This window comes from Synechocystis sp. FACHB-908 (assembly GCF_014698595.1).
In the GTDB taxonomy this organism is placed as follows: domain Bacteria; phylum Cyanobacteriota; class Cyanobacteriia; order Cyanobacteriales; family Microcystaceae; genus Synechocystis.
Genome location: NZ_JACJTH010000005.1, coordinates 1 through 46,190, shown reverse-complemented (window position 1 = coordinate 46,190; position 46,190 = coordinate 1). Strand labels below are relative to the sequence as shown.

At 47.3% G+C, this 46,190-nt stretch carries 46 protein-coding genes; 25 read left to right on the top strand and 21 right to left on the bottom strand.

Features of this window, described 5'->3' with window-relative positions; all coding sequences use genetic code 11:
* Positions 1-195 (top strand): transposase (locus H6G46_RS00805; protein ID WP_190759817.1); only part of this gene is annotated, 195 nt, incomplete at its 5' end.
* A gap of 45 nt (positions 196-240) precedes the next feature.
* Positions 241-525 carry a hypothetical protein gene (locus H6G46_RS00800; protein WP_020862042.1) on the top strand — a complete coding sequence of 95 codons (285 nt, stop codon included), beginning with the start codon at positions 241-243 and terminating at the stop codon, positions 523-525.
* 137 nt (positions 526-662) lie between these two features.
* Here the strand turns inward: H6G46_RS00800 and H6G46_RS00795 are convergent, their stop codons facing one another.
* The 3 genes from H6G46_RS00795 to H6G46_RS00785 are packed head-to-tail and all read right to left on the bottom strand — an operon-like array spanning position 663 to position 2,323.
* Positions 663-1,115, bottom strand: a complete 453-nt coding sequence (locus tag H6G46_RS00795) for a biopolymer transporter ExbD (protein ID WP_010873816.1) — start codon at positions 1,113-1,115, stop codon at positions 663-665.
* On the bottom strand, positions 1,112-1,555 hold the full coding sequence (locus H6G46_RS00790) for a biopolymer transporter ExbD (RefSeq protein ID WP_010873817.1): 444 nt from the start codon (positions 1,553-1,555) through the stop codon (positions 1,112-1,114). Before H6G46_RS00790 ends, H6G46_RS00795 begins: the two co-directional genes overlap by 4 nt.
* Positions 1,556-1,558: 3 nt before the next feature.
* The gene (locus H6G46_RS00785) at positions 1,559-2,323 is read right to left on the bottom strand and encodes a MotA/TolQ/ExbB proton channel family protein (RefSeq protein ID WP_010873818.1); all 765 of its coding nucleotides are present in this window, start codon (positions 2,321-2,323) and stop codon (positions 1,559-1,561) included.
* Positions 2,324-2,534: 211 nt separating this feature from the next.
* Here H6G46_RS00785 and H6G46_RS00780 point away from each other — a divergent pair, with 211 nt between their 5' ends.
* The 3 genes from H6G46_RS00780 (at position 2,535) to H6G46_RS00770 (ending at position 5,039) form a co-directional block, all read left to right on the top strand.
* Positions 2,535-3,575 carry a Fe(3+) ABC transporter substrate-binding protein gene (locus H6G46_RS00780; protein WP_010873819.1) on the top strand — a complete coding sequence of 347 codons (1,041 nt, stop codon included), beginning with the start codon at positions 2,535-2,537 and terminating at the stop codon, positions 3,573-3,575.
* Between the two features lie 172 nt (positions 3,576-3,747).
* On the top strand, positions 3,748-4,542 hold the full coding sequence (locus H6G46_RS00775) for a hypothetical protein (RefSeq protein WP_223211296.1): 795 nt from the start codon (positions 3,748-3,750) through the stop codon (positions 4,540-4,542).
* Complete coding sequence (locus H6G46_RS00770; protein WP_010873821.1) at positions 4,539-5,039, top strand: pentapeptide repeat-containing protein; 501 nt, start codon at positions 4,539-4,541, stop codon at positions 5,037-5,039. The genes H6G46_RS00775 and H6G46_RS00770 overlap by 4 nt, the downstream gene beginning before the upstream one ends.
* Here H6G46_RS00770 and H6G46_RS00765 read toward each other — a convergent pair.
* Positions 5,036-7,456 (bottom strand): ATP-binding protein, encoded by a 2,421-nt coding sequence (locus H6G46_RS00765; protein ID WP_010873822.1) that lies wholly within the window; start codon positions 7,454-7,456, stop codon positions 5,036-5,038. The genes H6G46_RS00770 and H6G46_RS00765 overlap by 4 nt on opposite strands.
* 2 nt (positions 7,457-7,458) lie before the next feature.
* Positions 7,459-8,448, bottom strand: a complete 990-nt coding sequence (locus H6G46_RS00760; RefSeq protein WP_020862037.1) for an ABC transporter substrate-binding protein — start codon at positions 8,446-8,448, stop codon at positions 7,459-7,461.
* A gap of 75 nt (positions 8,449-8,523) precedes the next feature.
* Here H6G46_RS00760 and H6G46_RS00755 point away from each other — a divergent pair, with 75 nt between their 5' ends.
* From H6G46_RS00755 to H6G46_RS00730, 6 genes are all read left to right on the top strand, one after another.
* Positions 8,524-9,138 carry a GNAT family N-acetyltransferase gene (locus H6G46_RS00755; RefSeq protein ID WP_010873824.1) on the top strand — a complete coding sequence of 205 codons (615 nt, stop codon included), beginning with the start codon at positions 8,524-8,526 and terminating at the stop codon, positions 9,136-9,138.
* A gap of 93 nt (positions 9,139-9,231) precedes the next feature.
* On the top strand, positions 9,232-9,765 hold the full coding sequence (locus H6G46_RS00750; protein WP_010873825.1) for an AbfB domain-containing protein: 534 nt from the start codon (positions 9,232-9,234) through the stop codon (positions 9,763-9,765).
* 201 nt (positions 9,766-9,966) lie between these two features.
* Positions 9,967-10,269, top strand: a complete 303-nt coding sequence (gene purS, locus H6G46_RS00745) for a phosphoribosylformylglycinamidine synthase subunit PurS (RefSeq protein ID WP_010873826.1) — start codon at positions 9,967-9,969, stop codon at positions 10,267-10,269.
* Positions 10,266-10,940 carry a phosphoribosylformylglycinamidine synthase subunit PurQ gene (purQ, locus tag H6G46_RS00740; protein WP_010873827.1) on the top strand — a complete coding sequence of 225 codons (675 nt, stop codon included), beginning with the start codon at positions 10,266-10,268 and terminating at the stop codon, positions 10,938-10,940. Before purS ends, purQ begins: the two co-directional genes overlap by 4 nt.
* Before the next feature lie 58 nt (positions 10,941-10,998).
* Positions 10,999-11,928 carry an EamA family transporter gene (locus tag H6G46_RS00735; RefSeq protein ID WP_020862035.1) on the top strand — a complete coding sequence of 310 codons (930 nt, stop codon included), beginning with the start codon at positions 10,999-11,001 and terminating at the stop codon, positions 11,926-11,928.
* Positions 11,929-12,185: 257 nt separating this feature from the next.
* A complete protein-coding gene (locus tag H6G46_RS00730) occupies positions 12,186-13,076 on the top strand; it encodes a hypothetical protein (RefSeq protein WP_010873829.1) in 891 nt (296 codons plus the stop codon).
* 150 nt (positions 13,077-13,226) lie between these two features.
* Here the strand turns inward: H6G46_RS00730 and H6G46_RS00725 are convergent, their stop codons facing one another.
* The 3 genes from H6G46_RS00725 to H6G46_RS00715 all read right to left on the bottom strand — a co-directional run bounded on the left by H6G46_RS00725 (position 13,227) and on the right by H6G46_RS00715 (position 17,387).
* Positions 13,227-15,281, bottom strand: a complete 2,055-nt coding sequence (locus tag H6G46_RS00725) for an FAD-dependent oxidoreductase (RefSeq protein WP_010873830.1) — start codon at positions 15,279-15,281, stop codon at positions 13,227-13,229.
* 222 nt (positions 15,282-15,503) lie between these two features.
* Positions 15,504-16,064: a DUF2808 domain-containing protein gene (locus H6G46_RS00720; RefSeq protein WP_010873831.1), complete on the bottom strand. Its 561-nt coding sequence runs from the start codon at positions 16,062-16,064 to the stop codon at positions 15,504-15,506.
* Between the two features lie 321 nt (positions 16,065-16,385).
* Positions 16,386-17,387 carry a ribose-phosphate pyrophosphokinase gene (locus H6G46_RS00715; protein WP_010873832.1) on the bottom strand — a complete coding sequence of 334 codons (1,002 nt, stop codon included), beginning with the start codon at positions 17,385-17,387 and terminating at the stop codon, positions 16,386-16,388.
* Between the two features lie 170 nt (positions 17,388-17,557).
* Here H6G46_RS00715 and bioD point away from each other — a divergent pair, with 170 nt between their 5' ends.
* Positions 17,558-18,271, top strand: coding sequence for a dethiobiotin synthase (gene bioD, locus H6G46_RS00710; RefSeq protein ID WP_010873833.1), 714 nt, complete (start codon positions 17,558-17,560; stop codon positions 18,269-18,271).
* A 50-nt stretch (positions 18,272-18,321) separates the two neighbouring features.
* Here the strand turns inward: bioD and queA are convergent, their stop codons facing one another.
* The 6 genes from queA to glk all read right to left on the bottom strand — a co-directional run bounded on the left by queA (position 18,322) and on the right by glk (position 23,893).
* Positions 18,322-19,422, bottom strand: a complete 1,101-nt coding sequence (queA, locus tag H6G46_RS00705) for a tRNA preQ1(34) S-adenosylmethionine ribosyltransferase-isomerase QueA (RefSeq protein ID WP_010873834.1) — start codon at positions 19,420-19,422, stop codon at positions 18,322-18,324.
* A gap of 89 nt (positions 19,423-19,511) precedes the next feature.
* Positions 19,512-20,639 (bottom strand): AI-2E family transporter, encoded by a 1,128-nt coding sequence (locus H6G46_RS00700; RefSeq protein WP_010873835.1) that lies wholly within the window; start codon positions 20,637-20,639, stop codon positions 19,512-19,514.
* A 116-nt stretch (positions 20,640-20,755) separates the two neighbouring features.
* Positions 20,756-21,490, bottom strand: a complete 735-nt coding sequence (locus H6G46_RS00695) for a creatininase family protein (RefSeq protein ID WP_010873836.1) — start codon at positions 21,488-21,490, stop codon at positions 20,756-20,758.
* A 35-nt stretch (positions 21,491-21,525) separates the two neighbouring features.
* The gene (locus H6G46_RS00690) at positions 21,526-21,957 is read right to left on the bottom strand and encodes a hypothetical protein (protein WP_010873837.1); all 432 of its coding nucleotides are present in this window, start codon (positions 21,955-21,957) and stop codon (positions 21,526-21,528) included.
* Between the two features lie 70 nt (positions 21,958-22,027).
* Positions 22,028-22,645, bottom strand: coding sequence for a Crp/Fnr family transcriptional regulator (locus tag H6G46_RS00685; RefSeq protein ID WP_010873838.1), 618 nt, complete (start codon positions 22,643-22,645; stop codon positions 22,028-22,030).
* A 180-nt stretch (positions 22,646-22,825) separates the two neighbouring features.
* Positions 22,826-23,893: a glucokinase gene (gene glk / locus H6G46_RS00680; RefSeq protein WP_010873839.1), complete on the bottom strand. Its 1,068-nt coding sequence runs from the start codon at positions 23,891-23,893 to the stop codon at positions 22,826-22,828.
* A 206-nt stretch (positions 23,894-24,099) separates the two neighbouring features.
* Between glk and H6G46_RS00675 the strand changes: the two genes are divergently transcribed.
* From H6G46_RS00675 to H6G46_RS00660, 4 genes are all read left to right on the top strand, one after another.
* Positions 24,100-25,842, top strand: a complete 1,743-nt coding sequence (locus H6G46_RS00675) for an ABC transporter ATP-binding protein (protein WP_010873840.1) — start codon at positions 24,100-24,102, stop codon at positions 25,840-25,842.
* 476 nt (positions 25,843-26,318) lie between these two features.
* Positions 26,319-27,575: an MFS transporter gene (locus H6G46_RS00670; RefSeq protein ID WP_010873841.1), complete on the top strand. Its 1,257-nt coding sequence runs from the start codon at positions 26,319-26,321 to the stop codon at positions 27,573-27,575.
* A 287-nt stretch (positions 27,576-27,862) separates the two neighbouring features.
* Positions 27,863-28,099, top strand: a complete 237-nt coding sequence (locus H6G46_RS00665; protein WP_010873842.1) for a hypothetical protein — start codon at positions 27,863-27,865, stop codon at positions 28,097-28,099.
* A 755-nt stretch (positions 28,100-28,854) separates the two neighbouring features.
* Positions 28,855-30,210 (top strand): chloride channel protein, encoded by a 1,356-nt coding sequence (locus H6G46_RS00660; protein WP_010873843.1) that lies wholly within the window; start codon positions 28,855-28,857, stop codon positions 30,208-30,210.
* A 106-nt stretch (positions 30,211-30,316) separates the two neighbouring features.
* Here the strand turns inward: H6G46_RS00660 and H6G46_RS00655 are convergent, their stop codons facing one another.
* The gene (locus H6G46_RS00655) at positions 30,317-32,011 is read right to left on the bottom strand and encodes a mechanosensitive ion channel family protein (protein WP_010873844.1); all 1,695 of its coding nucleotides are present in this window, start codon (positions 32,009-32,011) and stop codon (positions 30,317-30,319) included.
* Positions 32,012-32,099: 88 nt separating this feature from the next.
* Between H6G46_RS00655 and H6G46_RS00650 the strand changes: the two genes are divergently transcribed.
* From H6G46_RS00650 to H6G46_RS00635, 4 genes are all read left to right on the top strand, one after another.
* Positions 32,100-32,258 carry a hypothetical protein gene (locus tag H6G46_RS00650; RefSeq protein ID WP_158299083.1) on the top strand — a complete coding sequence of 53 codons (159 nt, stop codon included), beginning with the start codon at positions 32,100-32,102 and terminating at the stop codon, positions 32,256-32,258.
* Positions 32,259-32,348: 90 nt separating this feature from the next.
* Positions 32,349-33,845, top strand: coding sequence for a cobyric acid synthase CobQ (gene cobQ / locus H6G46_RS00645; RefSeq protein ID WP_014407147.1), 1,497 nt, complete (start codon positions 32,349-32,351; stop codon positions 33,843-33,845).
* 17 nt (positions 33,846-33,862) lie between these two features.
* Complete coding sequence (locus H6G46_RS00640) at positions 33,863-34,909, top strand: amidohydrolase family protein (protein ID WP_010873846.1); 1,047 nt, start codon at positions 33,863-33,865, stop codon at positions 34,907-34,909.
* Entirely contained in the window at positions 34,881-35,120 is a 240-nt protein-coding gene (locus tag H6G46_RS00635; protein WP_010873847.1) for a 2Fe-2S iron-sulfur cluster-binding protein, read from the top strand. The genes H6G46_RS00640 and H6G46_RS00635 overlap by 29 nt, the downstream gene beginning before the upstream one ends.
* A 114-nt stretch (positions 35,121-35,234) precedes the next feature.
* Here H6G46_RS00635 and H6G46_RS00630 read toward each other — a convergent pair whose 3' ends face one another.
* The 3 genes from H6G46_RS00630 to H6G46_RS00620 form a co-directional block, all read right to left on the bottom strand.
* Positions 35,235-35,657, bottom strand: a complete 423-nt coding sequence (locus tag H6G46_RS00630) for a hypothetical protein (protein WP_223211297.1) — start codon at positions 35,655-35,657, stop codon at positions 35,235-35,237.
* A 134-nt stretch (positions 35,658-35,791) separates the two neighbouring features.
* On the bottom strand, positions 35,792-37,243 hold the full coding sequence (pyk, locus tag H6G46_RS00625; RefSeq protein WP_010873849.1) for a pyruvate kinase: 1,452 nt from the start codon (positions 37,241-37,243) through the stop codon (positions 35,792-35,794).
* A gap of 42 nt (positions 37,244-37,285) precedes the next feature.
* On the bottom strand, positions 37,286-38,512 hold the full coding sequence (locus H6G46_RS00620) for an NAD(P)/FAD-dependent oxidoreductase (protein WP_010873850.1): 1,227 nt from the start codon (positions 38,510-38,512) through the stop codon (positions 37,286-37,288).
* Positions 38,513-38,875: 363 nt separating this feature from the next.
* Between H6G46_RS00620 and trxA the strand changes: the two genes are divergently transcribed.
* A complete protein-coding gene (trxA, locus tag H6G46_RS00615) occupies positions 38,876-39,199 on the top strand; it encodes a thioredoxin (protein ID WP_010873851.1) in 324 nt (107 codons plus the stop codon).
* Positions 39,200-39,374: 175 nt separating this feature from the next.
* Here trxA and H6G46_RS00610 read toward each other — a convergent pair whose 3' ends face one another.
* Both H6G46_RS00610 and H6G46_RS00605 read right to left on the bottom strand, forming a co-directional pair.
* A complete protein-coding gene (locus H6G46_RS00610; RefSeq protein WP_010873852.1) occupies positions 39,375-40,403 on the bottom strand; it encodes an asparaginase in 1,029 nt (342 codons plus the stop codon).
* Between the two features lie 58 nt (positions 40,404-40,461).
* Entirely contained in the window at positions 40,462-40,983 is a 522-nt protein-coding gene (locus H6G46_RS00605; RefSeq protein ID WP_010873853.1) for a CGLD27 family protein, read from the bottom strand.
* 169 nt (positions 40,984-41,152) lie between these two features.
* On the opposite strand from H6G46_RS00605, the gene wecB reads away from it, so the two are divergent.
* Both wecB and H6G46_RS00595 read left to right on the top strand, forming a co-directional pair.
* Complete coding sequence (wecB, locus tag H6G46_RS00600) at positions 41,153-42,268, top strand: UDP-N-acetylglucosamine 2-epimerase (non-hydrolyzing) (protein WP_010873854.1); 1,116 nt, start codon at positions 41,153-41,155, stop codon at positions 42,266-42,268.
* Positions 42,269-42,325: 57 nt separating this feature from the next.
* A complete protein-coding gene (locus H6G46_RS00595; protein WP_010873855.1) occupies positions 42,326-43,789 on the top strand; it encodes a sodium/glutamate symporter in 1,464 nt (487 codons plus the stop codon).
* Positions 43,790-43,909: 120 nt separating this feature from the next.
* Here the strand turns inward: H6G46_RS00595 and aroH are convergent, their stop codons facing one another.
* Positions 43,910-44,293 (bottom strand): chorismate mutase, encoded by a 384-nt coding sequence (aroH, locus tag H6G46_RS00590; protein ID WP_010873856.1) that lies wholly within the window; start codon positions 44,291-44,293, stop codon positions 43,910-43,912.
* A 203-nt stretch (positions 44,294-44,496) separates the two neighbouring features.
* Here aroH and H6G46_RS00585 point away from each other — a divergent pair, with 203 nt between their 5' ends.
* Complete coding sequence (locus H6G46_RS00585; RefSeq protein ID WP_228670063.1) at positions 44,497-45,687, top strand: tetratricopeptide repeat protein; 1,191 nt, start codon at positions 44,497-44,499, stop codon at positions 45,685-45,687.
* Between the two features lie 243 nt (positions 45,688-45,930).
* Positions 45,931-46,190: transposase (locus tag H6G46_RS00580; protein WP_190759816.1), on the top strand; the 260-nt coding region annotated here is incomplete at its 3' end.

Here is a 46,190-nt window from a genome sequence, read left to right as displayed (position 1 = left end):
ACCTTGAATGTGGTCAGCAAAAAGCAGGGACAAAAAGGCTTTGAAGTCCTACCCCGCCGTTGGGTAGTCGAGCGCACTTTTGCTTGGTTTGGTCGTTATCGTCGTTTAAGCAAAGATTATGAATATTTACCTACCACCAGTGAGACAATGCTCTATGTTGCCATGGTTCATCTCATGCTTCAAAGGCTTGCTTAAAACTTTTCAAACACTTTCTTACAAAAAGTAGATAAAATTGCATGGTTGATATTTAATGAATACCTAAAAGGATTTGCCGAAGTCGCTACTATTCCAGAAGAAGGAACTGGGTATATTGATAAGCTTTACATATCAAAGAGACGATATTTACAACCAGCTAAAGTTAACATCAAAATCTTAGATTCTAATTGTAGTGTTTGGCTTCCTTTTGGAAAATCGCTTGAATTTAAAAACTATGTAGATGCAAAAGAAGAAATTAAGAAACGTTTAAATAATGCTGGTTTTTCAAGTATAAAAATTTCCTTTAAGCAGGAATCAATTATTTCTTAAAAATTAGTAGAGGATTTTAGACAACCTCGGTTGATCGAACAGAAAAATATAAAAAATATCCTATTGGAGTGACAGAGAAAATCACTTTTTATCCAACACCTGTGTCGACTTATATTGATCATTGTTTCCATCCATACTCAAGGCATGGCCCCAGCACCAATTAAGAGGGAAACCCGATCACCGCCCACTTCCTTCAAGCTAGAGAGAATTTCAATGGCACTTTGATAGGGAACGTCCCCTGACACCCGCAGGTAAACGTAGCGCTGGGGGGACTGTTGCAAATAGTTAGGTAACTGCTGTAGAAGTTGAGCTTTTTCCACAGGGCGATCATTTACCGAGAGTTTTCCCCCTGGGTGTAACACCACTGGGAGAAATTGCGGCTCTTCCGGGTTTTCTAATGGCGCTTCGGCGGATTGGACCTCCGTAGTTTCAGCTTCCTGGGGTAAACGAACCAGCAAAGATGCTCCCTCTTCCGCTAGGTTGGCGGCAACGGCGACAAAAAAGGCCAACACGACCAGCATCACATTGAGCATGGGGGTAATTTCTAGTTCCGGCAATTTGTCCCGGTCTTGTCGGTGTCTAAATTTCATAGCTCTGGGTCTGATTTATGAACCACCAAAAGGACCCGATCGCCGCCTACTTCCACCATTTGGACTAATAAATCATCCACTTGACGATAGTTTAACTGTCCGTCCACCGTTAACCTCACCTCACCCTGGGGATGGGTCGCTAAAAAGGTGGCGATCGCCGTTAATAATTTATCCCTTTCGACGATATTGCCTCCCAGCAAAACGTCACCCTGACGATTTAAACCCACATCTAAACTAGGTGCCTTGACCTTTGTTTGGGGGGATGAATCCTCTTCTTTGGCAAAACCGCCTGCGCTCTCCGGTGGCTCTAGATCGGCGATCACCCTACCAGTCAAAGACATGGTTAAAATTACAAAAAAGGTTAATACCGACATCAAGACATCAATCATCGGTACTAAATTAATCCCTGGAGTCCTTGCCCCCCTGACTCGGCTTTTCATCGGTTATGGCTCAGCAATTCTAGCCGCCATTAATAAATTGGGCATTGGCTGATGAGGTTCGTACCAGACCTCACGGTAAATAAGTTCTAATTCACTGCCCACTGCGGCAAAATAATCCATTTGTTGGGACTGTAAACTGACCAAAACCCTAAATACTAACAGGGCAAAAATCGCCACCATCATCCCCGCTGCCGTGGTAATCAACGCTTCTCCAATGCCCGAGGCGGCCTGGGTAGCCTCCGCACTGGAGCCTCCTCCCCCGATATTGAGATTGTTAAAAGTGCGAATTAAGCCCGTTACGGTGCCTAACAAGCCCAAGAGAGGAGCTAGGGCAATGATAGTTTCCAGGAGTTTATCCCCCCGTCGCATTCGGGCAAATTCTTTATCGGCGGTGGCTTCCATGGCCAAACGGAAAGTTTCTGGACTAGGATGGCGTAGTTTAAGGGGAGCCAGCAGAAAACGACCAATGGCTAAATGTCGAGCATGTTCAGCAATTTCCCGAGCCTTTACCAAATCCTCAACCGCCGCATCGAGCACATCCCGCACAACCTGGTCTTCTTGAATCAGTAGGCGACTCCAAAACCAACCTCGTTCGAAGGCAGTGGTAAGGGCAAGGATGGACAGCAGTAACAAAGGAAACATCACTACCCCTCCCTTAAGAAACTCATCGAGTAGCCGCGGAGTTTGAGTCAAAAACAGGGGGGATGGGGCCATGGACAGAAAACAGGGAAATTTTCTAAATAATAATCTCTTGCAATTATCCAGCACAAGTGCTTCAATAATTTATGGATTATTGCACTTTATTTGCAATAAAGTTGACTATCCGAGGTTGACCCACTCCAGATGCCCATTAAGCTATCTATCACTAGCCAAACAAGCCCAGACATGGGGCCTAGTTCGGATTAAGGGGACTGGGTTGAGCCTGCACTATTGATTACTTTCATTTTAAATTGCCCACTATCCATTGCCCTAGACTTCGATGACAACTAAGATTTCCCGGCGGACTTTTTTTGTGGGCGGCACCGCCCTCACTGCCCTAGTGGTAGCTAATTTGCCCCGGCGGGCCTCTGCCCAGTCCCGCACGATCAACCTCTATTCTTCACGGCATTACAACACCGATGATGCCCTCTACGATGCTTTTGGCGAGGTTAACCTCATTGAGGCCAGTGCCGAAGAACTGATTGAGCGTATCCAAAGTGAAGGGGCTAATAGTCCAGGGGATATTTTATTCACCGTAGATGCCGGTATGTTATGGCGGGCGGAACAGGCGGGACTTTTCCAACCGGTGCGCAGCGGCAAGCTGAATGAGCGCATTCCCGAAAATTTGCGCCACCCTGATGGGCTATGGTATGGCTTCACCCAGAGAGCCCGGGTGTTGTATTACAGTCGCGACCGGGTCAATCCAGCGGATCTCTCCACCTACGAAGCCCTGGCGGATCCCCAATGGCGAGGAAAAATTCTGGTGCGCCCTTCCAGTAATGTATATAACCTTTCCCTAACTGCTTCCCGCATTGCCATCCATGGAGAGCCAGAAACCCGCCGCTGGTTACAAGGCTTGGTGGGTAACTTTGCCCGGCAACCGGAGGGTAATGACACGGCACAAATTCGTGCTATTGCCGCCGGCATCGGAGATGTGGCGATCGCCAATAGCTACTACTATATCCGCCTGCAAAAGTCCACCGATCCCGCCGATCAAGAAGTGGTGGAAAAAGTCAGCCTTTTCTTTCCAAACACTGGCTCCGGAGAGCGGGGAACCCATGTCAATGTCAGTGGGGCTGGGGTGCTGAAAAATGCCCCCAATCGAGACGCGGCGATCGCCTTCCTGGAATATCTAGCCAGTGATGACGCCCAACGTTATTTTGCTGAGGGCAACAATGAGTATCCGGTAATTCCAGGGGTACCCATTGATCCTGTGCTAGCCGCCCATGGCCAACTAAAAGGAGACCCCCTCAATGTTTCTAACTTGGGACGTTACCAACCCGATTCAGCTCGTTTAATGAATGAAGTTGGCTGGCAGTAATGCAAAAAAAATTGGACAATTGCCGGAGTTTGGCCTCTGATTATTGCATATAAATTGCATATAGGGGTTAGAACACGATATGGTTTTGGCAGGATCAAACGCCGTTCTCAAACTTTCAGAGGTACGGTGTTTTTGTTGCCAGTCTTCTGTTTCTTCCCTTTTTTTGGATTCCATGTGGCCCCTCTCCTGGCATCAGTTAAAATTTCCCCTAGCATTTATCTGTGCTTCTACAATCCATGGAGGGTTACTCTGGTTACCCTTGCCCCCCCCAGCAGCGGAGTTGGAGCCTCTCCCCCCCCCATCAAAGGATTCTGCTTCCGAGGCGATCGCCACAGTGCCCCTCGCCGACCTAGTGACACCGGCCCCCATGGCAGAACCTCCGCCAAAGAAATCCCCCCAAGTTTTAGCGCCTCTCCCTGGGTCTCAATCTGTTCGTGAAGTAGTGCCTGATGTTATAGCGCCACCACCATCTCCTCCCCAAACCACTCCTCTACCGAAAGCCTCCCCTAAAGCAGTAAAGGCACCCCAGGGCGAACCGAATCAAAGGCAGGACAACGAAAAAATTGAGCCTGAATCGGTTCCAGAATCCCGCTCTGACCAAGGGCAGGAGGTTGAGAATGAGATTAAAAGTATTGAACCCTCCTCCTTCCCTCAGCCTAAGAGGGAACTCATCGCTGGCATTGCCCACTTAGAAGGAGCTCAATCAGGATGCTACGGCTCAGAGGATTGTCATTTTCTGGCAGGGGCCACGGTGCGGGACGTCACCCAAGACCTCCAAGCCCGTTTGGAGGCACAAGGCTTCCGTCTGAGTGAGAGTTATCGAGATACGGGATTGCGGGTATATGAGGTTTATCGGCAAGACAAACTACCCCAATTTCTCCACATCGTCAGTGATAATGCGGGACGGGATGCGTTTTATCTTCTCTCCCCCCAACAAAAAACCTTAGAGGAACTTAGATCGCAATGAATAACAAAAAACTCAGCCTAACCCTGCCATTGGTAGGAATCCTAGCTCTGACGGCTTGTAATCAGCCCAAGGAAGAAATTGATCCCCTATCCCAGTTGCGGGAGAAAGGGGAATGTCTTGATTGCAATCTAGCGGGGGCAGACCTGCGGGAGTTTAATTTGGAAAATGCCCGCTTGAACCGTTCTGATTTATCGGGGGCAAATTTATCGGGGGTGAATTTACGGCGGGCGTTGTTGGACCGGGCCAACTTGACAGGGGCAAATCTGAGTGAAACGGATTTAACCGAAGCGGCCTTAACTGAAGCCAATCTGGCCGGGGCGGATTTGAGCGGCGCTAATTTGGAACGGAGTTTTCTGCGGGATGTGGATTTAACTGGAGCTAATCTGAAAGGAGCCAACCTAGCCTGGGCCAATTTAACGGCGGCCAACTTAACCGATGTCGATTTGGAGGAGGCGGAATTTTGGGAAACAACCATGCCCGATGGTTCTCGTCGTTAACGGGGAACGGGACAAGTCTCTTCCCGGACAATTTCCATTAAGCGATGGAAACGCACAGGTTTAACTAATAATTCGTTGGTGGCAATTTCTAGTTGGGCAATGTTACTTTTTGTCTGTTCTGTGGCATCCACTAAGGCAATAATTGTGATGGGGCTAGAGCCGAAAAATTTACGAATTTCATCCAATTTATCCTTCACTTCTTCCCCGGTATTGGCTAAATCCATCACCAATACATGGCAGGATTGATCACCGATTTTGACTAATTGGGTTAATTCCGCTGCGGTTGGATAAAGACAATTTAACCATTGCATTTGGTATCCTTTAGCTCGGAAATAACTACTTAGGGTGGTGGCATAGGCAGAATTTTTACTAATTAAAGTGATGATTATCGGAGTCGGACTGCCGTGATTAGTAACCTCCACCAGTTGCCCCCGGTGGCGCGGCCCATCTTTATCTTGAAAAACACAGGGAATGGTAATCTTAAAACGACTGCCCTCATTGAGCTTGCTGGTCACTGTCACTGAGCCGCCATGGAGTTCAACAATTTTTTTCACTAAAGATAAGCCCAATCCAGTGCCGTCATAGCGACGGTTAAGGGCGCTATCAATCTGCACAAACGGCTCAAAAATATTGTTTAGTCTATCCGCCTCAATGCCAATGCCAGTATCGAAAACAGTGAAACTTAACTGTGGTGGCGACTGGCTATTTTCTTTCCCCTGCTCCTTTATTAAGTCAGCCTGTACGACTACTTTTCCCCCTTCTGGGGTAAATTTAATGGCGTTATTCAGTAGGTTAATTAAAACTTGACAAAGTCGTCGCTTATCCACTAGCACATCAGGCAAATTGGGAATAATTTCAGACGACAAATTAATTTGTTTTTGGATCGCAAATTGTTGGACAAAAGTTAAACTATGATTGACCAATGCTGACACGCTGGTGGGGTTTAAATCCAAATCCATTCTGCCCGCTTCAATTTTAGAAAGGTCAAGAATATCATTAATTAATGAAAGTAAGTGTCGGCCACTATTTTCTACTATTTCTAACGACTGGACTTGTTTACCGTTGAGGGGACCATAAACTTGGTTTTGTAGAGTCTCTATCATGCCCAAAATGGAGTTGAGGGGAGTGCGTAATTCGTGGCTCATATTGGCCAGAAATTCGTCTTTGAGTTGAGTGGCTTTGGCTAAAATTTTGTTGGAAAGTTTTAGTTGTTCTTCTGCTTTTTTAATCTCCGTAATATCGGCGATCGTACCGATAATTTTCACAAATGCCTCCCCTTGTTCCTGATGGATTTGCCCCCGCAACAAACAATGATAAATTTCCCCATTGGCCGCTTCCAAACGGAGTTCTGTGGATAGTTCCATGGTGGGATCTTCCAAGCTTTGCTCAATGGCCTGCCAAAACATTGGGCGATCGCCAAGGTGAATGAAAAAATCCCCATCTGCCGGTTCAAGGGGTTGCTCAAAGCCAAGCCAAGTAATCAAATTGGGGTCCACTTCAAAGTAGTGTATTTTAGGCTGACATTCCCACACCCATACCCTTGTGGCCTGGGAAGCTAATTCATAGCGTTGGGCAATTTCCACATATTTTCTTTCGGCAATTTCTAGGGCTTCTCGTTGATAAATCTGCAATTGATTGAAGGTCTGCACCAGGGTTTGGCCCAAAAAACCAATTTCATTGCTCGGTAGAGGGGGCAAATTAAACTGCTCAGTATTGTCATAGTTAATTAAGGCCCGGTGCAGTTTCCCCAAAGGGAGCAACACCGCATATCTAATTAATAACCCTAAAAGCAGGAGAATTACTACTATCCCAATAATGAACGAACCCACCACGAGCAAAAGTCCCTGGTTAACCTCTCGGTTTAATTCCTGTTTTGATAGAATGGTGATTGCTACTCCCCGTCGGTGACTATTTTGATCACGGTAACTTTCTCCCTGCTCAGGGAAAGAGTAAGTGTTAAAGGGAAGAGCGTAAACCACCACTTCTTCTTCTTCAATTTGGGTAATTAGGGATTGGGGGATACCGCTGATGGAAACCTGTTCAAAAATAGGAAAAAGAGCTGGTGTGACTTGGGCATATTTTTCTCCCCGTACCATTTTTATTTCTCCACCATGGGCAATGAGAATGCCATTGGGATCAACGATTGAAATTGTTTGTACGTTGGGCCAAGTCGCATAGTTTTGGGCCAAACGATTGAGGCGATAAACATCCTTGGTTTCCACCAAACCTTCCGCCGCAAACTCTAAACCTTCGGTTAATCGCTGGGCCCTTGTGATAATATTAATTCTTGATTTTTCTTGTAATTGTTGCCTGGTTAAAACTACGGCTATGGCGCTGGTGATCATCAAAATAAGGGCGCAACCAGCTAGCAACTGGTAACGGAGAGGCCGGGTAAAACGTGGTTTCTCCTGAACCATTCTTAAGACCGCTCCACAGCTTGGGAAAACAGTCGAGAATTGATGACAATATCATCTCGAATAATCAGGCGATGACCATAACTTTCTAGTAGCAACCGATAGCCTCTAGAAATGACGGATTCTAATTGTCTTTGCACTAACATTTTTTCATTCAAGAGGCGATCGCCGTGAATCATCCCCTGGAAACCTTGGACAAAGACCTCCACAGGCACATCCAACTGTTGGGCCACAATGGTAAAAACTTCTTCGGGATTAGTTTCCACCGCATCCATCACCTCCAGCCATACCTGAATAAACCGAATTAATTCCTCCTGTTTTTCTTCAACTACTGCTGGACGGGTTATCAGACCATCCACCACCATGCTGTCGATTTCGGCCGTGGTGTAGATAATGTTTCCCCCAATTTCTTCTGCTGTTTTCTCCAACAGGGGGTCCCAAAGCACCGCTGCGTCAATGGAACCATCTTTGAGGTGATTGACTCCTTCTTCGTTCGATATGTCAATAATTTCCACTTCATCCAGGTCTAGGTCGTTGGCCCACAGAGCTTCTAGCAAAATTACGTGGGCAAGACTACCAAACCGGGCGCTAATCTTTTTGCCAGGCATCTGGGCCATGAAATTTAATCTCGGCCGGGCCACAATGCCGTCGGAACCGGCCGAAACATCGGCAACCAGGATAAACTCTGGGGTGTCTTGGGGAAAATCCAATTGCATGGCCTGGGGTAGGGGGGCAAAACTGGCATCCTGGTAGCCCCGCATTGTGGCCCGGAGATTATCATTCTGTTCTTCAAAATGAACTAATTTAACGTCTAGTCCCCGCTTGGTGAATAGACCCTTAGATTCGGCATACAGAATCACGCTATAGCCAGGCCAGTCATTCATGCCTACTATGAGCGGCTGTAAAACTTGCTTGGGACGCAGGCTAATTAAGGCGATCGCCGTTAGGATGAGGATAAGCCCAAACCCCAACAGCTTTTTAAGGGAATACTTCATTGCGGTCTGGGAAATATTAAGGGAATTGGCAAATCTGATCAATGCACCTATTCCGGCCAACACATTCAGTAACCTATGGAAAAATCACCGTTGAGTCCCCCCGGCTATTGCCTTTATAAAGGGACTACCAGAGATCGGCGGTTACTGGTGGATTTTCTGGAGCGTACCTACCATTCCCTTTTCCCGGAACTGTGCGACTTTCCCCATTTAGAACAAACAGTGGAAAGCTATTTTTCTTGGCGATCGCCATTGTGGTGGGTTGTGCCGGAAACGACCCAAGGAAATTCTAATCATAACGACCATGATAGCCCTTTTTTTCCACGGGAAGATCCCCTGGGATTAATGGCCCAAATCAATCCGACAATTGGGCCAGCCGATGGTTTTAATCAAACAAATTCGGCAGAGAAAATCACTCGTCCCCAACCCATTGCCGGCCTTTGGTTAGGTAACGCCATTGATCAGGTCACAGGCGATCGCCATGGACATATTTTCATGCTCTATGTGGAGCCGGCCCACCGTCGTCGGGGCATTGCTACTTCCTTGATGGAACAGGCCCAACAATGGGGCCAACAAAGAGGTGATCGATTAATAGCATTGCAGGTTTTTAGCCATAACCAAGGGGCAATGAAATTATATGAAAAATTTGGTTTTACTCCCCATGCTTTGGTCATGCAAAAAAGCTTGATATAATCGAGATATATCTAGGAAATAGGTTCACCAAAAAAGAGTCTAAGTATTAATTTACCAGCCTAGATTGTCGGATTAAACGGAAGGTAAAATAAAATGAAACTTTTACCACTTCTCCCCCTATTTGGCTTGACAGTGGCCTTAGCGATTCCCTCTATGGCTATTTTGGGTGGACCTAGGCAAATCCAAGCCCAAAGCCCTTATGTTCGTTATGAGTCAGTCAATTATCCCCAGCGTTACATACGTCACAGAAACTATCTGGGCTACATTGAACCCGTCAAGACAAGCTTAGATGAATTGGATTCTAGTTTTCGCGTCACAACAGGATTAGCAAACCCTAATTGCATTTCTTTAGAATCTAGAAACTTTCCGAATTACTTCCTAAGACATAGAAACTATCGCATAATTTTGTCTGCCAATGAAAACAATGATCTTTTTAGGCAGGATGCAACTTTTTGTCCAAGAAATGGATTAAATTCCCAAGGGGGAGTATCATTTGAATCAAACAATTATCCAGGTCACTATATTCGACATCGAAACTTTGAACTGTGGCTTGATAAATTTAGCGGATTTACAGAAAGCACAATTTTCAGAAATGACGCTACTTTCATTCAAAGAGATGTACCTTAAAATAGTTGTCAGTTTTTAACCCAACTCAAAGTCGTTAGCATCGCTTATTTTCAGCATAATTTGGCTAAGTGCCTTGGAATCAATAAAGCCTAGTTATGCACAAAATAATCCGGCGCTCTTTAGCAGTAAAGTGATTTCATTTTCGAGATCTAGATTTGGGGCTAGTCTTGCCGAGAAAGACTTTCTAAGGCAGGATTAACAGTGGCAGATTCCCCGGTAAGGCCCTCCATGTCCCATTCCTACCATTGTCGTATTTACGTTACCCTACGTCCCTCCGTGCTTGACCCCGCTGGGACTGCTGTGCAATCTGGTTTGCAACAATTGGGCTACGATGGCGTTTCCCAGGTCAGAATTGGTAAATACATTGAGTTAACCCTCGAGGCCCCGGACGAAGCCACCGCTTCCCAACAGCTAGACACCATGTGTGACCAACTATTGGCCAATACGGTGATCGAAAATTATTGCTTTGAAATTACCGCCCTAGAAGGTGCCGTCACACCATGACCAGTTTTGGTATTATTGTTTTCCCCGGTTCCAACTGCGATCGGGACATTGCCACCGTCACCGCCGGTTTATTAGACCAGCCAACTCGATTTATTTGGCACCAAGAAACCGATCTCCACGGGGTAGATGTGGTGGTTTTGCCAGGGGGCTTCAGCTACGGTGATTATCTCCGCTGTGGGGCGATCGCCAGATTTTCTCCTATTATGACCGCCATCATTGACCATGCCAACGCAGGCAAAAGGGTGTTGGGTATCTGTAACGGTTTTCAGGTGCTAACGGAAGTTGGTTTACTGCCGGGGGCTTTAATTCGCAATCGGGATTTACATTTCATCTGTGACCGGGTGACCGTGCGGGTTGAAAGTAACCAGACAGTCTGGACAAAGGGTTACCAATCCCAACAGGTAATCACCCTTCCCATTGCCCACGGCGAGGGCCGCTATTTTGCTGATGGGGATACGTTGAAAGCCTTGGAGGATAACGAGCAAATTCTCTTCCGCTACAGCAACGCCCAGGGGGAATTGACAACGGACAGCAATCCCAACGGTTCTTTGCACAATATTGCTGGCATTACCAATGTCCAAGGTAATGTGCTGGGCATGATGCCCCACCCAGAACGGGCGGCCGATCGCCTACTCAAGGCCACTGATGGCCTGGCCATGTTTATCAGTTAGGTTAGTCCATGAAGGCAAGTATGGCCTATTCACATCTAAACGAAGAGGATCATTAACTTTGCTCACCGGAGCTAAACGCTTAACGTTAACGGAGTGGAAAACCATTGGCCTCCTGCTGACCATGGTCACTACCCAGGTGTTGGGGGATATTTGGCTCAGCCGGGGCATGAAAGTGTTCGGCGCAGTGGAAGATTATAGTCTTGCAGGTTTGTGGACATTGTTTCTCTATCTGCTCACTTCCCCCTGGATTGTGGTGGGGGTAATCACGTTACTGTTTGCCCTGTTTCTCTATTTCACCGCTACATCCCGGCTGGATTTAAGTTTAGTTCTGCCCCTATTTTCTTCCAGCTACATTCTCAATGCCCTACTGGCATGGCTAATACTGGGGGAAGAAGTTTCCTTTTACCGTTGGCTGGCCACTTTTATGATCGCCAGTGGAGTATTTATTGTCTGTTGGTCAGAACATCGCCACCGTTCCCAACTAATGGGGGAAAAGTTTAGCCCGACCCCAGCCCCGGTCGTACCAGTTAAGTCTTCCCGGCGATCGCCATTGTGGTTATTTCCTGTGGGCATTGCCCTTTCTCGGGTTTGGTTTGGCATTTTGATTTTAATTTTCACCGATTCCGCTGGGGACGTACTCATTGCCCGGGGCATGAAACAAATTGGCCCTGTGAGGTTACAATCGCCCCTGAAAATGGTCAAGTTAATTGGTCGTATTCTTTCCCATCCCTCAGTGTTAGGGGGCATTGGTTGCCAAACCATCAGTTTTGTTACTTTTATTTCCCTGCTCAGTTGGACCGATATTAGCCTGATCCGACCAGCGGGGGCATTGGGTTACGTCATGAGCCTATTGGGGGCCAAATTTTTGCTGAAAGAAACCATTCCCCTGGCTCGGTGGCTGGGCATCGGCGTGATTACCGCTGGGGTAGCCCTTATCGCCCTCGACGAAGTTAATTTGGTGGATCAAATTTTGCTATTTTTCCTGTAGACAAAGCAATTTGGCGATCGGCCTAGTTGTTTATTCTAGTCCCATCAAGGAGCAGTGGAATAGCAAGATCCATTACTAAAAGCATTTTAAAAATTATTCAATGGAATTATTTTATTTGTCCCAAAGTATTGACATAGCTATTGATTAACTTTCTGACTAAAATAGTCCACCATCACAGTTAATCAATTTACACAATTCCACCCATAAATAACCCACTTCCTCATTAAAATTGAGATATCCGAATTGGAATTTTAATTATGAAGACTTCTATTTTATCTGCATCAACTTTGCTGATTCTTGGCTTAACCAGTTTAATTCCAGCCATGGCCCAATCTCAAAGTATTACCTGCTTGAGGGAGGGCAGTTTTATTACCTGTCCTGGCTATGGACGTTTTGATTATACTTCTGATAATCGTTATAACCGTGAGTCAGAGATAAATAACCTTTTTATACAGGTTTTGGGGCGTAACGCCACCAGCAATGAATTACGGGACTTTACCCAGACTATTAATAACCGAGGTTGGTCTTTGGCACAAGTCAGAGAAAACCTAGTTAATAGTGAAGAATTTTACCAATCTGTTAATAGCTTTTACCGAGAATCCTTAGGCCGAAATATTGATGACAATGGCTTAATGCATTATCGTAGTGTAGTTGTTAATGGCCAAAACTTAGGAAATATTCGCAACGAAATCAACAATAGCACTGAAGCCAGAAACTTAAATAATGGCGGTAATTATAACCAAGGCAATAATTCTGTACGACAACGTCAATTCAATGACATGTATGTTCAAGTGTTGGGTCGTAATGCCAACTCCAACGATGTAAGGGATTACAATCGGTCAATGAACAGTAATCGTAATTATTCCTTGCTCGAAGCCCGTCAAGATTTGGTAAACAGCCAAAAATTTAAAACAGCAATGGATAGCTTATATCAACAATATTTAGGACGTAATGCTGACACAGTGGGGCTACAAGGTTATCGCAATGCAGTCATGGCTGGTAGTACTTTTGATAATATCAAAAATGAAATCTCCAATAGTCCTGAAGCTGAACGATATCAAGACAATAGCGATAATTCAAGCAATCCATCCAGTGGGACTTCAATCATGAAAGGGCTTCTTTGTGGAATTACTAATATATGTTTTTGATGAATTTCACAAATAAAATCAAGGAGTTCATTTAAAAAAAATTGAGAGAAAGGGGTAAAGGCAGCAATATCTCTCTTTTTTTTAAATTTATAGCGGCAGCAAAAGCATATTTCAATTAAGGAAAAATACAAAATTAGAACTTTAAAACTCCTATTTCCAATTTTCAAAGCTGGTGAAAATAGACGTGTTGGGAAAAGCTGTCGGGTTGCCAGTACTGTCAATTTTGCGCCGCAACTGTAACAATTTTTGATTGGCAATTAAAGCGGTTTGATTTACCAATTGATAGGGTAAATAATCATTTTGCAACGCATCCGCCGCCACAATACCCGCCGCCGCCCCAGAAGACCATTCAAAGGAATGCACCCGATAGGCCGCCGCCGCAATATGACTAGTGGCAATGGTTTTTCCCACCACTAAGAGATTATCGACGCGTTGGGGAATCATGGCCCGCAGGGGAATTTGGAACGGGTAGGAAGGAGTATGGGCTTGGCGTTCCCCCGGTCGCTCGATGTTGCCGGGTTTTTCCACTGGATATTCCAGATAACAGGGATGAAAATCAATGTTGTAATGGCCAATGCCCACGGAATCAGGATACATGGTGGCCCGCTGGCGACGCTCCACTGCATCGGGGGAAAGGCTACCATCAAGCACATCCAAACCGTCAATGCCCGCTAGCTCTGCGTGTAAACGACGGTAATCCCTAGGAGAAAGATTTTCCCGGTAAAAATCGTCTTTAAAATCCTGGCGGGAAATATCCGTTTCATTGATTTCAAATCCGTTGGGGTAAATAAAATCCGGCCGGCCAATGATTCTGCGCCCTTCCCGAATATAGGGAAACTTGGAAAGACCATGCTCGGTGCCCATGGGACTATCCAGCCCCTTCAGCAAACGGTTATTGGGATTGGGCGTTTTGACATTGTCGCCCAGCTTGGCATCGGTGGTACCCGCCACTAACCAATGGTAAAAACCCAAGGCGATTTTTTCGCCATTGGCTAAGCTTTCCGTCCGCAGTCCCCCTAGCCAACCCCCTGGTTCCAGTTGTCCTGTTTGTTGTAGTTGCTCTCTGGTGTAAACAAAATTGTCCCTAGGAGTACCGGGAGTGTAATCGTTTCCCGGCAACCAGTTTTGCATGGAAATTTCCCCTGGCTGGGTGGGACTAACCCCAAAGCGATTTTTCGGTTGGTTAGGGGTAGCAGGCTCAAAAATACCTAGCCCATCGGGACTCCAAATGCGTCGATAGGTAAACAGCGCATCAAAATCAAACCGGGATTGGTCGTAGCTGTAATAGGGAGTAAATCTTTGGTAAAAATCCGGCTCTGGTTGGGGTTGGGGCTCGGTGGTGGCCTCCATGGCAAAGGTGTAGGTGAAGCCCTGGGTACAGTAGGCAAAGCCTTCCACACTAGAAGAGGAGGGATCAAGATAGGTGCGGGGATCCACTCCTACCCGGTAGGGCACATCTGCTAAACCAATTAATTCCCCGGTTTCCGTAGCTTCCACCACCAACCATTGGGCTGTTCTACCCTGGTTACTTTGGGGCGCAGTGAAGTTAATGATAGTTTTAGTGAATTGCTCCGAATCTTCGTAGCGGTAACTATCTTCAATGGTCTGGGATAAAAACTGACTGTTCAACGGTGGGGCGTTGGGAGCCGGTTGGTGCTGAATGGCGATCGCCTGAATAATTTCTTCTCCTGCTTCCCCAAGGGCGGTGGGGGCTAAGACTAATTCTTTGATAACCGTGTTAGGAAACCATTGCAGAGTGCCCTGGCCTTTCTTTTCTGCATCCTCCAGCATTGCCATCAGAATGTCATGGCCATCCTTGGGTAGGAAACAAGAAGAGCGGCTTACCCAGCATTTGCCGGGATTTTGCACACCGTAGAAATCCTTAATCCGTTGCCGTAGCTCCAGATAACCCCGGGGATAAAACAACTTATCCGTTTGGGTTGGCCGTTCATCGAGGGCGGCGGTGCCCTGGGAAGTAAGTTGACCCCCCACCCAATCCGTCAGCTCCGTCATGCAAACATTTTTCCCCGCCAACAGACCTTCATAGGCCGTTGCTGTGCCGGCTAATCCACCCCCCACTATCAAAATTTCGCACTCCACTGTCTTGTCCACTGGCCTGGGAGGAGCAGTTTGCCCAGGGGCGATCGGCCAGGAAAAAATTGCCAGAAAAATAGCCGCAACAGTTCGGCGGCAGTAGGTAATCATCAAAGTTATCGCTACTCAATGCAATTAATAAAAACCAAGGAAATGCCGTTGGTAAAGATCACACAGATAAGATTGAATTAGTGTCAATCTAACCTGAATCTAAACCTGAGGGACAATTTAAAATCACAGGTTCAGAAGGCGGGGACAAAAATTATCCTTGACCCGTCTTTGCCAGTCTTGTCAATCGAAACCCCGACAAAAGTCCCCCATAGGATAAACCAACTAGCGGTTAATACTCACAATCCAAGTCCCTAAATAAACTCGGACGGGAATATCACCGGATACCATGGCATCGGCCACCATGTAATAAGTTCCAAGGCTGGGGTTAGTAACATTGGAAAGGGTAATGGTCACCTGACTGTTGGGTTCTGCTGGCTCTGCCAAAACAATCTGTAAAAAGCGACTTTCTTTGTCCCAAACCACATCTTCAATTTCAATGTTTCCCTGGCGTTTAGTTTCAACCCGGACTTTATCTACATCGAAAGTGCCATCAAAATTTTCGGGGTAGGAAACGTATAGAACTTTCGCCCCCTGGGTCATTTTCTTGGCGGGGATATACAGTTTATAGCGGTCCCTTTGACCAGAACGACCGTTGAATTGTAAGTAGTAATCCAGAATATCGCTACGATTATCCACCCCACTAAAAATAGTGAATCCAGAGTTACCTTGGGCAAAACCAATGGCAGGCAACCCCATCACCAAAACACCACTTAGGGAGAGAAGCGCGAGTAGTTTTTTGGACAATTTAGCTTGGGAAAATTTAGGCATAGATGGCATAGACATGGCTTGGCCTCCGAGGAAATTGAGATGGAAAAGGGGGAATGTCTAGTGGAAATCTATTTGAGAAATCCTCAAGAGTTAGCAATTGAGGCAACAGAACCGGGCATAGAACAAAGCTTGCAAACAAGCCTGAGCCCGAAAATAGTAACTGGATGACGGCATTGACCGCCCAACTACTAGCATAGCCAAAGAAATTGCCGAACCAAGGCATGGCCCAAGGCGGCATCAGCTTCAAATTACTTAACCAAGACTATCACCCCGTCCCAGCTTTGGCCAGCCTGGCTATCCAGCTTTACCATTGTCCACAAAAAATTATTGTTATTCCTAGCGGAACATACTGCTGACGGAGCTTTCCTCGTGGATGCGCCAAATCGCTTCCCCAATTAAATTAGCCACGGAAAGAATAGTCAGTTGGGGAAAATGATGATCGTCAGGCACGGGAATGGTATTGGTAACAATCACCTCTTCAAACAAGCCACCAGAAAGGCGATTGATGGCCGGCTCCGAGAAAACAGCATGGGTGGCACAGGCATAGACCTGACGAGCGCCCTGGGCCCGGAGCAAACGGGAGCCTTCCGACAAAGTACCAGCGGTGTCGATCATGTCATCCACTAGCACGGCGGTTTTTCCGTCCACGTCACCTATGAGATTTAATACTTCTGCAACGTTATGGCTCTGACGACGTTTATCAATAATGGCCAGGGGGGCATCGTTTAACTTTTTGGCAAAGGCCCGAGCCCGGGCTACCCCTCCCACGTCGGGGGAAACCACCACTAAGTCAGTTAGTTGCTTACTTTTTAGGTAGTCGATAATAACGGGGGAACCGTACATGTGGTCGCAGGGAATGTCAAAATAACCCTGGATCTGGGCAGAGTGGAGGTCCATAGCTAAAACCCGTTGGGCCCCGGCACCGGTGATGAGATTAGCAACTAACTTGGCCGAGATGGATTCCCGACCAGCGGTTTTACGATCTGCCCTCGCATAACCGTAATAGGGCAACACGGCGGTAATCTGGCGGGCTGAAGCACGACGGCAGGCATCGATCATGATCAGCAATTCCATCAAGTTATCGTTAACCGGATGGCAGCAGGGTTGGATCAGATAAACGTCACCGCCCCGAATGGATTCCTGGATTTGAATGTAGAGTTCTCCATCGGCAAACCGTTTCCGCAACATGGGGCCGATGTCCATGCCCAAATAACGGGCCACTTCTTGGGATAAAGATGGGTTGGATGATCCGGAAAAAAGACGTAAGCGATTGTTGTCAGATAAGGCAGACAGCATCGATTGACGTGTTAAAGTAGCGATACGGCTCACGGCAGACACTTTACCCCCATGTCATGGCAGATTACTGGTGTTTCCCTTAGTCGGGTGCCCGGAAGCAAACCCAGGGTTTTCGATCCAATCATAGCGGATTCTTTCCTCGCCAATCTCTTTAGGTTTTGCAAAACTTAAATTAACCTCCAATAAATTTCTCTTCCCAGTTTTTGCTCCCCATGTCGAATTTTTCCCGAGCCGTTGACCAAAAAACTTTATTAGTTGCGGGTTGCGACACAGGGGTGGGGAAAACGGTAACTACTTCGGCGTTGGCGGCCTACTGGTGGAAGTGTGGCAAAGATCAGTCTTTCGGACTAATGAAGTTGATGCAGACTGGTCTGGGGGATGACGAGCTTTACCAACAATTATTCGGCCATCTGACCCGCTGGGATGTGGTGACGCCGCTGAAATTTGCTACGCCCCTAGCTCCTCCTTTGGCCGCTGACCAAGAAGGAAAAACCATTGATTTGGGAGTAGTCTGGCAGACTTTGCAGACAATGCAACAAAACCATGACCATGTACTGGTGGAAGCCCTGGGTAGTTTGGGTTCCCCCGTTACCCACGAACTGACAGTGGCGGATATTGCCGCCCTTTGGCGTTTGGAAACTATTTTGGTGGTGCCGGTGCAACTGGGGGCCATGGGCCAGGCGATCGCCCAGGTGGCCTTGGCCAGACAAACTAAGGTCAAACTGAAGGGCTTAGTGCTCAGTTGTGCTAGCCCGGAGGCGGAGGGCAAGGTGGAAGACTGGGCCACTCCAGCTATGTTGGAATCCTTTACCCATTTGCCGGTTTTGGGGATTGTGCCCTACCTAACCGAGTCGGAGCGGGAAAATTTATCTCGTTTAGCGGAGATTACGGCCCGATTTGGCCTGGAAAAATTAGCCTATTTTTAGGTTAATTCGGTTGAATATAAACCGATTTAAATAATACCCAGCCCCTAGTTTTATCGAATTTTTTCCTGTCCTCGGCAAGCTTCCGGCAGAATCACCATGGCATCTCCAAAGGAGTAAAATCGGTACCCTTTGGCGATCGCCGTTTCGTAAATGGCCATTAACCGGGGGCGGCTGATTAGGGCACTGACCAACATTAATAAACTGGATTTGGGCAAGTGAAAATTGGTAATCAGCCCATCCACTAAGCGCCATTGATAACCGGGGTAAATAAACAAATCCGTCTGGCCCCGAAAGGGTTGCAGGGGTTGCCGGGGAAAATCACTTTCCTGGGCCATGCCTTCCAAACAGCGCACCACCGTGGTGCCCACCGCAAAAATTCTGCCCCCACTGGCCCTAGTTTTTTCAATCACTTCCACCGTCGTTGGAGGTACATCAATCCATTCTTGGTGCATTACGTGGTCGAGAATATTTTCCGCTTCCACGGGGCGAAAGGTGCCAATGCCCACATGGAGAGTAACTTTCGCTGTCTGTACTCCCTGTTGGGCTAGTTTTGTGAACAATTCCTCGGTGAAATGTAACCCCGCTGTGGGGGCCGCCACCGCTCCTAATTTTTCCGCATAGATGGTTTGATATTGGTCATTCGTGGCTTGGCGATCACCGATGTAGGGAGGAAAGGGAATTTCACCATAGTCTGGCAACACATCCCAGAGTCTTTGTCCCGGCTCCAAAACAAATTCTAATAACCGTCCCCCCGTGGCATCGTCCCGTTGCAAAATGGTGGCCCAGAGGTCGGGCTTTTCCCCATCCCTGGCGGGAAATTTAACTTTGGCCCCCAGCTTTAATCTTTTGCCTGGCTTGACTAGGGCAATCCATTGGTTTTCAGTACACTCTGTCAAGAGTAAAATCTCCACTGCCACGCCATTTTCTTTTTGGCCATGGAGACGGGCGGGCATTACCTTCGTGTCATTGAGGACTAATAAATCCCCCGGTTTCAGATAGTTACCCAAATCATAAAAATGTTGGTGGTCCACGGTGAATGGGTCTTTCACCACCAGTAGACGGGAATGATCCCGGGGAACGGCGGGGGTTTGGGCAATACAATCTGCAGGGAGATGGTAATCGTAACTACTAAGATATTTGTCCTGGTCCATGGATGGTCGAAATGCGAAAAATTTTAAAAGACAGAGACAGTAAAAAATAAAGTCCTACAGGCTTTAACCCTTAACAATTATCCAAAAATTTAGGTCGAAACCACTGAAACTTCAGCGGGCTGTTCCCCAGATTTTTTCGGTAATCCCCGCAGGCGATCGCTCGTTGCTTTGATAACGCTGGCTAGGGGCACCGCCACCAACAGACCCAAAACTCCCCCTAATTTACTGCCTACAAACAAAGAAACAATAATCCAAGCAGGATTTAAACCGGTGCGGTTACCCATCAAACGAGGGGAGATGACATTATCATTAATTTGCCCCACAATCACCGCCGCCAAAAGAATTTTTACCCCCAACCAAAAGTTTTCCAACATTAGCAACAGACTAATGACAATAATGCTTAAAGCACTGGCAAAAGGAATCAAAGTGCTTAGACCGATGGTAATGGCAAAAAGGATGGCATAGGGGGCTTGGAGTAGGGTAAACACAACCATTTGAGCCACCGAGAGAATACCCGCTAAAATTGCCTGGGTGGCAAAATATCCTTCAAAGGTATCCCGAATTAAATTTTGCAAATCTCTCTGCCAAGGATGGGGAAACCAGCTAAAAATGCCATCCCAAATTTTTTCTCCCCCCAGCACCAGGAAAATGGTCAGCACTAACAGGATCAAGCCATTAATACTGGTGCTAATGGTGACCCCCACTAGCCCCAACAGTTGATTGCCAAAGGAATTGAGAATGCGGCTTAACTTTTCAATTGCCTGACTGATCAGGGGTTGGAGGTCCACCTGGAGATTGGCGTAATGCTCATTGACCCAAGCTTGTAGCATCAGCAGTTGGGCGTTGCCGGAACGGAACCAGCCGGGTAAGTTATCCAGCAGTTGTCCCAATTGGTCGATCGCCAGGGGAATGACGATTAACAGAAAAAGACTGATGACGACCAGGGCAATGAGTAGAACGCTAGCCACCGCCCAGGGTCGTTTGAGACCTTTTTCCACCAAAATTCGGACGGGAATATCTAATAAAAAAGCTAGTAGGGCGGCCGCCACCAACAAACTACTGAGGGGTTGCAAAAAACCCATGGCTTTGTAGATTAACCAACCGTTGAGGAAAAAGAGAGGAAAGAGCAGACTCAGCCGGAGCCAAGGGGGGGATTGTTTCAGTTCTTCCAACATGGCGGGCGCAGACAGACTATCAACTACGGGGGCAATGTTCACCTTAACCTAGCCAGGGGCATTTGGCGATCGCCGATCGGGGGGTTCAGTTTATTACTGCCAGTTTTCCTAGAAAGATTAAGTAATCCGCCCATTGGGGAAATTTGGCTGAATTGAAGCTAATTTTCTGCCAAAAACCGCTGATAGCTCTCACTTAATTCCTTCACTGCCACTTCATAAAACCGTTGGCCATGTTCTGGGGTAGCCAGGGCCGGATTGGAGCCCATGCGGCCATCAGAATAATGGGCCCGGAAATCTTGGGCACTATAAATACTATGGCCTGAGGCAACTTCCGAATTTAACGGCGCAGTTTTAATCGCTTCGGGGTAAACAAATTGGGTTACAGCCACTTCACTGGGGGTGGCGTGGGAACCTTCTTGGTCACTGTAGAGTTCCTTGGCTAATTGATATACTCCCCTGGCCATGAACCAATTACCCACCTGACAACGGACATCTTGGCCATGGCTGCCCAAATGGTGATAGGTTTCGGAAAAAGCGGCTTTGAGGGTGGCAATATTTCCCCCATGGCCATTGATGAAGTAAAAACGGCTAAAACCGGCGTTGGCTAAACTACTGACGTAATCCATAACAACCTGGATCAGGGTACTGGGACGCAAACTAATACTGCCGGGAAAGGCCAAATGATGCAAAGCCATGCCGACGTTAATGGTTGGCCCCACCATTGCTCCAGTTGCTTCCCCCACTCCTTTGGCGATCGCCTCCGCACAAATGGCATCGGTACCGATCAGACCAGTGGGGCCGTGCTGTTCCGTAGAACCAATGGGAAAAATAATGCCGCTGGAAGACTGTAGATAATTTTCGACTTCGGGCCAGGTGGAGAGGTGCAATTGCATGGTGGGCTTGGGCTAAATGGGCTAACTAGTTCCATCTACCTTAAAACAGGTTCAGAGAAAATAGTTTTACCATTCTTGGTTACCCGTAACTGTTGCCGGTCCACCCAATAGGTATAGGCTCCATTGGTGGCGTAGTAGGTGCCGCTGTCGGTGATTAGCACATCCATCACATTAATCTGGTCGCCATTGTTTTTATTAACGCCCCGGTAGAAAATTTGTCCGTCGTAGGTTTGGCAAATATAGGCTAGATAAGTTTTGGTTTCATAGGCTTCCACCACTTCCGCCCTGGGACAACCTCGAATAATTTCCGCTAGTAACAATTGGGATGGTAATGTTTGTAACCCAGTTAGCGGAGAGGCGATCGCCGTTGCACTACCAGCTTTTAATGGGATGGGGGCCAGCAAAGTCGTTGCTACTGTCAAAGCCCCAAGCCATCGACAACAGTGCCCAAGGTTTGCCCAGACCATAACTATTTCCTCAACTGCACAACAACTGAGTCCAGGCTATCAAAAAAAACCTTGCCAATCCGGTTCACACCTAGTTTCCCAAGGCAATGACCAAATGGCGATCGCCGTCTAAACTGACCTTTCCCTGGGTTTGGAATTCCCCCAGCAGACGGGTGACTGTTACCCTGGTGGTGCCAATGGCATTGGCTAACATTTGATGGGTGAGCCGCACCGATAAACGCATGCCCCCGGTCCCTGGTTGCCCCAATTCCTGTCCTAGTAAGTTCAGTAGGCCTTGGAGTCTTTCGTCCACCCGTTTATAACCGGCGATCGCCAGTAGAGCTTCCCTCTGCCTCACCTGCTGTAGGGTCTGGTCAAGCACCAAGCGACATAAATTAGCGTTGTTGGTAATCATTTCCAGGGAATAACCCCGCAGATATACATCCGTCAAAGCTCGAATTTGGTAGGTTTCCCGTTGATGGGCACTAAAATCTAAGCCCACAAAACTACCGGGTTGGGCCCAACCCATCAGCACCTCATCGCCTCCCAAGGTCCATTGACTGACCTGTAAAATCCCCCGGTAAATTTGCCAACACCCCTGGTCTTTGGGCGGAACAACGTCACCCCTTTCATAGAATTGGAGGGGCTGGGAGTCTAAGCCTACTAAGGCACTTAAACCATCGGCGATCGGGGAACTGTTCACAAACATAAAATCAGGCAACCCTCAAAAATCAATCCAGGCGATCGGGCTTAGTTCCCATTGGTCAAGCATCTTGTTTGCATTACCCAAGCATGACTCCCATTGGGCCAGATCTCCCCCAAAGTCAGCATAACCCTTCCCCGCAATTCCCAGGTAAAGGCAAAGTTAACAACTAAAAATGTCCACTTCCTAAGACTGGGCCGCACAAACCGCCGCGCCAATTAGGCCAACTTTGGCGTTGAGTACCACCTGTACGGGAATTGTCCCCATTAAGCTTTGCATCCTGCCTTTGTCGCTAAAGCCTTGCATAAAACTGCCCTTTTCCAGTAAAGGGATAATTTTGGGGGCAATACCACCGGCAACGTACAAACCACCTCTGGGTAGTAGCTTCAAAGCAAGATTTCCTGCCTCTGCTCCATAGGCCCCGAGAAAAAGTTCCATGGCTTGGTCAGCCAATACATCTGTGCCTTCCAGGGCGGCTTGGGATACGGCGGCGGCCAGATCGACGGTTTTGGTTTCTTGGTCCTTTTCTCGATTCCAGGTTTGGTAGAGTTTGCTGAATTGGGCTGATTCCCGTTCTGGGTATTGGTGCCGCAAAAATTCGTAAATCATGGCGATGCCCATGCCGGATACCACCCGTTCAATGGAAATCCGCCCTAGGGAATACTTCTTTTTGAGATACTCCAATAACTGCCATTCCAAAGGCGATCGGGGGGCAAAGTCACCGTGGGCTCCTTCGGAGGCAAAAACTCGATATCTTCCTTGGCCCTGGGGAATTACGTAGCATTGTCCCAAGCCGGTGCCTGCTCCCAATATGGCGATCGCCCCTGACGGATCCACGGGAGCGGCCTGGAGTACGGTTAAATCCTCTGACCCTAGCCCTAAAATGCCGTAACCCACAGCGGCAAAATCATTGATGAGGTCAACCTGGGCAATGGCCAATTCCTGGGCCAGGCGATCGCCGCTGAGATGCCAATCTAAATTAGTGAGGCGACAGGTGTTATCGATCACAGGGCCGGCAATGGCGAAACAGGCCTTAGCAACGGAGATTGGGTTACCCAACACAAAGGCTGCTTCTTGACGGAATTGTTGCACCATGGGCACCAGATCGGGAAAAGCTGGACTGCTGTAGGTCTGTTCAAACAGAGTCACCGGCCGGGCCAACCCTGGGCTACTCTCGTTTATCGTCACCAGGGCCAGAATCGTTTTAGTGCCGCCGATATCCCCTGCCAAAAAATTTACGCCCATGGCCCCCATGGCCCCAAAGCCATTGAAAAACTACACAAAATCCTGTCTTTTAGCAGTTTAGGTCACCGAGGAAAGGGTCACCAAGCAAAAAGCTAAAATTCTCCCGTTTCAGCAAGTTTTAGCAACTTTAGGAGAGCAGTTCCTCCACCTGGGCCAGAGGAAATTAACCGTTAAATGGGTTACGATCAAAGCTGTTTTCCCTTTAGGTTTCGTCCATGGCCGCCCCCAGCGTCAAGCAGTTACTTCGTTATTTAACTCCCCATTGGCGGGCGATCGGAGCTGGAACCTTTGCGCTATTTTTGGCCAATGCCCTGGGGGTTTACATTCCCATTTTGATGCGGGATAGTATTGACGATTTAATGCCCCCCTTTGAGGCATCGGACGTAGCTCGCATTGTGGTGCTAATTGTTGTTCTCGCTTCCCTAATGTGGTTTATCCGCATGGCCTCCCGCATTCTAATTTTTGGGGTGGGAAGACAGGTGGAATACGAGCTCAAACAGAAAATTTTTGACCATCTGCTCAAGTTAGAGCCCCTCTATTTCACCGAAAATACCATTGGGGATTTGATTAACCGGGCCACCAGCGATGTGGATAATATTCGTCGCTTGGTGGGTTTTGCGGTGTTGAGTTTGATCAACACTGTTTTTGCCTATGCCCTGACTATCCCGGCCATGTTTGCCCTCCACATTCCCCTCACCTTGTTGGCGGTTTCTGTTTATCCGCTGATGCTGATGAGTGTCAATCTTTTCAGCGGTAAGTTGCGAGATTATCAATTGGAGGTGCAGGAAGAGTTGTCTGCCCTGAGCGAACTGGTGCAAGAGGATATGAGCGGCATTAGTTTAATCAAAATTTATTCCCAGGAAGATAACGAACGACAGGCTTTTCAGACGAGAAACCAAAAATTGCTCCAGGCAAACCTGAAGCTGGCCCGCATTAGAAATTTTCTTTTTCCCCTCATTGAGGGTCTGGCTTACCTCAGTTTGCTCATTTTGCTGGCCTTTGGCACTGGCTTAATTCAAGATGGCAGTATCACCATTGGGGACTTCATTGCCCTGATCATTTTGGTGGAACGGTTGGTATTTCCCACTGCCCTACTTGGTTTTACCATCACCGCCTACCAACGGGGAGAAGTGAGCATTCAACGGGTGGAAGCTATTTTCCATACCACTCCGAAAATTTTAACGGTGCCCCAACCTCTGCCCTTTAGTCCGGCTCAGGCCACCGGAAAAATCACCGCCCGCGGCCTGAACTATTGCTACCCTGGTAGCGACCTGCCAGCGTTGGAGCAAGTGGACTTTACTGTTTATCCTGGAGAAATGGTGGCCATTGTGGGGCCTATCGGTTCCGGTAAATCTACGTTGGTTAATGTTTTACCCCGTTTGTTGGATATTGCCCCTGGTCAGGTGTTCATTGATGACTACGACATCACCCAAATTGCCCTCAGCGATTTACGCTCGGCGATCGCCTTTGTGCCCCAGGAAAGTTTTTTGTTCAGCACCACCATTGCCGAAAACATTGCTTACAGTGATCCTAGTCAAACTGACACGGCGATCGAGCAGGCGGCCCACCAGGCCCATTTAGACCAGGAAATTGCTAACTTTCCCCAACATTACCAAACCCTAGTGGGGGAAAGAGGCATCACCCTGTCCGGTGGCCAAAGACAGCGGGCTGCCCTAGCCAGAGCTTTAATTCTTGATGCTCCCCTGTTGGTGCTAGACGATGCCCTTTCCAGCGTGGATAACCAGACCGCCACCCGCATTTTGCATTACCTGGCCCGCCGCAATAACACGGTACTCTTTGTTTCCCATCAACTTTCCGCCGCTGCCCAAGCGGACCGCATTTTTGTCATGGACCATGGCCGCATTGTCCAAACGGGCAGCCATGAAGAACTACTGCAACAGTCAGGACTTTATCAATCCCTGTGGCAACAAAATGAGTTAGAAAAGGTTTTAAGTTGAGTTGGATCTAAAAATGGGTTGCGCATACCCCGCAGCTTGCTGCGATTGGGTCTTTCACTGAATAAAGCTATTTTTAAGGTAATTATAATTAGATAGAGTTCTAGTCATCTTTCCACATAAATAGTACCATCTTTATCGGTTGTAATTCTTCTCTTTATTCATATCCATTGATAGAGCTGTAATTTTTTCCCTGGCTCTATTGTAGAAGCACTATTGTACTATCCAATCAGGAAGTTTGCGTTATCTCCGTTCCTTTAAGGATTGGAATCGGCTCTCATTCTAATGATCCTGGCGATCGCCACTAGAGCCAATCATATTATTTCAACAACAAATTATTATGGTATTTAATAACTAATATAGGTGATTGATCTAGGGATGGCGTTTTGTATCCAATTACACAGTTTATTATTTTTTACAAAGATTCATGGCTCAACTTAGGCCCTCTGGACCTTTGCTAATAGATTTTCATACTCCTCATGTCTGAACCGAAACCAAGCCAGCCTAATTTTTCCCATTTGGAGGAAGCGGACTACACCGGGAGAATGCGACAGCACGATCGCCTCTTTGGATTGCTGGCCATTGCCGCCGGGTTAATTTTCCTGCAAGGGTACATGATTGCGCCCTTGATTCCCCGTTTAGCAGAAATTTTTGACGTATCTGCTCAGGAAATTGGCTTCATTGTGCCCGCCTACATGTTGGCCTATGCCCTAGCGGCGCTTTTTTATGGCATTTTGTCGGACCGTTTTGGCCGTTGGCCCGTCATCCAAATTTCAATCATAGTATTTATTACCTGTACCGCTTTAACTGCTACTGCTCAAACTGCAGCTCAGATGACCTTTTGGCGATTACTGACAGGACTTGGGGCCAGCGGCGTGATTCCCCTCACCTTTGCCCTCATTGGCGACATGTTTCCCTACAACCAACGGGGGGCAAAATTAGGGCTGGTGTTTGCGGCGATGGAGGGGGGCATGGCTGCCGGTTCCGCCGGGGGGGCAATTTTAGAACCCTTTCTTGGTTGGCAATTGTTGTTTATTGGCACTGCCACTGCGCCCGTGATTGTGCTCTGGCGACTGCGACGCTACGGGGCTTTGTTCGATGCCCCCAAAGCAACCAAGATCCCTGCCCTGGCAACGGTGTTTGCTGGCTATTGGGCCGTACTGTCTAATTTTCGTGGCATGCGCACCTATGGCTACGTGCTTTGCAATGGTATTTACCACTCTGGAGTGTACACTTGGCTTGGCCTTTACCTGTCCCAACGCTACGAAATGGATACCCTTAGCATTGGCCTCAATATTCTAGGTTATGGTGTCCCAGGACTGATTTTTAGCCCATTAATCGGTAAAGCAGTGGATCGTTGGGGACGACGCTGGTTAATTCCTCCCGGTTTGGCTATGGCGGCGATCGCCGGTTTGACTATGGTTCCTTTTATTCCCCCCCTCGCCGTTACCATGGCAATTCTGGTCATGTCCCTGGGCTACGACCTGACTCAACCTTTGTTTGTGGGCATTGTGACCGATTTGGCGGAAGAAGATACTTTGGGGCAAACCATGGGGCTAAAGGTGTTTACTTTATTCACCGGCTTTGGGATTGGCAGTTGGTTGTTTGGGGAAGTGCTCCATTGGGGTTTTGAAGTGGCACTGGTGGCTTTTGGCGTCATGCAATTGCTGTCGGCGATCGCCGCCATTCCCCTCTTTTGGAATGAAAAACCCAGCCCCATCAATGTCAGTGCCTGATCCAGGCGATCGTCATTTGCCCGTTTTTGCCTCCAATGTCACGATTTGTGAACTTATTCCCGTACTTTGTGCCAGCATTGCTCAATTTTGTTAAAGTCGATACAGATTTTATTCGTTTTATTTCTTTCTGATTTGCTCGGGAATGAAAATTTTGGGGAAATTGCCAGGGATTTTGTCACTTTTATGGCGACACCGTCTGGCCGCAGTGTAATTAAGTACAATTCCGTCCCTCACAAGTCCTGAGTCGAGAAAGCATAAAACCTTTTGAGCAATATGGAGGACCGCTGATGAATACCACATCTCCCATTGACTGGGATGAAATGTTTGAGTATTTGCCGGGGACAATAGTAGAACTCAAATCCGAACCGGGGGTTTTATATCAAATTGACTGTTACGAAACCAGTATGGTGCCCCCCATTTGGTTAGTGGGAAATCCCCGGCCACGCTATCCTCATCAAATGCGGATTGTGTCACGCCAGCAGGTTAAAGCTTGTGAATTGGAGCTTGAACCATCCCTTGCCTAGGGTTAATACACTTTTTTATTGTCTCCCAGAAAGACGGAGCATTCGGCTGCGTATTCCCCTGAATTGTTTTGGGGAAGGGAGACTTTCCGATCTTGCTAATTCTGTCTGATCCGTTGAAAAAAGAAAGTTGGGATAGGTAGGCTTGGGTAAGTAAATTAAGAATAGTTTTGCTTCTTCACACAGAGTTAAAACCTTGACCTATTTTTCCTTGCAACATAGAAGCTTTCTTGATTTTATTAAGGACTATAAAAAAGATATTCGTATTATCTACTAGAGATTATTAATAGAGATTATTAATAGAGATTTTGGAACCATAACTTAAAATAAGAGAAGGTGTGTTTAGTGATTTTATTCTTATTCTCTATCCCAATAAAAAATTGAATACACTAGGGTTTCAAAATTCACTAAGTTCAAATAAAATTATTCACTATTTTAAAGCATTTATTTGACCTGAGAGTCTGTTTGAAAAGCTTCCCTGCCCTCCAAATTTAGGGGGAGAACTGATTGAAAGTCCCCCAGTATTGCCGGAGCTTTAGTGAGGAGATTTAGGGGGCGGAATAAAACTTTGCAAACACGTTCTTAAAAACAGTGATATTTATTTTAATTCCACAGTAATTTGGCGTAGTCGAAGATAAAAAATATTGGCAAAGTGTCAAGTTAAGATAGGCTTGACAATCAAGATAATTATCAAAGGTTTAGTTGCCGACATTCATCTGTTACTAGGAGCTAGCAAAAAATGCAGGTAATTCAAGGCCATGATTAACGGAAAGCCCCAACCTCTCCTTACTAGAGTGGGCACATGGACTGTTGGGGGACTTTTGGGGGGTTTAATTGGTTCTCTAGCCGCAGTAATGCTGACGGAATCAATTAAACAAACTCTCAGTGTTATTTCTGGATTGGACCCCATCTGGTTATTGCTCATTCCCTTATTCGGTGTTGCTTTGGCCGTACTTGTCCTGTTTGGATTGGGTAAGGGTCAGCCTGTGCAAACCGTAGCGCCCCGGGAGGCCAATACCCCTGGTCGTTGGGGCTCTTTGCTGTCCTGGTATTCTTTTCCCCATGACATTGCCCGAGCCGATCTGACTGGCGATGTGGTGAATGCATCCGGGGTGGAAGAGCGCTTCCCCTGGAATTTAGCGCCATTGCGGGCCATTGCCATCCTTTCTACTGTGGGGTTTGGGGCTCCCATGGGAACGGAATCGCCAGCGGCCCATATTGGTTTTGCAACGGGAACTTGGTTGGGTAGTGTCAATTCAGCACTGCGCCCCTTGGTGCGACCTTTGGCGATCGGTGGCGGTGCGGCCAGTGTGTCCGCCCTAATGGGGATACCGTTGGTGGGCAGTTTTTTTATGTTTGAGTTGAGTGGACGACGGCAGATCCCGTTGACCCCAGAGCGGGGAGCGGCAATGTTGGCTGGCGGCCTGGTGGGCTGGGGCATTAATGTTGCTTTTAATTTGCAATTGATCCGGCTTGTGGTGCCCAAGGTGCCTCCGGCGGATCTTTGGAATGCCATGGGTGCGACTCTGTTTATCGGGGTGGTCACAGGTACAATTACAGCGCTGACGGGGGAAGCGATCTACTGGGCCAGAGGCCTGCGGACTAAACCTGCCATTCGCCTTCTGGCCGGTAGTTTGGCAATGTTATTACTGGCAGTGGCGATCGCCCAAATTGCTACTCCGGCGGCGGCGTTTGGTCCTGGGGGAGCAGCCATAGTCTGGGCGGAAAATATTGAAACAACTCCCTATCACCTGCTGGCCGTGGCCATACTCCGGGCCGCTTCCACCACGGCGGCGGTTTTAGCTGGGGGGTGTGGCGGTGTTTTTGTTCCTTTTTTGGCGATCGGGGACCTGACTGGTCGGGTATTTGCCACCATATTTGGAATCTCGGGAGATTTGGCTGGGGCTGCCGGGGCCGCTGCTGGCATTGCCGGTGGCTATCGACTACCGTTAACTGCGGTGGCGATGGTGCTAGGGGTGGGAGGGCCAGAAACAGCCCAAATAACATGCCTGGGCACAGTGGTGATCGCCGCCTTTTCGGGATTACTGGCCGCACGCTTAGCCAATCAAGTTTCTAGTGCCATACGAACCATCGGCGCCAGAAATCACGGCTAGGAAACGGAGACTGAGAGTGAGTTGAAAAAGTCGAACTGAGGAAATTTATCTTCCTTTTGAAGGGAAATTTTGCCGACATTTTTTCCCGGGTGAGGGGATTGGGGATTTATTGTCCGGAAGAATCCGAAGATTGAACCCGAAAGGGGGGAGCCACATAATCTGAAGGTAAGTAATTCTCTGGCATGGTAGATGTATTTCCATCCCGCAGGGCAGTGAAGCTGGGTGACAAAATTTCAATGCCGACTTCATTACACTTGTCTTGCATATTTTGATGTAGTTCTGAATAAATTATCACCATTAAATTGGGCTGATTGGTGTAGGCATTTAGCTGGTAGCTGACATAAAAATTGTCCAGACTAGTCTGTAGGACGAAAGGGACAGGACTCTTGAGAATATGTTCAGTATTTAAGGCGGCCTCGATTAGGGTTGAGTAAACTTTTTGCCAAGGGACATCATAGCCCAAGGTAATTGTTGTCTGAAGAATCAAATACTTATTCAATTCCCGTGAAGAAATACTATAATTAATCACATTACTAATCAATAGAGATGAATTGGGAATAGTAATAATTTGATTTGTTGGGGTACAAATACGAATAACTAAAAAGTTTTTCTCTATGATGTCTCCAATAACATCCCCCACTTGAATATGGTCGCCAATCTGAAAAGCACGGGTATAGATAAGAATAATTCCTCCAATTACATTGGTGATTGCTGAAGTAGAACCGAGGGATAGAAGAAGACCAAGAAAAACAGAGATACCCCGAAAAGCAGGGGAATCAAAACCAGGCAGATAGGGAAAAGCTAACACCGCCGCTAGAGCAATGATAATAAATAAGAGAAGATTGTAGGTAGGCTTAGCCCAATCAGTATAAAATCCTGGTATGACAAGATTTCCCCTTTCTATAGCCGTAAAAAAAGGTTTAATTATCCGAATTAGGTAGTAAGTAAGAAAGATAATTATGGCAATAATGAAAGCATTGGGCAGGTATTTACTAATCCCAGATAAAACCAATTCCAAGGACTGAAATAAATGGTCTACAATGCTTTCTCCAAAAACCTTCGTCCAAGGAAACAAGCGTAGGACAAAGGCAACATAGGAAAATAGAAGTAACAATAGGAAAACTAGACGAATTATCTGAAGAATTCGCAGACCTAAAAAACTTATTTTAGAGGAAGATATAATCTCAGCATTTTGTATTTTAATGCCCGGTACATGGAATTCTATCAATGCCCTAAACCATGGAAATAGCTTTCCTGAAAGTTTGATAATTAAAAAAACAGTGCTCAAAAAAGCAAAGCTGGCTATGGCGGTATAGATGATGTTTCTTAATAATTGCTCAGGTCTTCGGGCTTGGCGATATTGTTCAATAGCATCTTTAATGCTTTGCAGAGCATCTCGGGCTAAAACTTCTGGGGTAGAAAAATAAGCCCTTGCATCCTGTTCAGTTATCGTTAGAATTACTTCTTTGTCTAAACTTAAATAAAGTGAATTATCATAGGGATTCGGTGCAATTTTTAGGTTTTCGAGAGCAATAGAGTAATTTTGGGCAATTCTTTTAATTCTTTGCGTAATGGCGTTGGCCCTATCCTCAGCTGAAAACGAAGAAACTCCCCTCCGAATAAAGAAGATAGGTCTGCCATCGAGGGTGACTGGAAAGCCGTCAATTGCATTTTCCGTTTGTGTTTGACTTTGGAGCACTCCTGATTGTGCCGAATTTTGTGCAACACCTACGGTGGGGATAGTTAGCACTAGTAGTAAAAATATGGTAAATGTCACCAACATGTGACCAATTCTTTTCATATATTATCCAGCAGAAAATAGTATAATTATAATCAAAGATTTTCGACCCATATCAACAGATAGTACGAAATTAATAGCGTTAATTTCAATGGCTAATCCTGCAAGATTAATTGACGTTTCATCCCTGTTAAACATTGATTATTTATATTATCAATCTACTTGGTCATTAACCATTACATTATGCTCAAAAAGTTATCCTTGCCTTAAACGGCGATCGCCTGGGGCCACTGACTTGGCGGGTTCATAGGGGATGGAGCCATACAGTCATAGAATGGAGTGCCCCAGGAGCTTTGTTTTCCTAGCTGATTCTTCCATTCAGTCCAAGCAAAATTTGACCATGAAAGCAATTATGGTGGTGGGTACCACATCCCATGCAGGCAAGTCCTTTTTGACCACAGGGCTATGTCGTCTGCTCCGTCGTCGGGGCGATCGGGTCACCCCCTTTAAGGGACAAAACATGGCCCTGAATGCCTTTGTCACCATTGATGGAGGGGAAATGGGCCATGCCCAAGCAGTGCAGGCCTGGGCAGCGGGGACTGTTCCCAGGGTAGCGATGAATCCAATTTTGCTCAAACCCCAGGGGGATATGACTTCCCAGGTGATTATGTTGGGCCAGGCCGTAGGTACAACCAGGGCCCAGGAATATTACCAGAATTACTTTGACCGAGGCTGGCAGGCGATCGCCAACTCTTTAGAGACCCTAGCCCAGGATTTTGACGTAGTGGTATGCGAAGGGGCAGGCAGTCCAGCAGAAATTAACCTCAAACATCGAGACTTGACCAATATGCGTGTGGCCACCCATCTCCAGGCCGCCACCATTCTCATTGCAGATATTGACCGGGGTGGGGTCTTTGCCCATGTGGTCGGTACATTGCAACTGTTAGAGCCGGAGGAAAGAAAATTAATTAAGGGTATTGTTATCAACAAATTTCGCGGCCAACGTTCCCTGCTGGACAGCGGGATTACTTGGTTGGAAGAATATACCGGCATTCCTGTTTTGGGTGTCATTCCCTACGGGCAAAATCTTTTCTCCGCCGAAGATTCCCTCGATATACTAGAAAGAAGTGGCCGCCCCAGCAAAGAAGATATTCGCATAGTAGTACTGCGCTTGCCCCGCATTGCCAACTTTACTGACTTCGAGCCCTTGGAGGCGGAATCCGGTGTTTACGTGGATTATCTTCCCTTAGAAAAGCAACTAGGCAACCCCGACGCCGTAATTATTCCCGGCAGTAAAACCACGATCGCCGATCTGCAAGCGCTACAAAATAGTGGCATGGCGCAGCAAATTATGGATTATGCCCAAGCTGGAGGGACTGTGATGGGCATTTGTGGCGGCTATCAAATGCTGGGGCAAACCATTGCCGATCCGGAAAACATAGAAGGCAATGTCAGTAATTGCCAAGGGTTGGGGCTTTTACCCCTAACCACGGTTATTAACCAAGAAAAAATTACCCGCCAATGTCAGACCATCACCCACGCTCCCCCATCAGGTTTAACTGTCACTGGCTATGAAATCCACCAGGGACTAAGTCGGCGATCGGAGCATAGCCAAGACTTTCTGCCCATGTTTGACCAAGAAGAGCTGGGCATGGTCAATGCCCAACAAAACCTTTGGGGCTGCTACCTCCACGGCCTATTCGATAACGGTGCTTGGCGACGGTGCTGGTTAAATAATTTACGTCAACGACGGGGCTTGGACCCATTACCAACCTCCATTGGTAATTATCAAGAACAACGGGAAGGTATGTTAGATTCATTAGCGGATTTTGTTGAAACCCATGTCAACCTTGAGCCGATTTTACAATCTCTCCCAGAGGAAAATGAGACACCTTAAATCAACAGTTTTTTAACATGATGAAACGAATTGCTGTAGAAGAAGCTTTTGTTACCCAGGAGATTGCTGATGAGTGGGCAAATGTCATTGCAACGGGGGCAAAAAACGAACCAGGTTTTCGTAAAATGGGCGAAACGATTCTGGCGGATAGTCCCGGCACAAGAATTATCCACGAACGACTAATAGACCTCGGTGCTGGACGTATTGCTCACATGGATGCGACTGGCATTGATATACAAGTTATTTCTATTACCTCTCCAGGCGTACAGGTATTTGAGCCTGAGTTGGCCACAACCCTTGCCCGACAGGCCAATGATCAATTAAGTGAGGCCATCAAAAATCATCCTGATCGTTTTGCGGGACTGGCGGCGGTGGCCCCTCAATCTCCCCAAACCGCTGCCCTAGAAATTGAGCGAGCCATACAGAAACTTGGGCTGTGTGGTGTATTGATCAATTCCCACACCGGTGGAGAATACCTCGATGACCAGAAATATTGGGAAATTTTCGCCGCCGCCGAGGCCAACAGTGCCCCCATTTATCTTCACCCTCGAACCCCTTCCCCAGAGATGATTTCTCCCTTTCTAGACTATGGACTCTATTTTGCAGGCTGGGGATTTACTGTCGAAACTGCAACCCACGGTTTACGTCTCATTATGGGCGGCGTATTCGATCATTTTCCCAAATTAACAATTGTTTTGGGCCATATGGGGGAAGGATTACCATACTGGTTACAAAGGTTAGATAACCGTTATTCGCTCCAGGTAGAAATTGGCGCAGTGCCTAAAATGCCTCGTCTACCCAGCGAATATTTCAAAGATCACTTTCTCATCACCACCAGTGGGGTTTGTTCCCCACCCGCTCTGCGCCATGTGTTAGAAGTGCTTGGTTCCGACGCCGTACTCTTTGCTGCGGATTATCCGTATGAGTCAGTTGAAGAGGCTGTTTCTTTCTTGGATAATGCACCAATTTCCGATCAGGAAAGACGCAAAATCTACCAAACAAATGCCGAAAAATTATTTAGATTAGGAAGCACTAATGGCAGTAACGATACACTTTTTGCCTGACGATGTGACGGTAGCGGCCCGGGTAGGGGAACCAATCTTAGATGTGGCAGAGAGGGCTGGCGTATTTATTCCCACGGGCTGTTTAATGGGTTCCTGCCATGCTTGCGAAGTGGAACTAGGGGATGGCACTCCCATTTGCGCTTGTATTAGTGCGGTGCCAGTAGGGGTACAGGAATTAGAAATTAATCTTTATGATGATCTCACCTGGTAGTCTTTTACTGTTTTGAAACTGATTTCCGCATATTGAATCGCAGTAAATATTAGCCCCACCCACAAAATTTGGCTTGCTAGGTTAAGCAGGTGAGACTATTGCTTTTTTAGCAGATTAAATCTCTTCAAATCGGAGATTAAGGTTAATGGTGTCAGGGCCAAGCATGGTTCCCTGAATAACCAACACCACTGCTTTGCTTGAATCTTTGGGAGTTAAAGTTAACGTTGCCGGAGTATCAAAGACAATGCTGAAGCCCCAATCTCCCTGAGTTGTGTTGATGGTTCTTTCTGCGTAGCCCATTTTGGTCAGAGCGTCTTGGTAAAACTTCACCGTGGGGGCTGGTTTACCCTGGGCTTGAAAATTTAGGCCCTGTTGTCCATAGGCATTGGCCATGAACATGCTACCTACATTCTTGGGACTACCCTGGGGTCGGGGGAGTTTCACCAAAATATCTGCGCTGTTAGCTTGGCTAACCAGAAAAGGACGAGCTTCAGCTTCAACAACAGCAGGAACTTGTTCAATGGTGTTTGCGGGCATAATCCCTAACAAAGCGGTTAAAAGAGGGAATAATGACATAATTTTGCTATTTTCTAGAAATTATTCCAAGTATACTTCCTGAAAACAGTAGTGTAGAATCCTTGTCCAGCAACTATGGATTTGAGGCATAGGTTTTAAGAAATACGGTGAATCTTGAGGAAATTAGTGCCCCTGGGTATTTTAGTGGGAATTCCCGCCATGATTAGCAACTGATCGCCCTTTTCCACCATTTTTCTATCCCGCAGTAGTACCTCCGCCTGTTGGATTAAATCCTCAAAGGTGTCAAATTCTTCGTTAATTAAAAAGGGAATAATACCCCAAACTAAGTTGAGGCTATGGTAAACCTTTTCTGAGGGAGTGAAAGCAATCACCGGCACCGACGGTCTTTGGTTGGAAGCGAGGAGAGAAGTAAAACCTGAGGTGGTGAACGTGACAATGTATTTTAAATCTAGAATTCCGTCAATTACCACTAACGCTTCACTTAGGGCATGGGTTTCCGTATTTTCTATTGGGGGATTATTAACAAGATGTAGACCCACTTCCGTCTCTTCGGCAATTTTTCGCAACATTTGCACTGATTTAACGGGATATTGTCCCACTGCCGATTCCCCCGATAACATCACCGCATCGGTGCCGTCCAAAATAGCGTTGGCCACGTCACTGGCTTCCGCCCTGGTGGGTCGGGAATTTTGAATCATGCTATCTAGCATTTGGGTAGCGGTGATGACCGGAATGGCCCGCACGTTACAGCGCCGAATAATTTCCTTTTGCAAACGGGGAACCTTTTCTGGGTTTACTTCCACCCCCAGATCCCCCCTGGCCACCATAATGCCGTTGGAAACTGCCACGATTTCTTCTAGATTATCGATCGCCTGGGGTTTTTCAATTTTGGCAATGACCGGCAGATCAGGATGGCCCCGTTCAGCGAGAAATTGTTTAAGGGTGTGGATATCTTCCCCTTTGCGGACAAAACTAAGGGAAACCCAGTCAATGCCTTGGCTCAAACCAAATTCTAAGTCTTGCTTGTCTTTGGTCGTCATGGAAGGTAGGGTTAGGACTAAACCCGGTAGATTGACCCCTTTGCGACTTTTGAGGATGCCCCCGGTCACCACTTCACAAATTACCTCTGGATCTTGAATGGACACAACTTTCATTTCCAGTAAACCATCGTCCAATAAAATTCTTTCCCCTACTTTTGCCTCCGTCGCCAAATGGGGATAGTCAATGCCCACCGCTCCAGGATGGCGATCGCCAATTTCCACCGGCACCAAAGAAACTTTTTCCCCTTCCCGCAGTTGCTTTTCTCCCCCCGGCAACTGACCAATCCGAATTTTGGGCCCCTGTAAATCTTGCAAAAGGGTAATGGGGGTGTCCATTTCCTGCTCCACTGACCGTAGTAGGCGAACCATGGTGGCATGGTCCTCATAACTACCGTGGGAAAAATTCAGCCGGGCCACATTCATGCCCGCATCCACCATCTGACGTATCACCTCTACCGAACTACTGGCGGGGCCAATGGTGGCCACAATTTTGGTGCGATGACTTAGGGGTCTCATAAACTTCACCGGGTTAATCAGGGCTGGCACTGGAATTTTAGTCCAACTTACTGAGGAGGAATTAAGGGAATGTTATGGAGCCGCCATCCCCTGGGCCGCCAACCAAGCCGTAGTCCAGGCATTTTGAAAATTAAAACCGCCGGTAATACCATCTACGTCGAGGATTTCCCCGGCAAAATATAATCCAGGGCAACAACGGCTAGCCATGGTCTTAAAATCCACTTCCTTGAGGGTAATGCCCCCACAGGTGACAAATTCTTCTTTGAACACCCCTTTACCTTTGATCTGACAGTGGTAGCGGTGGATATTCTCTGTTAGTTGTCGCTCCTGAACCTTGGAAAAATCGGCCCAACATTGCCCCGGTTTAATACCAGCCTGGGTCGTCAACCTCTGCCAAAGTCGTTTAGGTAAAGCAGTGGCGGTAAAGTTAGCGATTTGTTTGCGGGGATGGCTTTGCTTTGTTGCTCGCCATTGGGCCATGGATTCCAGGGGAGTCACTTTAGGCAGCCAGTTGATCCAGAGGGAATGGTCATAACCCGATGCCTGTAATTGTCTTGCTCCCCAGGCAGATAGCTTTAACACCGCTGGGCCGCTCAGCCCCCAATGGGTAATCAACACCGGGCCCTGGTGACAATAGATTCCTTTAAATTTTGGGTCTAAACTCACTAGGGCGTTTTCCACACTCACCCCGGCCAGATCGGTCAACTGGGCGTTTGGAATGTTAAAGGTAAACAGGGAAGGCACCGGAGCTTGGATGGTATGACCCAATTGTGCTGCCCAGCGATAGCCCAAGGGATTACTGCCCGTGGCCAATAACAGGCGATCGCCATTAATGATTTCCCCCGATTTAAGCGTTACTTGGAATTGCTCCCCCAGTTTTTCCAGCCCTTGCACTGGCGATCGATTTCTTAACTCCACTCCTGATCGCCGGGCCGCCGACAGCAAACAATCCACAATGGTGCCTGAGTCATCGGTAACGGGAAACATCCGCCCATCTGCTTCCGTTTTGAGTTGCACCCCCTCCGCCCCAAACCAGGCGATCGTTTGCTGGGGTTGAAAACGACTGAACGCTCCCCGCAACGCCTTACCCCCCCGGGGATAGTTTTGCACTAACTGGGTCGGGTCAAAGCAATGGTGGGTCACATTACAACGTCCCCCCCCAGAAATGCGGACTTTAGCCAGGAATTTCGACCCCGCCTCCAACAAAATTACTCTACCCTCCGGCAGATTTCTGGCACAGTTAATCGCCCCAAAAAAGCCAGCTGCTCCTCCCCCGACCACAATCACAGTTCTTGTCATAGTTTTGACCAACCTTTATCTCTGGATTTCACTGGAAAATGGATCTAATCACCCCAAAAATCCCTTTAAAAAACTTAACAAATACGGAACTCCCCACCGGCAAAAACCCTATGCCCCCCGTCCCAACCTGTACAATGAAGAGGGCGGAGACGTAAGTTTCCGTTCACTCCTCACACCACACTCCGCCTGGATGATGTTCGGGCGGTTTCTTCTTATCTGCTCCCCAGGGGGAAAAGTGTGACGCCAACTGTGACAAAAGATGAATAAATTCTAAGTTTCACGATATTTTTCCATACAGGGGTCAACAATTGGTTATGGTAGTATTCTAATCAGCCCATCACGAGGTTTAGAAGGATTTCCAGTATGAGTGCTACCCCTCAAGTTTCCGACGCAAGTTTTAAAGAGGATGTATTAGACAGCGAGTTACCCGTGCTCGTAGACTTTTGGGCTCCCTGGTGTGGCCCTTGTCGCATGGTAGCCCCCGTCGTTGATGAAATCTCACAACAGTACGAAGGTAAGGTCAAAGTCGTTAAGTTAAACACCGACGAGAACCCCAATACCGCTAGTCAGTATGGCATCCGCAGTATTCCCACCCTAATGATTTTCAAGGGGGGCCAGAGAGTGGATATGGTGGTGGGAGCCGTGCCCAAAACCACCCTGGCCAGCACCCTAGAAAAATATCTTTAAGCGCTGGCTTCCCTGCTTTGTGACGGTTTCCCTCCGGATCGTGACCCTTCCTAGGACACGGTCTTTTTTTTGCCTTTTTATCCCCCTGTTGGCTATGCCCCAAATTATTTTGGGCTAAATATCGGAGTTTCGTTTTTTCGTTCTAATGGGCTGATCCACCCCCAACTTTTAGAGTTCACAGCATGGCTAATTCGCCAATCACTTCCAGGCGTTTATATTTACCCAGCCGGACGAATTTTTCCGACAGAGTTTCCGCCACCTGGGGAGGAATCCAGCCCATTTGTTGCAGCAGGTGAATGGCTACAGCATACTTAGCCCGTTTGGAACCGTCTTTTACTTTGATGGCTAAGCCTAAGCCTTCTCCCACTCGCCCCACACATTGCACCCCTTCAGCGCCGGATTTACTCACCAGCTCTCCTTCCATCTGTTGCATAAGTTCCGTATCAAAACAGCCTTCCCCAGCGACAAAATAGGGGTAGTAAGTCATGGCCCGAGCCACTCGTTCCAGACCCAACTGTTGCCCCGAAGCCAGCAGCGCATACAAATGAGCTATTTGTCCCAACTCCATGGTGTAGGTGGGGGCACCGCAGTCGTCATGGGCAGCGATCAATTCGGCTCCGGGCATGCCCAACAGATCCGCTACTTTGGACAGAATTAGTTTTTGGATGGGACTATTTTGTTGCAAATAACTGTGGAGCGGCCAGTCCTGTTGTTGGCAAACGGCCAGCATCCCCGCATGTTTACCGGAGCAACCATGGTATAGAGGGCTTTCCTGTCCCGCTGGTATGGGACATTGCAGAGCTTGAGGCTCAATGTCGGCCCGCCAAAGAATGTTGAATACCTGCCGAGCTTGTTCAATGGTGCCTTGGTGGGAACCACACATAATGGCCAGGTCTTTGTCGGTAAGACCATAGCGTTCCATGGTACCGGTGCTGGTGACGGCTAGGGCTTGAAACGGTTTGAGGGAAGAGCGAATAAAGGCATTGCTGGTGCTATCGCCGGCCAGCATTAAAACCCTTCCCCTGTCGTCGTAGACTGTGGCTTCAGCCCAGTGCTGGGATTCGATGATGCCTTCCCTCAGCAAATGCACTTCGATGGGGGTAGTGTGGGGACGTTTTCCTCTGCTCATGCTGTTGGGGGAATTTCCGATGATGGTAAAGTTTCGCGGGGTTCTATTGATTAACCTATCCTCAATTCTAGGCATTTAGGGCACTTTGCACGGATCAGAGCCCATTTGATCTGTTTAATCTGTGCAATTTTGCTCAATGGAGAAATCGAAAAATGGTCCAAATAAGAATGTCGATCGCCATGGTGGCCCCCAGGAGTTTCAGAGTATTTTGCCAACGTTGTAGTACGGGGTTAACTTGATAGCGCAAAATAAGTTGGTCCCTGGTTTGCACTTCCAATGGTTTGCGCCACACCTGGCCATCGTACCAACCGGATTCTTCGTAGGTGACGGTTTCCGCCCCTAGGCGATCGCCAACGTAACGCCAGCCCAACATCAAGCGCAACACAAACAGAGACAATAAAAGGCAAATACCCAGCACAATCAGAAAACCGCATTGAACCGGTTGCTTTTCCACCGAAAAACTGGCAGAGGCGATCGGACTGACAATAAAACTGATCAGCAGGGCCAGACGGGTGAGGTTTTTGCCGTAGCTAAGCAGATCTACTTGACCCCAGGAATAGAGCCAAGCGGATTTGAGCGCTTCATATTCGTTGACCGGCTGTTGGTCGATAGGCACAGGACAGATTTGGGGGGAAGATTCCCGCATCGGCTTCATGGGTTTGGGAAGATGGGCTAGAGGATTTAGTGTAATTCCTTCCCATTTTGACCCAGAATTTCGGTGAGCACCAAGTTATGGTGAGCTAGGAAATTTGCTTAATTTTGCCTAAAGCAGATTTTCCTGGGGCCCCTCTCCGCTAACCTGGGATTATCTGTGTTGGTGACCTATGCCTGTATCTCCCCTATCGGTTTGTATTACCCTGGGCACCCGCCCCGAGGCGATTAAATTAGCCCCAGTGATCCGTGCTTTCCTGGCCCAGCCTGATATGCACACCCAAGTGTTGTTAACGGGACAGCATCGGGAAATGGTGCAACAGGTGATGGATTTATTTGCATTGTCGGCGGACGCAGATCTGGAAATTATGCAACCGGGGCAAACCCTCACGGACATTACCCAGGGCTGTTTAGAAGGACTAGGACAACTATGGCAAGAAAAACCGCCCCAATTGGTCATTGTCCAGGGGGACACCACCACTGCATTTGCTGCGGCCCTGGCAGCTTTTTACCAACAAATCCCCATTGGCCATGTGGAAGCAGGTTTACGCACCGATAATTTGTTTAACCCCTATCCAGAGGAAGCCAATCGCCGTCTAATTTCCCAAATAGCCCAGTTGCACTTTGCCCCCACTACCTTGGCGGTGGAGAATTTACGGCGGTCCGATGTCACCGGGGAAATCCATTTAACGGGCAATACGGTCATTGATGCCCTGTTAACGGTGGCGGAACAAAAACCAGCCTGTCCCATTCCAGGTTTGGACTGGCAGAAGCATCGAGTTTTACTGGCTACAGTGCATCGCCGGGAAAATTGGGGGGAGCCCTTGCAGGATATTTTGACCAGTTTTAGCCAAATTCTAGAGCAGTTTCCCGACACGGCCCTATTGCTGCCCATGCACCGTAATCCCACTGTGCGGGAACCGATTCAAAAGGCGTTGGGTAATCATCCCCGGGTTTTTCTGACAGAACCCTTGGATTACGCCCAATTGGTGGGGGCAATTCAGCATTGTTATTTACTGTTGACGGATTCCGGGGGTCTGCAGGAAGAAGCTCCTAGTTTGGGAAAACCTGTGTTAGTGTTGCGGGAAACAACGGAACGCCCAGAGGCGATCGCCGCTGGAACTGCCAAATTAGTGGGAACGGATCCAGCTGCGGTTACGAAGGCTGCCGGGGAATTACTAAGTCAACCTCAGGCTTATGAGCAAATGGCCAACGCCATCAATCCTTTTGGGGATGGTACCGCTAGCCAAAAAATTATCGAAATTGTCCGTAACTATTTCCAGCATTAAAGCTGGTGCCACCATTGTCTTGAATTTGTTAGTCAAAATTTTTAGTAAAACCACATAATGCTCAGTTTAATTAATGTTTTATTTGCCTTTATAACCATAGCGATTTTAATCCTAGCGGGTAGGTTTCTTAAGCAAAAAATTAAACTATTTCAAAAACTATATTTACCAGAATCGATTATCGCCGGGGCGATCGCCCTGTTGTTGGGGCCTGGAGTTTTCGGTGCTATTGCCGTGGCTTTGGGGGTGCCTGCCGACGGCTATTTAGCGGGGGGCGTATTTTCAGAAACCACCCGTGCGGTCTGGGCCCAATCCCCCGGAGTATTTATAAATATAGTTTTTGCCGCTCTCTTCCTAGGGGAAACCATTCCCAAACCAAAGGAAATTTGGCGAAAAACTGCTCCCCAGGTAGCCTTTGGCCAGACGTTGGCTTGGGGCCAATATGTTCTGCCCATACTGGTAACTTTATTGATTTTAATTCCCCTATTTGATGTCGATCCCATCATTGCAACTTTAGTGGAAATTAGTTTTGAAGGAGGCCACGGAACAGCCGCGGGGATGGCAGAAACTTTTAACAGGTTAAACTTTCCCGATGGGGGAGATTTAGCCCTGGGATTAGCCACGGTGGGCATTGTTACAGGGGTAATTGCCGGAACGATTTTGGCCGACTGGGGCAGAAAAAATAATTACATTCAAGAAATACCAACGGAAGTACCATCAGGAGACGCCCAATTTCAACCTACGGCCCATCTAGAGAGCGATCGGGTTTTAACCAGAAGGGCCCGGTTAATGCAGAATCTTTTAGTTGATCCCCTGTCTTTAAACTTTGGTTTTACGGCCCTAGCAGTGTTGATTGGCTGGATAATTTTAGAATTACTTAGGTTATTAGAATTTTTCACCTGGGGAAAAACGGGTTTTGAGTTAGCTGGAGCCATTCCCCTATTCCCCATGGCTTTGATCGGGGGAATTATTGTCCAACTAATCATGAAAAAGTTGGATTTAGATACCTTAATTATTCGCAATTTACAGGAAAGAATTGCTGGGGTTGCACTGGATTTAGTGGTGGTGACTGCTTTGGCTTCCATTAAACTGCAAGTGTTGGGGGCTAACTTGCCCGTTTTTCTTAGTTTGTCTTTGGTGGGAATTGTTTGGAATATTGTCGCTTTTGTCTACCTAGCACCAAAAATTTTACCGAGCTACTGGTTTGAACGGGGCATTGGTGATATGGGCCAATCCATGGGAGTTACTGCCACGGGAATTCTCTTAATTAAAATGGTGGACCCCCATAACCGCACGGGTGCATTTGAGAGTTTTGCCTATAAACAATTATTTTTTGAACCCATTGTTGGCGGGGGATTATTTACAGCAGCGGCCCCTACTTTGATCCGACAATTTGGCCTAGTTCCCATGCTAATTTCCACCTCTGGGCTATTAGCTTTTTGGTTAATCTTTGGTTTCTGGAACTACAAGGTGATTAAACGAGAAATGATCGCCGAAGCGAATTCTCCCAACCCAATTACTTGATATTGATATTCAGGGAATAATAAACTGCAATTAGGTCTGTTCTATGTACGAAAAATTGCAGTATTTAGCAGCGTTAAAAATTAAGATCTTGTAACGTCTTGGTCAAGCCTTGGTCAATCTTTAAAATCTGGCTAGATGCCAGTCGGGGCGTAAACTGCGAGCTTGCCGTAAATAAGCGTGGTACATCTCAGACTGGGGACTTTGGCTGTTGACATGGATCAACACCCGGATACACCGTTCCAAACTACCTTTTACACACATTTGTTGGACATCTAGCAGGGGTACATTTTCCCAACGGGGCCTCTGCCTGGCGATCGCCGCCGGAAAAATGGCATCGAGATCGGGGGTAACGGAGAAGGTTACGCTGACAATGTCTTCAGGGGGACAGGCATTATTCGCTTCAATGACATCCAGTAGCTCACAGACCGCATCTCGGATTGCCTCAGAGCTATTTTCCGAAACCGTCGTTGCACCCCGAATTGCCCGAACTTTCCAGTCCACCACCCTCAACCTCCTCGTTAATTGCTAGTAAGTTTAGTCTTTGTGAGTTGAATTTAATTTAATCGGTCTAGTTACGGGGGCAAAAGTTCCCCGTTTAGCCCTAGCCCAAGGGTAAGGGACTATTTTGCTTGGAAACCACACCCATCTTACCGGACAATTCGGTTAGGATGATTGACTGACCTTTTGCCAATTTTGCCTGAATGTCTATGCCTCGCCTCAGCCTTTGCATGATTGTTCAAAACGAAGCCGCTTTCCTAGGAGATTGCCTGGCCAGTGTGGCGAGTTTAGTGGACGAAATAGTCATAGCAGATACAGGGTCCACCGATAACACAGTGGAAATTGCCACCCAGGCGGGAGCTAAGGTGATCACTGTGCCTTGGCAGGATGATTTTGCCCTGGCTCGCAATCAGGCCCTAGCGGCCACCACTGGAGATTGGGTTTTAGTCCTCGACGCGGACGAAAGGTTGAATATTTTGGTAAAAGATGGCATCGAAAAGGCGATCGCCATGGACAATGCCTTAGTGGTGAACCTAATGCGCCACGAACTGGGCAGTAATCAATCTCCCTATTCCTTGGTATCCCGACTGTTTCGTCGTCATCCGGCAGTGCAATTTAACCGTGCTTACCACGAAACCATTGACGACAGTGTGTTGGCCTTATTAACCCAGGAACCGGATTGGCAAGTGATTGACCTACCGGGGGTGGCCATTTTGCACCAGGGCTATGACCCTACTTTACTCAGGCAACGGGGCAAAACCCAACGGGCCAAGCATTTACTCGAAAAAGCCAGGGTGGATAATCCCCAGGATCCTTACCTCTGCAGTAAGTTGGGAGCCTTATATTTTAGTTTGGGGGATGAAAAAGAAGGGGTAAAACTACTCAAGCAGGGTCTAAAAAGCAATACAGCTTCCATCCCTGTGCGATTTGAATTGCATTACCATTTGGCCAACGCCTACCGTCGCCAACAAAAATGGGAACTGGCTCGGAAGCATTATCAAAAAGCCCTGGATGAAGAAATTTTATTGCCGCTAAAATTAGGTGCTTTGATTAATTACGGTGCTTTTTTACAAGACTTGGGGGAATTGGGCGAAGCAATTAAGCTTTATCAAGCAGTAATTCACATTGATCCATCCCAGGCGATCGCCTTTTTTAATCTAGCTATGATTTACAAAGCCCAAGGGAATTTGCTAGAAGCTATTAAAGGTTATCAAGAGGCTATTACCCTGCAACCGGATTATGCTGAAGCCTATCAAAACTTAGCTGTTACTAGCTTTAAAGCTGGGCTAATTCAGGAAAGTGTCGATGCTTTCCAACAGGCGATCGCCCTTTACGAACAACGGCAATCTCCGGAGGCAGATCGACTAAGAAAAAACCTAGGAGAAATGGGTTTGATCTAAATGTGCAATTTATTCATGGAAATGCCAAAAGAATTGTTTGAGTGAAACTGGCTCAAGATTCGATTATCACCCAAGAAAAGTTAACTATCGCTCTTCTATCATTGTGGGTAGGATAAAACGGAGAAGATAGTCTGAAATGCGGAGGTGGTATATGGTTGCCCCACGTGAAGCAAAAGAAACAGTATAATTCATTGACAAATACTGCGAAGGATACAGAGGCTTATTTTATTTCCAAAAGTGAGAATGAGAAGCTTTGAATACTTGCATCTAGGATTAATTGCGAATATAAAGAGAAAAACCTTCGCAGAAATAGCTAAGGTAGTAGGACTAGAAAATGGACAAGGATTTGACTATTTCTTCGGTAACAGCCCTTGGTCGTTAGAGGAGGTAAGGGAAAGAAGAATTAATAAAATTCTGAGTTTTGCGAAAGGAGAAGCAATAACAATGATCATAGACGAAACAGGGGATAGGAAAAAAGGAAGAAAGACAGATTATGTTGCGCG

Coding starts and splice junctions, on each gene's coding strand:
- H6G46_RS00755 (WP_010873824.1), top strand. CDS start 8,524: ATGGAAAAATCACCGTTGAGTCCCCCCGGCTATTGCCTTTATAAAGGG.
- H6G46_RS00690 (WP_010873837.1), bottom strand. CDS start 21,957: ATGGTCTGGGCAAACCTTGGGCACTGTTGTCGATGGCTTGGGGCTTTG.
- H6G46_RS00675 (WP_010873840.1), top strand. CDS start 24,100: ATGGCCGCCCCCAGCGTCAAGCAGTTACTTCGTTATTTAACTCCCCAT.
- H6G46_RS00795 (WP_010873816.1), bottom strand. CDS start 1,115: ATGAAATTTAGACACCGACAAGACCGGGACAAATTGCCGGAACTAGAA.
- H6G46_RS00665 (WP_010873842.1), top strand. CDS start 27,863: ATGAATACCACATCTCCCATTGACTGGGATGAAATGTTTGAGTATTTG.
- H6G46_RS00620 (WP_010873850.1), bottom strand. CDS start 38,512: ATGACAAGAACTGTGATTGTGGTCGGGGGAGGAGCAGCTGGCTTTTTT.
- H6G46_RS00605 (WP_010873853.1), bottom strand. CDS start 40,983: ATGAAGCCGATGCGGGAATCTTCCCCCCAAATCTGTCCTGTGCCTATC.
- trxA (WP_010873851.1), top strand. CDS start 38,876: ATGAGTGCTACCCCTCAAGTTTCCGACGCAAGTTTTAAAGAGGATGTA.
- H6G46_RS00670 (WP_010873841.1), top strand. CDS start 26,319: ATGTCTGAACCGAAACCAAGCCAGCCTAATTTTTCCCATTTGGAGGAA.
- H6G46_RS00640 (WP_010873846.1), top strand. CDS start 33,863: ATGATGAAACGAATTGCTGTAGAAGAAGCTTTTGTTACCCAGGAGATT.
- H6G46_RS00630 (WP_223211297.1), bottom strand. CDS start 35,657: ATGCCCGCAAACACCATTGAACAAGTTCCTGCTGTTGTTGAAGCTGAA.
- H6G46_RS00695 (WP_010873836.1), bottom strand. CDS start 21,490: ATGCAATTGCACCTCTCCACCTGGCCCGAAGTCGAAAATTATCTACAG.
- glk (WP_010873839.1), bottom strand. CDS start 23,893: ATGGGGGCCATGGGCGTAAATTTTTTGGCAGGGGATATCGGCGGCACT.
- H6G46_RS00725 (WP_010873830.1), bottom strand. CDS start 15,281: ATGATTACCTACTGCCGCCGAACTGTTGCGGCTATTTTTCTGGCAATT.
- wecB (WP_010873854.1), top strand. CDS start 41,153: ATGCCTGTATCTCCCCTATCGGTTTGTATTACCCTGGGCACCCGCCCC.
- H6G46_RS00780 (WP_010873819.1), top strand. CDS start 2,535: ATGACAACTAAGATTTCCCGGCGGACTTTTTTTGTGGGCGGCACCGCC.
- H6G46_RS00790 (WP_010873817.1), bottom strand. CDS start 1,555: ATGAAAAGCCGAGTCAGGGGGGCAAGGACTCCAGGGATTAATTTAGTA.
- H6G46_RS00765 (WP_010873822.1), bottom strand. CDS start 7,456: ATGGTTCAGGAGAAACCACGTTTTACCCGGCCTCTCCGTTACCAGTTG.
- H6G46_RS00770 (WP_010873821.1), top strand. CDS start 4,539: ATGAATAACAAAAAACTCAGCCTAACCCTGCCATTGGTAGGAATCCTA.
- H6G46_RS00730 (WP_010873829.1), top strand. CDS start 12,186: ATGAAGACTTCTATTTTATCTGCATCAACTTTGCTGATTCTTGGCTTA.
- bioD (WP_010873833.1), top strand. CDS start 17,558: ATGTCGAATTTTTCCCGAGCCGTTGACCAAAAAACTTTATTAGTTGCG.
- H6G46_RS00585 (WP_228670063.1), top strand. CDS start 44,497: ATGCCTCGCCTCAGCCTTTGCATGATTGTTCAAAACGAAGCCGCTTTC.
- H6G46_RS00595 (WP_010873855.1), top strand. CDS start 42,326: ATGCTCAGTTTAATTAATGTTTTATTTGCCTTTATAACCATAGCGATT.
- H6G46_RS00660 (WP_010873843.1), top strand. CDS start 28,855: ATGATTAACGGAAAGCCCCAACCTCTCCTTACTAGAGTGGGCACATGG.
- H6G46_RS00655 (WP_010873844.1), bottom strand. CDS start 32,011: ATGAAAAGAATTGGTCACATGTTGGTGACATTTACCATATTTTTACTA.
- H6G46_RS00685 (WP_010873838.1), bottom strand. CDS start 22,645: ATGTTTGTGAACAGTTCCCCGATCGCCGATGGTTTAAGTGCCTTAGTA.
- H6G46_RS00650 (WP_158299083.1), top strand. CDS start 32,100: ATGGCTAATCCTGCAAGATTAATTGACGTTTCATCCCTGTTAAACATT.
- H6G46_RS00610 (WP_010873852.1), bottom strand. CDS start 40,403: ATGCCTAGAATTGAGGATAGGTTAATCAATAGAACCCCGCGAAACTTT.
- purQ (WP_010873827.1), top strand. CDS start 10,266: ATGACCAGTTTTGGTATTATTGTTTTCCCCGGTTCCAACTGCGATCGG.
- H6G46_RS00720 (WP_010873831.1), bottom strand. CDS start 16,064: ATGTCTATGCCATCTATGCCTAAATTTTCCCAAGCTAAATTGTCCAAA.
- H6G46_RS00750 (WP_010873825.1), top strand. CDS start 9,232: ATGAAACTTTTACCACTTCTCCCCCTATTTGGCTTGACAGTGGCCTTA.
- H6G46_RS00775 (WP_223211296.1), top strand. CDS start 3,748: ATGTGGCCCCTCTCCTGGCATCAGTTAAAATTTCCCCTAGCATTTATC.
- cobQ (WP_014407147.1), top strand. CDS start 32,349: ATGAAAGCAATTATGGTGGTGGGTACCACATCCCATGCAGGCAAGTCC.
- H6G46_RS00760 (WP_020862037.1), bottom strand. CDS start 8,448: ATGAAGTATTCCCTTAAAAAGCTGTTGGGGTTTGGGCTTATCCTCATC.
- H6G46_RS00635 (WP_010873847.1), top strand. CDS start 34,881: ATGGCAGTAACGATACACTTTTTGCCTGACGATGTGACGGTAGCGGCC.
- queA (WP_010873834.1), bottom strand. CDS start 19,422: ATGGACCAGGACAAATATCTTAGTAGTTACGATTACCATCTCCCTGCA.